Raw genomic sequence first — 55,108 nt, 5'->3', positions numbered from 1 at the left:
GTTCCGGCCTGCCTAACGCCCGTACGGCCCGCCAGGTGTACGCGACCCGCGCAACGTCACCCCACCCTGAGCGATCTGCGCAGAACCCTCACGCGTACGCTGTACAGCTGAACCTGCCGCCCATGCCGCTCCCCTGCGACGTCGCGGCGTTGACACGATCGGGGAGTAGACGGGTGCTTGAGAGTGTGGGCGCACTGACCAGCAGCCCATGGATCTACGTGGTGGTCGCCGTCTCGGTGCTCCTGGACGTCTTTCTCCCCCTCCTGCCCAGCGGTGTCCTCGTGATCACCGCCGCCACCGCGGCCGCCGCGGGCTCGACCGGCGTCAACGGTTCGGGGGGTGCGACAGGTGAAGTGCCCTCGCTCGTCGTCCTCATCCTCTGCGCGGCCGCCGCCTCGGTGCTCGGCGACCTCGTCGCGTACCGCCTCGCCTGGCGCGGTGGCGACCGGCTGGACCGGGCGATCGCGCGCTCCCGCCGCCTCACCAAGGCGCAGGAACGTCTCGGCTCGGCGCTGAGCCGGGGCGGCGGCGCGCTCGTCGTCATCGCCCGGTTCGCACCCGCCGGCCGCTCGGTGGTCTCCCTCGGGGCGGGCGCCGCCCACCGCAGAGTGCGGGACTTCGTGCCGTGGTCGGCCCTGGCGGGGCTGGCCTGGGCGGGCTACAGCGTGGGGCTCGGCTACTTCGGCGGCCGATGGCTCGGGTCGACCTGGTTCGGGACGGCCGTCTCGGTGCTGGCGCTGTTCATGGCGGGCGCGCTGGCCGCGTTCCTCGTGAAGCGCCCGGCTGCCGAGCGGGGCACTGCGGTGGCCACGTCAAAGCCGCTCCAGGACTCCTCCCTACCGGCGGCCGTACCTGGCCTGGCCACCGTGTCCCGGGCCGTCCACCAGGATGCCCTCCAGGGTTCCGTCCCCGGCATCGCGTCCGGCATCGCGCCCAGCACGGTGCCCAGCCAGTCGAACGCGCACATCCCGGTCACCTCACCGGCGCCGGTCTCCCCCTGAGCCGTTCCCCGGGCGTCGCCCGGGCCGTCTCCCCCGCCCCCGGTCCGTCCCGCCCCGTCCTCCGTACGAGCTCAGCCCTCGACGGTGCTCCGGGTGGCCGCGCCCCGTACGTCCAGGCCGTCCAGCAGCTTCATCGTGGCCTCGGTGATCTCGTCGACGGCACGGTCGAACACCTCCCGGTTGTGCGCGGCGGGCGCGCGGAAGCCGGACACCTTGCGTACGTACTGAAGGGCTGCGGCCCGCATGTCCTCCTCGGTGGCCTCTTCGGGGAGGGCGGGCGGGCGAAGGGTCTTGATGCTGCGGCACATGGCTCCATTGTGGACCGCGCCACTGACAACGGCCCGCCGTCACTCCGCGTCGCGACCGGTTCCTATCCCTCGGCCCGCTCGACGGCGGGAATCTCGTAACGCCCGTCCAGGACGGAGGCCCCCGGCGTGTACAGCCGCAGCATGGGCCGGAAGTCCCCGGCGGGCGCGGGAAGCCAGTTCGCCGCCCGGGCCGGGTCGGCGGGCCGGGCGTGGGACAGGTACAGGGTGAGCGAGCCGTCGTCGGCGTGGACGAGGCCGGGCGTACGGTCCCCGATCGCGTACCGGTCGGCCGGGTTCTCGACGAGGTAGTGGTCCGGGGTGCTGTACATGGTCACCGACCAGAACGACTCGACGGGCGGCGGCTCCGGGAAGCGCAGGACATAGGAGTGCGCCCCGTTCAGCTGCCGCCCCTCGCTGTCCTGGAAGGTCTGGGCGTACACCGCCTCGTACCCATGGTTCCCCCAGAGCTCGATCCGGGCCGCCACCGCGCGGGCCAGGTAGGAGGCCTCCCGGTCGGCGATCCGCCACTGCGGCGAGTCGATGGTGCCGACGCCGAAGTGGTCCAGGTTGTAGTCGAACAGGTGCGGGTCCGTGTTCCAGCTCCCCGGCCCCCGGCCCCCGCCGCCCGTCCCGGCGCGGCTGACCCCCTCGACCCGGGCCCGCCCCCGCTCAAGTCCCCTCGTCAGCGCGTCCACGAGGGCCGGGCCGGCGGCGGCGTACGGCGAGGGCCCCTCCTCCAGCAGCCCCAGCGGCTGGAACCGGTCCTGGTAAGCCTGATCGGCCGCGGACGGCGGGAAGTCGGCCATCCACACCCGCAGCTCCTCGAAGAACCGCAGCTCCTCCGGAACGCCGGGTTCGGGCGCGGGGAGCCCGGTGCGGTGGGGTCTGCCGTCGAGCGGGTCGAGCGTGAGCCGCTCCTGGAGCGCCCGGACGCGCGGCAGGTCGCCGGGCCCGTCACAGGCGTAACGCCCCACCACGGTCACCACGGAGGTGGGCGCGTCGAGGACCCCGCGTACGCCGTCGGGGACGCTGCCCGCCCAGCCGGGCGGCACGATCAGCCACTCGCCCTCCGCGGTACCGGTGGCGCGGCGGCCGACGTACGCGAAGTTGTTCGTCCAGGCGTCGATGAACTGGAGCACGTAGTACGCGCCGCCGCTGTCGGGGACATGAAGGCGCAGCGGCCCGCCGGACAGATCGAGCTGGGCGATGGCGTAGACGGTGTCGTTGTTGACGGAGACGAACTCCGTACGGTGGTCGGCGAGCTGTTCGGAGTGCGCGAACCGGTTGAAGGGCGCGGCCGCCATCCCCCCGAGCCCGTCACGGAGCGAGGTCCCGACCATGGAGAGGTCGTAGACCAGGGGGTACCCGTAGACGTACGCCTCGGCGGCGAGGTCCACGAGGTCCGCCCCGATGCCGTCGGCGTACGTCCCGGTGGTCTCCGCCACGTCAGAACGCCGGCTCGGAGCGGTCGGTGCACAGGGCCCAGATGATGAAGACGTCGATGGCGATGGTGACGATGGCCCAGATCGGCGTGTACGGCAGCCACATGAAGTTGGCGATCAGGTTCAGGGAGACGAGGGCGATGCCCACGGCCCGGGCCCAGGTCGCGCCCTTGAGGATGCCCCAGCCGACGAAGATCAGGACGACGCCGAGGATGAGGTGGATCCACCCCCATGTGGTGACGTTGAACTTGAAGACGTAGTCGTTGACCGCCGCGTACACATCGTTGGTGGCGATCCCCGCGACGCCCTTGATCACTCCGAGGACACCGTCGACGAGGAGCAGGAAACCGGCGAACAGCGTCCCGCCACCGGCCCACGAGGTGCCGGGGTCGGCGCCGGATGCGGCGGGGCGGGAGGTGCTGCCGGGCCTCGGTGCGGAGGGCTGGGACATGAGGACTCCTTGGCCGGGACAGGCATGGGTGCCTGCGGTCCTGACCTGCGCTGATGGTGCGTGCAGATCAGATTCGACGTTCCCTGAGGCCTGGTCGGCCAGCCACTTGGACGCACCCGCTCGGGTGGCGGCTCACCGGCTCACTCCCATGTGTCGAGGTCGCCGCCGCGCCATTCGATCAGCCCCGGCCGGTCCAGCTCGACGGCCTGGTCCGGCCCCGGCGCGAACCCGGCGGCCCGCAACAGGGCGGCCACCTCGCCCCGCCCGTGCGCCAGCCCCACGATCTGCCCGTGCACGGTGACCCGCCGCCCTCCGGTCGCGGAGGGCGGATAGACGATCACAGGCGGGTGCGCGGCCATGTCTCCACGGTGCCTTGGGGGTCGCGGGAGCGCATCCCGGGAGGCCCCACCCCGGCCCCGCACGGGGCTCACGCCCAGCCGTGTGCCCCCTCACGCTTGGGCCTGAGTGCGGCAAGCCCTTCCGGCCCCCTACTCGCTCACGCCGACAACGCCCCAGCCCCGCCGGGAGGCCTCGGCGACATGCACGGGGCCTTGGGCCGAGTACGGATACAAGAGGCGACCGCGCCCTACGGGCCGAGCAGCAACGCCTCCGAGCCCACCGGCCGGAACCCGGCGGCCTGGAACGCCCTGATGCTGCGCGCGTTTCCCGCGGCCTGCTGGGACCAGAGGTGCTCGCCGTCGGGCACCAGGTGGCGGGCGGCGGTTGCCAGGGCCCGCCCCAGGCCCCGGTGCCGGGCGTCCTCGTCCAGTTCTACGGCTACCTCCCAGCGCCCCGCCACCCCACGCCCGAGGACCAGCACCCCACCGTCGACCGTCCACATCCGCACCCCGTCGCGCCGCCTGCGCGCGCTCATGACCCGGGGATGTACCGGGTCGGTGACCTCCCGCAGGGCCGGCGGAGGATCCCCGGGGAGAGCGGGCGCGACCGTGAGGAGGTCGATCGTGTCGGTGGTCCGGCCGGTCCGCTCCAGGAACGCCTGCAGGAAACGCGGATGCATGGTGGCCGCCAGCGCATCGCAGTCCAGGGACGCCAGGGTCGCGTGGACCCACGCGGGGTCCTCGTCGGTGAACACCACCGAGTGCGCGGTGAAGGCGATCACGCCACTGTCCCGCCCGCTCGGCGCCGTCACCACGGTGGTACTCCCGTCAGGCGCCGGAAACCGGCCGCGCGCGGCCCCGTCCAGGATCTCCGCAAGGGTCTGCCCCATGGTTGTGCCCTTCCCCGTTACGTTGCAGCGTGCCCGCACCCGCAGGGTCGCCGCCACCGCCGCGCTGCTTTCCAGCGCCCATCATGGAGCACGTATCGCGCCACGGTCCGCGGCGGGGGACGAAGACGTACGCGACCTGTGTCGACCGACAACTGCGGGTAGGCGGCCGGTCATTGCTCAAGGGTTCACGGTCACGGCCCCGGGTCGCACAGGCACGCTCAGCGGCGACGCTCCGCACTCCGGTCCGCGCAGCCGACGCAGGTCGGAGCCGCCGGCCGTACCTCCAGCCGGGCGGCCGGAACGGGCTCTCCGCACACCTCACAGCGGCCGTAGTCGCCGCTCGCCAGCCGATCCATGGCCAGGTCCAGCTCGGCCAGGTACTCACGCGCCTGCGCCAGCAGGGCGGCGACGTGCGCCCGCTCGAAAGCGGTGCTGGACCCCTCGGGATCATGCTCGTCGTCAACGGCGACCAGGGCGTTCGCCTCGACGATCGCCTCGAAGTCACGGCTCAGCGCCGCCATACGCTCGCTCGTGCCAGCGTGTTCCGCCACGAGCCGCTGCCGTACCGCTTCCTGTTCGGGCGGCGGGACATCCGGATCACCACGGCTGTTCTCGGTCACCCACTCCACAACGCCGGGCCGGGTGCGCCCATTCCACACGGCTCCCTCCACGCGTCCGCTACGTCGACACGACGCTACGAACCCTCGCTGAAGCGGACGGCCCAGGCGTAACCGCTCAAGGTGTCGTGCGGGACCTTCCGCACCTCTCTGACCTGGCAACCGTCGTGGGCGTACTTGAGCGCGAACCGGTCGAGACGCTGCGCGTCGGTGAGCTCCTCCATGGACAGCGGCGCCCCGACCACGATGTCCTCGTGGAGGACATCACCGGGTGCGGTGCCGTCCGAGCATGCCGAGCAGTGATGCGTTCTGGGTAGGGCCATACCGCCAGTGTGCGCCCTGCGCGGACACTCCGTTCACCACGGAGGCCGGGCGGACGGGAGACAATGCGGTGGGACGCCGCCCGCGAGAAGGCGCAGGCCCCGACCGTGAGGGTCGGGGCCTGCGTGAGTCGCGCTGGTGGGCGCGGACGGTTTCGAACCGCCGACATCTGCTTTGTAAGTTCGGCCGGGCGCCGCTGCGGCCCCCACCTCCCGCCACCGCGACGGCCGGACAGGAACGCCCACGTACGCCCCTGTCCAGCGTCGTTGATGTCAGCGGTAGATGTCAGAGACCTTCTGATCCGTAGCTCTAGCCGGATCGGTCAGCGGTGGTCATTCCGGCCGCTACTCAACTCCGGAGAGGTAGTGGCGTACGGGGGCGGTTGCTGTGGTTGCGGTACTCCGCTGCTGTATGACCGCGCCAGGCAAGGCTAGCCCCGGCCGGACTCAACAGGACTCGGTCGCCTAACCGACCATGAGCTCCCGGATAGCTGAACATAGGAGCGCGGGGCAGGCAGGGCCCCTATGCATCAGCGAGTCGTTCCAAGAGATCGCGATACTCGCTCACGAAATTGTCTACCGCGTTGTCGATGTCGTAAAATTCTCGACTACTGCCGAGCTTATCCAGCTTCAACCTTCGGCGAATCTTCTTAATTTCCGAAACGGCGACATCGAAGTTCTCCCTCGGATACCCCGTTTTCACCGTCAGCGACCCCCGGCGAATTCTGATGAAGTTATTTTCGTGCGCGTCGAAAGTGCAGCCGTGGGCAATAAGGAGCCTGCGGAGATCTTTGAAGCTCATCACGTGATCTCCGAAAGATTTTCGTTGTATTCTCTTCCGGATCCAAGCGCTTAGGGATCGCACCTCGGACTCAGATTCTCGCACCTCCGTCTTCCCGATGGGGAAGGTGCCAGCCACCACCGACGTCGCCATCTGATACAGGTCTTCCTCGGTGGTGTTGCAGAGATCGAATCCGTTACGCTCCAGTGAGACCAGGGCGCACACTAGAGCTGTACGCTTATTCCCATTCTCGAAGGCATGATTTTTGGCGATTCCATAGAAAAGAGTAGCCGCCTTCTCGTGGGGCCTTTCGTACTTAGCCCGATAGATACCGCGATTATCTGTCATTCCGGTATTCTGGCGCTCTACAGCCGATGAGAGCTTATTTTCGTCGAGTGGCTGCTCTCCACCGAAATCTTTGGATCCTAACGCGCTCTCCGTCAGCTTCTTTCGGATCGCCAGAACTTCTTCCAACGTGAGAGAAATTCGGTTCCCCGCATAGTTGGTCTTTGCCATAAATTCCTTCTTCGGTCGTACAGGCGCGTTACGGTCTAGAGGCAGCCTGATTTTGGCACGACGCGGGCGACCTGGAAGGGGGTTTGGCTGTTTTGGCATCGCCCTTGTCTCCAGTCACCCTCTACTCACCCCGGCTCCCATCCCGTCCGCCTTCGACCCACACTCCGTGGAGCGGTCGTGGTTCAGGGCGTCAAGGTGGAGCGCGCCACTGTACGAACGACCTTGACGCCCTGGGCCGCGACTGCTCGGCTCTGCCTGGGTCGAAGGTGGTCGGGATGGGAGCCCCACGACGCTCGCCCCGCTCCGGCCGGCACTCGCGAACGGCGCCCCGTCCCATCCCGGAGTCTGAGCGCCCCCGCCGGAGGCATCCTCTTGAAGCCGCGGGCTTGGTTCTCGTCTCATGCCCCACGGGCCTATCCACTGCGGGCGCGCGTCGGCGGCGGCAGCGCCGAGCGGGCCGAAGGCAGGAGCGCGGGCGCAGCCAGAGCCGGGAAGCGCGCCCGGCGGAGCGGAGCGCAGCCGGGTGCCTTGATGAGGTAGAGAAACCTGTAACAGCTCTCGGCATCGGTCAAGCGGAGGGCGAATCGGTGGCCAGGAGTCGGCTGGTGAAACCGGCTTGGCGGAGGCGCTGGTACGCCTCGGATACGTCGGCAGGTACGGGCTGGCTGATCATGAATCCCTGATCCGGGTAGATCATCAGGCGCTGCAATGCGCCCATAAGCATGTCGATCACCAAACGGGTGTCGCCGATGGAGTCCACGTACTCGTCCAGGGTCATCGGCGTCGAAGCGCTGACGATCTCCACCTCAGGCCACAGCTTTCGGGCAGTGGCGTACGCCCGCCGCTCCTCGTACGGCTTGCTGATGAGGAGAACGGAGGCCACCTCGACGCCCTCCTCCTCCAGCACTTCCCGCGAGAAGCGGATGTTCTCACCTGTGTTGCGCGCTCTCGGCTCCACAAGGACAGCCGCACTGGGAACACCCAATTCGAGTGCCCGCTCTCGGTAGTGGACAGCTTCGCCCCGGGGCATTCGCGTCCGGGTTGTGGGGCTCGTGGCCCCCGTGAAGAGCAGGAGCGGCACCATCCCACGCTTGTAGAGATCTACCGACGTGTCAGCGACTCCAAGGTCATGACTGCCGAGCCCGATAGCAACGGAGCAGGGTTGAAGGGTGTGGCCCATCTGGTGGTAGCTCCAAATGCGCCGGGCGTCTTCCCAGTCCTGTGTGGAGATCACTTCGGGTCTTCCTTGTCCGTCGCCGAGTCAGGTACTTGGAACTCGTATTCCCAGGCGAAGCGCGATGCCGCGTGCACCCCAATGGCGACCTCCACGACCGTGCCATCGGCCGTGTACGTCGTCCGGTGCAGTTCGACCACCGGTTCGCCCGGCGGGAGCTGAAGAAGCTTTGACTCGTCCGCTGTGGCCGGCCGAGCGAAGATCCGTTCCTTCATATGGTCGATCTCGTAACCGGCGTCATAGAGCACCCGGAACCCTCCACCCCGGCCGGCGGGCCCGGGAGTCGGGTCAACGATGCGGGTTCCCTCGACATGTTCGGGCCGGTAGTAGCTCGTCAACGTGTGGGTGGGCTGGTCGCCTTCCTTCACAAGTCGCGCCCGTGCATACACCTCAGCTCCTGCGGGCAGTCCGTGCGCTTCCGACACGGCGGGGGGAGCCTCCACAAGGCTGACAGTCTGCGTCTGCTCGTTCCGGCGGTATGCACGTCCACTTGCTACACGGTCCGCGATGAACGCCACCTCGTCGCCATCCCGCCACTTGGCCTTGTCGTACCGGGCGACGCCGAGACGCTTGAGAGGCGCCTGCTGGCGCACGACCGTGCCATGCCCTCGGGATGAAGTGACCAGACCTTCGGCTTCGAGCGCCTTGTAGGCGGCGTGAACGGTGGACTTGGAACCCTCGCCCGCCTCCACAAGCACCCGAATGTGCGGAAGCTGCTTACCGGGAGCGTAGTCACCACGCCGGATCTGTTCAGCCAGCTTGTCTGCCAGCTCTCGCCACTTGGGCGCCATCCCGAACCCCTCTCGTCAGAACTAAGTCAAACACAGTCCCAGGACTGCGGGTCATTATCTTGCTTAGCGGCTCGCAGTCCCAGGACAGTGAGCCTCTGAGGGTCCACTTTGGGCTGCTCCACATCAATCCAGGGAGTATCAGATGCCGTCGTTCAAGATCGACGTTTCGACCGCTGTCGTGTTCGTGGCGACGCCTCCGACGCCGAAGCTCGTGAGCAAGCAGACCGGTGAGATCGCGATCGACCGGGAGACCGGTGCCCCGCTCGCGACGGTGGGTCTGCTGGTCGCGGACGAGGGGGAGGGCAACCTCTACCAGGTGACCGTGCCGAACACGGGCGTCCCGGAGAACCTGGCCCCCGGCACCCCGGTCACGGTCGTCGGGCTCAAGGCCCGGGACTGGGAGAACACGTTCAACGGCCAGACCCGGCACGGGATCAGCTTCCGCGCGGTCGCTGTGACCCCGCTGGGGGCCTGATCATGTCGGACCTGTCCACGGTGATCGAGGTTGCGGGGGCCTTATCGGCCGCCGGTGGCCTCGCCTACGCCAAGGCCCGGTCTCCTCGGGTGTTCTGGTCGCTGGTGGGCGCCCCGGTTGCCCGGGTCCGGTTCGCGGTCACGTACCGGGCGACGATGGATGTGTGCGGGTTGACGGTCCAGCCGTCCCGCCTGCGGGCGTTCATGGTCCGCAACGTGGCCCGCCGGCAGGATGTCCAGCCGGTTCCCCCGCAGGTTCGCCGGGTCCGCTACTCGACCACGGGGATGCGGGCGATCCTCCGCCTTCCCGCCGGTCTGGAGCCTGCCGATGTCGCCGCCGCCTCGGAGCGGTTGCGGCACGCCTGGGGTGTTCAGTCGGTGCATGTGGTGGAGGTGAAGCCTGGGTTCGTGGAACTGCGGATGACCGGCTACGACGTGCTGCGCCGGGTGAAGATGCCCCGCCGCCTCCCCCGCAACATTACCGCCGGCCCGCTGGTCGTCCCGGTGGCTCTGCGGGAGGACGGCACCGCCTTCGTCCGGGACTACCAGAAGATCCCGCACGCCCTGACGCTGGGTGCGAACCAGTCGGGCAAGTCGATGTATCAGCGCAACCTCGTGGCCGGCTTGGCCAAGCTCCCGGTCGGCCTGGTTGGCATCGACTGCAAGCGGGGTGTCGAACAGCGCGGGTACGCGCCCCGCCTCTCCGCCCTCGCCATTACCCCCGACGAAGCATCCGGCCTACTGGAAGCCCTCGTGGGCGAGATGGAAGAGCGCTTCGACCTCCTCAGCGACCACGGCGTCTCGGACCTGTGGGGCCTGCCCGCCAAGGTGAGGCCGGTGCCGCTCGTGGTCCTGGTCGACGAGGTCGCGGAACTCTTCCTCGTCTCGGCCAAGAAGGACGAGGACCGGCGGGACCGGATGGTGACGCACATGATCCGGCTCGCGCAGATGGCCCGCGCGGTCGGGATCTACCTGGAGGTCTGCGGGCAGCGCTTCGGCTCCGACCTCGGCAAAGGCGCCACCATGCTCCGCGCCCAGCTCACCGGCCGTGTCGTCCACCGCGTCAACGACAAGCAGACCGCCGACATGGGCCTCGGCGACATCGCCCCCGACGCCGTTTTCGCGGTCACCACCATCCCCCCGGACCGTCCCGGTGTCGCGGTCGCCGGGGACTCCTCCGGCGGCTGGTCCCGCATCCGCACCCCCGCCATGACCCCCGCCGAAGCGGTCGCCATCTGCCGCGAGTACGCCCACCTCACCCCGCACCTCGCCGCCCTGGCCCCGTACCGGCCCGTGGTCCCGGCCGCGCCGGCCCCGGGCTCGCCGCTCCTCAAGCCCCGCCCGGCAACCAGCTAACTCCCCACCCCGCACAGCCGGTTGGCGCGACCGTCTCGCGTCAGGTCCCTACCCCGCCCATGCCTGGAACCGGAAGGAACCCCCGCCATGGCCACCAAACGGACCACCACGAAGACCCCGACCACCACCGCCCCCGCCCCGGCCGAACCGGCCTCGTGTCAGCCGTGCGGCGGGACCGGGAACGTCGCGATCACGGTGCGGGTCGGACGCAAGCGCCGCCCGGTCGGCCAGCAGGACGGCCTCTGCCTCAACTGCCTCGGCTCCGGCACCGACCCCGACGCCTGACCACCCCTCGCGCCCCGGTGCCCGGCGGCGGCCCCGTTCCCCGCCCGGCACCGGCCCACCCCTGAAAGGAGGTGAATCCCGTGCCCCGCATCCGCATCGACGCCGTACTCATCCAGGCCGTCATCGCCGGCGCCCTGTCCTTCGCCCACCTGCACGACCTGGCCGAAGCAGCCGGACAGGACGGCTGGAAAGCCTGGGCCTACCCCGTCAGCGTCGACCTGCTCCTCGTCGCCGCCTGGCGACGCATGCGCACCACCGCCGACAACCGCGCCGCCTGGGCCTGGTTCATCATCGCCCTGGCCGCATCACTCGGCGCGAACGTCGCCACCGCCGGACTCCTCGACCTGGGCGACGTCCCGGCCTGGCTCCGCATCCTCGTCGCCGGCTGGCCCGCCCTCGCCTTCCTCGGCGGCACCCTCCTCGTCCACAGCCCCACGGCTGCACCGACCGAGACCGACCCCGCCCCCGTGGTAGCCGCACCGCCGGTCTCTCCGGCCGCTGAACCCGTCCCGGCCGTAACGGTGGAACGGGCTCCCGACCCGACCCCCGAACTCCCACCCGTACCCGCCCCTGAGACAGACCCGGCACCGGTACCCGTCCCGGTCACGGCACCGACTGTGCCGGTTCCTCCGGCGCTGCTCGACCACGCCCGGAAGCTGGCCGACACCCACCGCGCCACCACCGGCCACCGCATCGACCCCGCCACCCTGCGCGCCCGCCTCGGCGTCCCCGCACCCCTCGCCGACGCCATCACCGCCCAACTCGACTGATCAGAAAGGGACAACAGCATGGCCCCGCTCAACTTCAACCGCCCCGCCGACTACCTCAATGCCGCCAGGGAAATGGCCGACTCCGGCCGCCCCACCCTGGCCCGGCTCCTTGCGGAAGAGGCCGCCGACCGCACCACCGACCCGGCCGAAGCCACCCGCATCCGCGCCGAGTTCCCCGGCAACAGCCTCCGACAGGAGGACTGACCCATGCCGCGCCCGAACCGCTTCACGAACGTGCTCCGCATCGGCCCCGTCCAGGTCGGCACCCACTACGACGGCCGGGGCCGCACCAAGCACGTCGCCGCCTGCACCGCCCCCGGCTGCGACTTCTCCGCCGACTACCACGGCCGCGCCGCCGCCGAACTCGCCGCCCGCACCCACCGCTGCAACCCCTGACAAGGAGGCCCCACCCGTGTTCACCCCGAAGATCCCGCCCCCGGACACCGCACCCACCCCGGCAACGTCCCTCGTCCCGCCGCTCACCGGCCTCGTGCACCCGCCGGCCTGCACCTGCCACACCACCGCTCCGGCACCGGCTCCCGTGGCTCCGCTCGCCCGGCCGGCCGTTCAGCTCACCCCGGGCTCGCTGGTCGTGGCCGCCGCCGGCGGGACCGCCATGGTCCTGGTCATCGGCTCGGTCCTCGTCTCGATGCTCCTGGCCACCGCGATCACCGCCGCCTCGGTCGCGATCTGCGCCGTGGTCCTGCGCTCGCTGCTCAACCGCCCGAACAACCGCTAACCGGCCCCCGGGGCGGCCTCAACCGCCAAGTTTCCGCCGCCCCGGGCGCCCAACCCACTTCCAGATCCAACGGACCCGAAAGGGAGATCCCATCATGCCCCAGCACACCCCGCCCCGGCCGATCTGCGGCCACTGCGACGGCTTCCCCACCGTCACCATCACCACCGGAACCCGCACCCCCGACGGACAGCGCCAGACCATCACCGCCCACTGCCCCGCCTGCCACGGCACCGGCCACACCACCCCCACCCGCGCCCACACCCGGATCGGGGCCTGAGCGCCATGGCCCTCCTGGACTGGAGCGACAAGAAGCACTTCGACCCCACCGGCGACAAGCCCTGCGTGCTCTGCGACAAGCCCACCCCGCTGCGCTCCGACCGGGGCAAGCCCGCCCACAAGGTGTGCGCCGAGGACTGGATCGACAACCACCCCACCCACGACGACCGCCGGGGGGCAGTGATGACCACCGCAAACACCACCGGCCTGGTCCTGGACCTGTTCGCCGGCCCCGGCGGCTGGTCCCACGGATTACGCGCCCTGGGCGTCCGGGAGATCGGGTTGGAGATCGACGCTGCCGCGTGCGCCACCCGCAACGCGGCCGGTCACCTCACGATCCGTACCGACGTCGCCACCTACCCCACCGGCCCCCTGGCCGGGAAGGTCGTCGGGCTGATCGGGTCGGCCCCCTGCCAGCCCTTCAGCAGCGCCGGCCTCGGCGCCGGACACGACGACATGCACCTGTGCCACCAGGCCCTGGACGACCTCGCCCGCTCCACCGACACCCGCTCCCTCCTGCGCACCGCCTGCACCGACCCCCGATCCCTCCTGGTCGCCGAACCTCTCCGCTACGCCCTGGACCTCCACCCCGAATGGGTCGCCCTGGAGGAAGTCCCCGCGGCACAGCCCCTCTTCGAGCACACCGCCCGCATCCTGCGCACCCGCGGGTACTCGACGTGGGTCGGCATCCTCAACGCCGCCGACCACGGTGTCCCCCAGACCCGCCGCCGTGCCGTGCTGCTGGCCTCCCGCACACGCACCGCGACCCCGCCCGAGCCCACCCACGCCGAGACCGCCCAACCGGAAACCCTCTTCGGACCGGGCCGGCTGCCCTGGGTGTCCATGGGCGAAGCGATCGGCTGCCCCACGGGAGATGTCATCACCCGCGGCAACCACACCTCCGGCGGCACCCGCTTCTCCACCACCGCCCCCGCGTGGGCCCTGACGGGTAGGGCCCGCTCCTGGACCCTGCGCGTCGGCAACCGCCCCCGCTCCACCCGCCGCACCCTCGACCGCCCCGCCCCCACCCTCCTGTTCGGCCACGCCCTCAACGACGTCTCCTGGTACGACGACCACGGCACCGCCGTCCGCCGGCTCGCCGCCACCGAAGCGGCCGTCCTCCAGGGCTTCCCCGCCGACTACCCGTGGCAGGGATCGCGCACCAAGCAGTTCGAGCAGATCGGCAACGCCGTACCCCCGCCCCTGGCCACCGCCATCCTCACCGGCCTCGGCCTCGGCGTCACCACCACCGGTGGTCTGGAGGTGGCCGCGTGAGCGACACCGCCACCATGGCGGGCCTGGACCCGACCACCCTGGGCGACCTGCTCCGGGTGGTCGGGGCTCCCGGCTTCGACCGCCTCACCGAACAACTCCGCCGCACCGGCGGCTGCTCCCAGCCCATCCACCTCACCGGCGCCACCAAGACCATCGACCGCACCACCGGCACCGTCCTGCACCACTACTCGACCGACACCGAACCGGGTGGACGCCTCAGGATCGCCTGCGGCAACCGCCGCGCCTCCCGCTGCCCCGCCTGCGCCTGGACCTACGCAGGCGACACCTACCACCTCATCCGCGCCGGACTCACCGGCGACCCCGACAAAGGCACCCCCACCACCATCCGCGACCACCCCAGAGTCTTCGCCACGCTCACGGCCCCGTCGTTCGGCCCGGTCCACAACCGGCCCGGCAACCGCACCTGCCGCTGCGGCACCCGACACCCCGAGGACGCCCCGGAGCTGGGCACACCGCTCGACCCGGACACCTACGACTACGCGGGGGCGGTGCTGTGGAACAACCACGCATCCGACCTCTGGCGCTACTTCACGATCTACCTCCGCCGCGAAATCGCCCGCCGAGCCGGCCTCACCCAGAAAGCCGCCCGCGAACAGTCCAAAGTCTCCTTCGGCAAGGTCGCCGAGTACCAGAAGCGCGGGGCCGTCCACTTCCACGCCGTGATCCGCTTCGACGGACCCGACGGCCCGGACACCCCGCCCCCCGCCTGGGCCACCCTCGACCTCATGGACGACGCTATCCGCGCCGCCGCCGCCCGCGTCCAAGTCGACGTGCCGGCCAACCCGGAAGCCGGAATCCACGAGGGGTGGACGTTGCGGTGGGGCACACAGCTCGACGTACAGCCCATCGGCGCGTTCGGCAACGGCGAAGACCTCACCGAACAGGCCGTCGCCTCCTACGTCGCCAAATACGCCACCAAAGCCGCCGAGACGACCGGCACCGTGGACCACCGCGTCGGGAACAAGGAAGCCCTGGTTCTCCTCGACGTGCCCGAGCACCCTCGGCGGCTGATCGAGGCGTGCTTGGACCTGCACCACGCCTATCCGGATCGCAAGCTGCGCGACTGGGCCCACATGCTCGGCTTCCGGGGCCACTTCTCCACCAAATCGCGCGCCTACTCCACCACCCTCGGCGCCCTCCGACAGGTCCGGGCCGACTACCGCGCCGCCGAACAACGCGCCGCCTTCGGCCTCCCCGACCCCGACGACCACCCCGAAGCCACCACGCTCACGCTCGCGCACTGGACCTACGCCGGAAACGGCCACACCCCCGGCGAATCCTGGCTCGCCGCCAACATCCACCGCGACATCCAGCACAACCGCGACACCGCCCGCGAACACCGCGCCGAGCTGCAAGACCAACTCGCTCTGGAAGGAGCCGCATCGTGACCACTGCCACCGCCGAACTCCTCACCGTGCCCGAGGTCATGGCGCGGCTGAAGCTCGGACGCTCCACCGTCTACGACCTGATCCGCTCCCGCCGGCTGGTCTCCATCACCATCGGCCGGGCCCGGCGCATCCCCGCCGACGCTGTGCGGGACTTCATCGTCAACGAGATCGAGGAAGCCGCCTGATGCCTCCCCAGCGCAAGCGCAACCCGAACGGCGCGGGCACCATCACGAAGCGCAAGGACGGCCGTTATCAAGCGGCGGTCTACGTCCTCCAGCCGGACGGCACCCGCGCCCGGAAGTTCGCCTACGGCAAGACCTGGGCCGAGTGCGACGCCAAGCGCCGTGACCTGCTCGCCAAGGTGGACCAAGGCGTGCCCGTGCCCACGCGGTCGGCCAAGCTCTCCGAGTGGCTGCCCTACTGGCTGGAGAACATCATCAAGCCGCGCCGCAAGCGCACGACCTACGCGAAGTACGAGACGCACATCCGCCTCTACCTCGCGCCCATGCTCGGCTCGAAGCGCCTCGAATCGTTGAGCGTCGCTGACGTCCGGCGCTTCCTGGTCCGGCTGGAGCAGCAGACCACCGCAGCGACCGCCAAGGAGTCCCACCGCGTTCTGCGTACAGCGCTGACGGCTGCCTGCCGGGAGGAACTAGTCATGCGGAACGTGGCGACCCTTGTGGAACCGCCCTCGGCAGAAGCGCGGGACCTCTCCCCCTGGTCGCTCGACGAGACCTTGACCTTCCTCACCGCCGCCCGGAAGGACCCGCTCTACGCGGCCTTCGTCCTCGCCATCGCACTCGGCTTCCGCCGTGGGGAGATCGTCGGCCTTCGATGGGAGAACGTGGACCTCGACAAGCGAGAGATCCGGGTCCGCACTCAGCGGCAGCGTGTACGCGGCGAGGCGTACGAGGACGATCCCAAGGGACGCCGCAGGAAGCAGACACTGCCACTGCCTGCCCTGTGCGTCGCTCCGCTCCGCTGGGAACGTCTGAGGCAAGCGGCCCTGCGTGAGGCTGCCGGTGATCAGTGGGAGGAGACCGGCTACGTCTTCACCACCCGCTCCGGCCGGCCGATCGAGCCACGCAACCTGTACCGCTCGTTCACCCGGGTCGCCAGCACCGCCGGGCTCCGTGTGATCCGGCTGCACGATGCCCGCCACGGCTGCGCAACCCTGCTGACCGCCGCCGGCGTCGCTCCCCGTGTCGTGATGGAGATCCTCGGGCACAGTCAGATCGCAGTGACGATGAACATCTATGCCCACGTCGTCCAGGACACCCAGCGCGAGGCCGTGAGTCACCTCGACCGCATGTTGAAGCGGCAGCGGCCCGACCGTGGGTGACCGCGCCCGTTGATGTCAGAAGTGGATGTCAAAGACCCCCAGCCATGATCGGCTGGGGGTCTTTGTGCTGGTGGGCGCGGACGGTTTCGAACCGCCGACATCTGCTTTGTAAGAGCAGCGCTCTACCCCTGAGCTACGCACCCGTGGATGAGGCAACAGCGTACATGGGCCCGGCCCCTGGTCATAAACCGATACGAGCCCCGAGCTGCGGGGGCCGGGTGCGGGTGGGGGGATAACCCCACCCCCGAGACGGTAGCCGTCCGGATGCCCCTGACCGGGCTCCGGTGCATACGGTTTGCAGTACACCGGCAGCGACGGCCGGTGGCACCGTCCGGCTGTACATCCTGGGGGACCGATCATCGTGGACATCCGTACCAGCGCACCGACCCGCAAGCGCAGCGAGGCCCCCGGCCGGGTGCTCGCCGCGGGGGGCGGGGTCGCGCTGCTCGCGCTGGCTCTCACCGGGTGCGGGAGCACCGACGTCGATGACGCGCCCGTGGAGCGCACGTCGTTCGCGTTGCAGGGGAAGACGCTGACCATCGACGCCGAGGACTCGACCGTGACCCTGGTGCCGGCCGATGTGGACGAGGTCGAGGTGGAGCGGCAGGTCGACGGGTGGGTGGTGCTGGGGAGTGGGCCCGATCCCGTCTGGAAGATGGAGAACGACACCCTGACGCTTCGGGTGAAGTGCGACGCCATGATCAACAACTGTGCCGCGCGCCACGAGGTGAGAGTGCCCCGCGGGGTGACCGTGAGGGCCGACACGGACAACGGTGAGATCACCGCGAGCGGGTTCGACGCCCCGTTGTGGCTCTCCGCCGACAACGGCGACATCGTCGTACGGGATTCCGGTGGAGCGCTCGACCTCAAGAGCGACAACGGGTCCGTCCTCGCCGAACGGATAGGCACCAAGTCCGTGGTCGCCCGTGCGGACAACGGCGAGATCCGGCTGGGGTTCAGCGGCGTGCCCGATCTGGTGGACACCGTCAGCGACAACGGGAGCATCGTCATCGATCTGCCGCAGGGCGGACAGAAGTACGCCGTGAACGCGCGCGCCGACAACGGGGAGGTCACCGTCGGGGTGCCACGCAGCGACCGCAGCGCCCATGTGGTGAAGGCCCGCAGCGACAACGGGGAAGTGAAGGTTCGAACAGCGAACTAGAACCGCGAACTATCGGGCCCGTGTGTTCGTCCTTACCTGGTGGGAGAATGTACCGGCAGGGGCGGAACAGCACGGGAGAGGGATGTGACGGCGACACACACGCGGCCAGAGGCAGGAGCGGGTGGGAGTTCCGCCGTCGAGAACGTTTCCGGTGCCCGGGGCGGGAGCCGTGAGCGGCGAGCGCCCGGAAGGCAGACCGGCCCGGCAGGCCCGGCGGCCCAGGGGCTCCGGGACGTTCTGGCCCTCGTGCTGCTGCCCGTGCCCCTGCTCGTCGCCGCGCTGCCCGCCGCCTTCGCCGGAGGCGGTACGCGGCGGTGGTTCGGGGGGCGTGGGGAGAGCCAGCGTGCCGAGGCCCAGGCAGCAAGGGACGCGGCGGCCGAGGCCTTCTACGAGCTGGACACCGCCCAGCGTGACCTCAAGATCTCCATCGAGACGATCAACGCCGTCGACAACTCCCCCCGCGGCCGCAAGGCGGCCGAGGACTTCGCCGCCCTGGGGCGGCGGATCGACGACGTCAGCCACGCCTACATCACCGCCGTCGACGCCCACGACCTGGACCGGGACGATCTGGAGCCCTCCGTCGCCTCCAGCGCCCGCACCGAGCTGACCCGGGCCAAGGACGATCTCGTACGGGTCAAGGGCGAGCTGGACCGGTTCGGCCAGGGGCTCGGGACGCTGCTGGGCAGTGCGGAGACCCAGCTCGCCCGGCTCGCCCCCGCCGTGGAGCGGGCCCGGCAGGCGCTGCTCGGCGCGAGCGACGCGCTCGACGCCGTACGGGCGGCGGGCCTGCGCGCCGATGAGCTCGCGGCCCGGCTCGCCGCCCTCGCCCCGGAGCTGACCAAGCTGAACCAGGGCGCGGGAAAGCACGGGGTCGCCGAGACGCTCCAGCGGGCCGATGTGGTCCTGCGTGATGCGGAGGCCCTGCGGGCCGAGGCGGAGCGGCTGCCGGAGCGGGCCGCCGAGATCGACCGGCGGCTGGTGTCGCTGCGGACCCGCGCCCAGGCCCTGACGACGCGGGCCGGCTCGGTGGAGCCGGTCCTCAGCGAGCTGCGGCGCCGGTTCTCGGCCGCCTGCTGGCAGGACCTCCAGCCGGTACCGGAGCAGGCCGCCGTCAACGTGAGGCAGGCGGAGGAGAAGCTCGCGGAGGCGGCGAAGGCCCGGGACGAGCAGCGCTGGGCGGATGCCACGTCCCGGCTCTCCACGGTCCGCGCCCTGCTCAACGCGACGGACGAGGCGGTCTCCGCCGCCGGGGACCGGTTGCAGCGGCTGGACGCCGTGGCGAAGGACCCGCAGCAGGAGATCGAGCGGACCCGGTTCGCCGTGCGGGACGCGCAGCGCCTCGCCATGGCCGGCCGGCACACGCCCGACCCCCGGCACGCCCGGCCGCTCGACGACTCGGTGGCGCGGCTGGACCGGGCCGTCGCCGGTCTTGAGGGCCGTCACCCCGACTACTGGCACTTCCTGAGCGAGACCGAGGCCGTGCGGCAGACCGCCGCCCGGGTCGTCTCCGACATCCGCGAGGAGCGCGGCGGCGGCGCTTGAGCCCGCGCAGTCCCAGGAGACCGTAGCCGCCGGGCGGCGATGGCTCTAGCCTGGGACCATGCCTCGCTATGAATTCCGCTGCCGCACCTGCGGAGACACGTTCGAACTCAGCCGTCCCATGGCCCAGTCCTCGGACCCGGCCACCTGCCCCGCCGGCCACGACGACACGGTCAAGCTGCTCTCCGCCGTCGCCGTGGGCGGCGCCGCCGCGTCCGCACCGTCCGGTGGCGGCGGAGGCTGCTGCGGCGGCGGTTGCTGCGGCTGAGCCCGGCCGCTTAAAGGGCAGAAGGGGGCTCGCGCGCTACTTCTTGCGCGCGAGCGTCAGGCCGTCCGCCACCGCCAGCAGCACGCTGTCCATCCGGGCGTCGGCGCTCACGTGGTCGTTGAACTCCTTGATCGCCGCCGCCGACCCGGTGGCCCGCGGGTCCGTGACACCGCCGTGGAAGAGCACGTTGTCCACAGCGATCACGCCGCCCTGCCGCATCCGGGGCACCAGCTCCTCCCAGTACCCGATGTAGCCGCCCTTGTCCGCGTCCAGGTAGGCGAAGTCGATGTGCGGCTCGGCGGGCATCGCGCGCAGGGTGTCCAGGGCAGGGGCGACGCGCAGGTCGATCCGGTCCGCGACGCCCGCCTTCTCCCAGGCCTCGCGGCCGTACGCCGTCCACTCCTCCGAGATGTCGCAGGCGGTCAGCGTGCCGTCGGCGGGCAGAGCCTGGGCCATGGCGAGGGCGCTGAACCCGGTGAACGTGCCGACCTCCACCACATGCCGGGCGCCCACCAGCCGGACGAGGAAGGCCAGCAGCGGGGCCTGCTCCTCGGCCGACACCATGCCCGCGTGGTCGGGGAAGCGGGTGTACGTGGTCTCCACCAGCTCCCGCTGGACCGGATCCAGCGGCGGGTTGTGGGCCAGCATGTACGCGTACAGCTCGGGAGTGATCGTGGTCTCCTTGCCCTTGGTCATGCCCCCCACCCTTCCCTGACCCGCGCCTTCGCGCAGCCGAACCCACGCAACCGGACTCACACGGCCGAAGCCGCCAGGAACCGGCGCAGGATCTCCTCCCCCGCGGCCCCTCCCCGTTCCTCCAGCGCCACGACGTGCGGGGCGCGCCAGTCGTTGTCGGCCAGTTCGCCGTGGCCGGGGCGCCAGCCGAGGTCGGCGGCGAGCAGCAGGTCGGCGTCGAGGAGGGAGTCCCCGGCGGCGAGGGTGCGGGTGGCGCCGGAGCGGCGGACGACCTCGTTCATGGCGGCGCTCTTGGTGAGCGGCACGGGGACCGCGTAGATCTTGCGCCCCTGGAGGGAGACGGTCCAGCCGCGCTCCTGTGCCCAGACCGCCAGCTCCTTCACCCACTCCTCGGGGAGCAGGGAGCGCTCGACGACCAGATAGGCGAAGAGGTTCTCGGCCACCCGCTCCTTGAGGAGCCAGGCCGGGTCGGCGGTGGTGGCGAGGTGGGCGCGGATCTCGGTGAGGGGGGCGCACGCGTCGGCGATGCGGGCCTCCACCTGCGCCTGCCAGTCCCGGTCGGAGACCCCGTCGACCAGGATGTGCCCGCCGTTGGCGCAGATCGCGTACTGCGGGGCGGGGCCGGGGAGATGGATGCGGTGGTACTGCTCGCGGGTCCGGGTGGTGGTGGGCACGAAGACCGTGGAGCCGGCCACCTCGGCGAGAAGGGCGGCGGCCGTCTCCGTCATGTACGAGAGGGGCTTGTGGCCGTACACCTCGACGCAGAGGAGTCGGGGGGCCTCCGCGTCCGGCATCGCCAGGTCGAGTGCGGCCGCCGAGTAGATGAGCGTGCGGTCGAGGTCGCTCGCCACCAGGGTGGCGGAGCCGTTCACAGCGGTCATGCGCCCTGCACCGCCTTGCCGTCCGCGCCCGTCGCACCGCGCGTGAACCGGGGGTGGATCAGACCGACACAGCTGTACGGAAGGTCGTCGACCTCCTCGACCGGGACGCCGCGCTGCTCGGCCAGCAGGCGGATGTGCTGGAGGTCCGCGCCCGCCCCGCGCTTCGCGAGGATCTTCCAGGGGACCCGGCGGAGCAGGACCCGGGTGGTCTCGCCGACGCCCGGCTTGACCAGGTTGACGTCGTGGATGCCGTACTCCTCGCTGATCCGCTCGACGGCCGCCCAGCCCTCCCAGGTCGGGGCCCGGTCGGCGGCGAGCAGCTCCTTGGTCTCGGCGTCGACCTGGTCCGCCACCTCGTCGAAGCGCGCGTTCACCGCCGCCAGGAAGTCGCCGGAGACGTCGGATTCCGCCAGCTCGCGGTAGAACTTCGCGCCGTGGAAGTCGTCGGGGCCGACCAGGTCGGCGCGGAGCACCGTACGGGAGATGAGTCCGGAGACCGTGGAGTTGAGGCAGGCCGAGGGGATCAGGAAGTCCTCGCGGGTGCCGTACGTACGGACGCAGCCGCCCGGGTCGGCGAGCACCGCGATCTCCGGGTTGAAGCCGGCCGGGCCCGCGGAGCCGCCCGGTCCGCCCGACGCCTCGAACTCCTCGATCGCCGCAGCCAGTTCGCGGGTGATCGCACCCTTCCCCGTCCAGCCGTCGACGAACACCACATCGGCCGGGCCGTGGTGGGCGGCGAGCCAGCGCAGGGCGGTGGCGTCGATGCCCCGCCCCCGGACGATGGAGATGGCGTAGTGCGGCAGGTCCAGGCCGTGCCGATGGCGGGCCCAGTGGCGCATCAGCACCCCGACAGGCGTTCCGGCGCGGGCGAGCGAGACGAGGACCGGGCGCGGTCCGCGTTCGGCGAGGACCGTCTCGGTGACGGTGCCCACCGCACGGGCGATGCGCGCGGCGGAGGCGTCCAGGGCGGCCGTGAACAGAGCCTGGTACTCGGCGCTCGGCTGGTACTCGACGGGCAGCGACTCCGCGTAGTGCGCGCCGCCGCTCTGGATCGCCTCCTCGCGCTCCTCGGTGGGCGCCTCCAACTCGGTGTGCGAGAGGTCCTGAAGCAGCCAGCCGACGTCCTCGGGCGTGTAACTGGAGAAGTCGGGGCCTCGGAGGGGCTCGGGCAGCACGGCGGGCTCCTGGACAGGTAGGGGGGCGTACGAGGGGACGACCGCGAGGAGGACCTGGCCGGTGTGGGCCGCCAAGCGGGTCAGCAGGCCGTCGGGGGCGTGCAGTTCGGGGGTGTCGGCGGTGGAGTCGACGACGGCGACCACCGCGTCGAAGCCCGCTTTCGCCACGTTGTACGCGTACCGGTCGCCGGGCCCGTCCGCCGGGTCGTCGTGGGCCGGGAAGACGAGGCGGGTGCGTATCGCGTAGCCGGGGTCGTCGACGGCGAGGACGGGCGAGCGGGTGGTGGTGGAGTAGCGGACCTCGGCGCCGTCCTCCCCCAGCGCCGCTTCCAGGGCGGTGCCCAGGCGCAGCGGCGCGTACATCAGCTCCTCGAAGCCGAGGACGAGCACGCGGCGGACGTTACTGCCCAGGGCACCCGCGATCCGCTCCGCCATACCCGGGAGTGCCGCTTCGAGCGTCACCCGGTGGGCCGGGGTGAAGCCGTGCCGGCCGCCGTCGGGGACGCCCGTCGGCCACTCCAGGTCGACCCGGGTGACGGGGGCGAGGGCTGCGGCAGCCTTCTCCGCCTGCCCCGCCTGCCCCGCCTGCCCTGCCTGCTCTGCCTGCTCTGCCTCCTGGGCCGCGACCAGGGCCTGGCCCCGTTCCAGTACGCCTTCGGGGAGCGTGACCGTGCCAGTGGAGCGGGTCACCAGGTCGACGCGGGCGCTGATCTCGGCGGCGAAGGCGGTCAGCCGGTCGCGGTCCCCCGCCGAGCGCATGTCGACCAGCGCGACGATGACGTACCGCTCGCGCGGGTGCGACTCGTGCAGGGCGCGGATCGTGTTGAGCACGGTGTTGCCGGTGGAGAACTCGTCGTCGACCAGCACCAGGGGGGACGCCTCCGCTCCCCCCGCCAGCAGCTCCGGGTCCTCCGGCAGCAGCAGGTGCGAGGTGGCGTGCGAGTGGGCCTCCTCGAAGCCCCCCGCCTGCGCGACGCCCGCGACGGGCCGCCGGGTGGAGTGCAGGTACGGGGCGTCCCGCAGACCGTCCGCGACGGCGTGGCCGAGGCCGGTGGCCGTTTCCGCGTACCCGAGGACGACGGCGCGGCGGGCGTCCTCGGTGCCGAGGAGCGCCCGTACGCGCTCGCCGAGCCCGTACCCCGCCCCGTACACGACGGAGGGCCTCTGGGGCACATGCTTGCCCAGCACGTTGGAGACGAGCAGGTGGGCCCGCTTGGGGTTGCGCCGCAGGGCGAGGCCCAGCAGCTCCCGGAGCTCCCCGTCGCCCTCCAGGGCCACTCCCAGCCGCTCGGCCACCCAGTCGCCCGACCACACCACGTCCACGGCCTCTTCTCTCCTCACGCGCTCGCTCATCGACACGCGCTCACCTCGCCCGCTCATCGACGCGCGCTCACTTCGTCAGGCCGGCGGCCAGCAGGTCCACGAAGCCGACGTCCTGGCTCGCCACCCCGAAGACCTCGGCCCGCCGGAGCGTGCGCTCGGCCCAGGCCCGGTGGGGCTTCACTTCGTTCATCTTGTTCGTATACGCCGAGCGCAGCACCCCGCCGCCTCCGCGCTCGGGCCGCAGGATGTCCTGCGCGTCGGTGAACTCCTCATGGCTGACCACGGACAGTGCGTGGACGGGTGCCACGTGCGACGGGTGGATGCAGGTCTTGCCGAGCAGGCCGTTGGCCCGGTCGAGCTCGATCTCCCGCAGCAGGCCGTCGAGGTCGTGCTCGATCAGTGCCGTACGCAGTTCCTCCGCGCTGCCCTCCAGAAAGGGGCTGCGGCGCAGCTGGGGCTTGAACATGCGCTCCTGGCGGCGGAAGTACTCCCAGACCGGGCCGGTGATCGTGAAGCCGGTGCCGTCGGCCCGGCCGAGCACATTGACCACGTCGGCGATCACGGAGCCGACGATCTGGACGTCGTACGCCGTCATGTCGGGCGCGCGGCGCAGTCCGTAGGCCGAGCAGAAGTCGGTGACGCCGAGCCGCAGGGCGAGCACCCGGTCCCGGTACTTGTCGACGGAGCGCGCGATTCCCTGGAGGACCTCACCGCGCGTTTCCAGGTGGAGCAGCTCGGGCGATTCGAGGACCGGCATGGCGAACAGCCGTTGCCCGCAGGCCGCTTCGGCTTCCGCCAGGGCCTCCAGGAAGAGCGTTCCCCGCTCTTCGGTGAATTTAGGAAGTACAAAACCGGACAACATCCGGACGGAGGCGCCGAGCCGGTCGACGAGGTCGGCGATCTGGCCCGGTTCGCGGACCCGGACGAAGAGGAGCGGCAGTCCGGCGCCTGTGGCGTCCCGCTCCGCCAGCTCCGCGAACTGCCTGACCAGGTTGGCCTCGGCGTCGACCACCTCGGCGTCGTCGATCGAATCCTCCAGGCACAGCACCATGGAGACGACGCCACGCCCGGCCTGCTTGATCACGTCGTCGGCCAGCGTGGGCCGGGTGGCGGGGGAGTAGAGCGTGGCGCCCAGGGCGACGGAGAGCAGGCTCGCGGGCGAGGCCGCGCTGAACTCACACGGCTCCTGGAAGAACAGGCCCTCGCGGGCAGCGGGCGATATATACCCGAAGTGACGCATGAGTTTCCCTCGAACTGCCTGACCGGCCGGACAACGTATGGCCGGTAATAGTACGTACGGACGCGTGTCAACAGTTCCCGATGTACATGAATTTCCGGTTACCCGCCCTTCACCCCGTCTCTTCTCGCGGTACCGTTCGGCCCTCCTTCTCCCTCCCTCTTCCCCCTCTCCGGCCTGGCACCGACACGACAGGCCAGGGACTCTGCCGCCCCGCGTTGTCCGCACGTGCCGCCAGCAGGCAGGATGACGCCCATGACGCACACGATGCTGAAGGGCTCGAACGTCCCGGTCGACGCCGTGGCCGTGCGGGCCGTGCTGCGCTGGACCCCGGGGACCGGTGTTCCCGACGTGGACGCCTCCGCCCTGTTGCTCGGGACCTCCGGCCGTGTGCGGTCCGACGAGGACTTCGTCTTCTACAACCAGCCGCGCCACCCCTCCGGGCTGGTCCGGCGGCTGCCGAAGCGCAGTGTCGCCGAGGGGCTCACGGACACCATCGAGGCGGACCTCGGCGCGCTGGACGCGTCGGTGGACCAGGTGGTCATCGCCGCCTCCACCGACGGCGACGCCTTCCAGCAGGTGCCCGACCTGCGGATACTCCTCTTCGACGCGGCGTTCGCCGACGGGGACCCGCTGGCCGTCTTCGATGTGCGGCCGGAGACCGGGGAGGAGACCGCGATCATCTGCGGGGAGCTCTACCGGCGCGGCGAGGGGTGGAAGTTCCGGGCGGTCGGCCAGGGCTATCCCACCGGGCTGATCGGTCTTGCCACCGCCTTCGGGATCTCGGTCGACGATTCGGAGGCCGGTGACGGTGCGGAGGAGCCGTCCGGAGCCGCCCCGGGCCCCGCTCAGCCACCCGCTGCCCACGCGCCCGCCCACGCCGCCTCCGATCCCGCCGCCACGCACGCGGCTTCCGCGCCGGACCCCGACTCCCAGGCCACGGTCCTGCACCGGCAGCCCGCCTACGGCTACCCGCAGCCCGTCGCGCCCCCGACCGCACCCCCGGTGCCCGCGCCGCAGCCCGCCGCGAACGCCCAGCCGGCGTACGGCTACCCGCAGGCGGCCGGTGCGCCGCCCGCGTACGGCTACCCGCAGCCGGCGGCGGCCGCCGCCCACGCGCCGGACCCGCATTTCGTCCTGCCTCCGCAAGGGCCGCAGTTCATCCGGTCCTGAGCCCGCAGCACCGCGGTACGAGCGCGGAGCACGCCGGGTATGGCCTCGGACCACTCAGGTCCGTGACTTGTAGCCCCGCCCCCACTGCATGCCGTAGCCGTAGAGCCGGTCCAGCTCGGACTGGAATCCGTACACGAACTTCACTTCGCGCCGCACGATCAGCTCGTCCTTGACGTTCTCCACGGTGAACACCGCGCAGGAGCGGGCCTGCGGGGCGCGCTCGTCCAGTTCGATCTCGATCCGGGGGCCGTTGCCCGGGTAGAGCGTGATCTTGGCGTGCGTACGGTCGAACGCGGGCGTCCGGTCGTAGATGTAGACGAAGAACAGCAGCCGCTTGAACTGGTCGCGCTGGTCGAGGTTGACGTAGACCGTCTCCCCGGAGGGGGCGCCGAAGCGGTCGTCGCCGCTGAGCCGGATGTAGGGCGGGCTGCTCAGATCGCCGATGAGGTTGCCCAGCGGCTGCACGACCCCCTTGGTGCCGTCCGCCAGTTCGTACATGCAGCCGAGGTCCAGGTCGACGTTGACGACGCCCTGGGTGTGCGCCTGGACCACCTCGGGCTGGAAGAGCTTGAGGGGGCGCCGCAGCCGTCCGCTCTGGCGCGAGCGGCCCTCGATGTCCGATGTGCGCATCCGCCAGGACAGGTTGACCCTCAGGTTGCCCGAGAGGGCGCCCTGTTTGCTGAGCGAGACCGTGGCATTGCGTTTCGACAGCACGATGGCGCTCGATGTGCCGTTGCCCGAGTCGAACTGTGCCGCGCGCGCCGGCCACAGGCCGTCGAAGAACCCCATCCCAACCCCCACCTGTCTCCCGACCTGTTCCCGCCCCTGTCGCCCGCTGCCGCGGGCCCCGCACACCGCTGCGGGGCGGCCACCGGGCCGGGTCCGGGAGAATCCCGGAGAGCCGTCGCCGTGTGGGCCGCCCCGCAGAGAGCGTTCCTCAATCCCTACCGGGTCACACCCCGGAGTGGACTTCGGCCTTGGAGTCCGGACTTCCTCCGGTCTCCCCGTCACCTCCGCCCGCCGCGGCGATGGCCCGGTTGCGGCGGAGCGAGGACCAGAAGGAGAGACCGATGAGGACGACACCGATCAGGCCGGTGATGATCTCGTTGATCTCGTACCGGATGGTGACCAGCAGGATGACGGAGAGCGCGCCGATCGCGTAGTGCGCGCCGTGCTCCAGGTAGACGTAGTCGTCCAGCGTGCCCTGGCGGACCAGGTAGACGGTGAGCGAACGGACGTACATGGCACCGATGCCGAGGCCGAGGGCCATCAGCACGATCTCGTTGGTGATGGCGAAGGCGCCGATGACGCCGTCGAACGAGAAGGAGGCGTCCAGGACTTCCAGGTAGAGGAAGAGGAAGAACGCGGCCTTTCCGGCGAGGGCGACCCCGGTGACGGGCTTGCCCTTCTTCCTGGCCTGCTCCTCGGCCTCGTGCTCGCGCTCCTCCTCCTCTTCGAGCTTGCCCTCGAAGAATCCGGAGAGCCCGCCGACGACGAGGTAGGTGATCAGACCCGCGATGCCCGAGAGCATGACGGTCGACGCCTTGTCCACATGCCCGCCACCGTGCTGGTGGGCCTGGGTCGCGAAGGTCATGGCGGTGATCATCAGCACGATCAGCGCGACGCAGACCGACAGCATGTCGACCTTGCCGAGCTTGGCGAGCGGGCGCTCGATCCAGCGCAGCCACTGGATGTCACGATCCTCGAAGATGAAGTCGAGGAAGATCATCAACAGGAACATGCCACCGAAGGCGGCGATCGACGGATGGGCGTCCGTCACCAGTTCCTTGTAGCGCTCGGGGTCGTTGAAGGAAAGGTCGATGGCCTCGATCGGCCCGAGCTGGGCACTCACGGCCACGATCACGACGGGGAAGACCAGCCGCATACCGAAGACGGCGATCAGGATGCCGATGGTGAGGAAGATCTTCTGCCAGAAGGCATTCATCTTCTTCAGGATTCCGGCGTTGATCACCGCGTTGTCGAAGGACAGCGAGATCTCCAGGATCGTCAGGATCGCGACGATGCCGAAGGCTTGCCACCCCCCGTAGAAGAAGGCTGCGACCAGGCCGAGCGCGGTAACCGCGAACGACCAGCCGAAGGTTTTCAGAACCACTGCTACCCCATCGTGTCTATGTAAGGGTCTCCCCCGGTACGTACGGGGCTCCCCCGCGCCGTGCGCGGCGTTACGAAACGTTGACGCCGAAGTCTAGAGCGATGCCCCGCAGCCCCGACGCGTACCCCTGACCGACGGCACGGAATTTCCACTCGCCCTGGTAGCGGTAGAGCTCACCGAAGATCATCGCGGTCTCGGTGGAGGCGTCCTCACTGAGGTCGTAGCGCGCCAGCTCCTGGCCGTCGGCCTGGTTCACCACGCGGATGAAGGCGTTGCTGACCTGCCCGAACGCCTGGCCCCGGTTGTCGGCGTCGTGGATGGAGACCGGAAAGACGATCTTGTCACAGTGCGCGGGGACCTGGTCGAGCCGCACGATGACCGACTCGTCGTCGCCGTCGCCCTCACCCGTCAGGTTGTCACCGGTGTGCTCGACGGAGCCGTCGGGGCTGGTGAGGTTGTTGTAGAAGACGAACCACTCGTCACCGAGCACCCGGCCCGACTGGCACAGCAGCGCGCTGGCGTCGAGGTCGAAATCGGCTCCGGTGGTGGAGCGTGCGTCCCAGCCGAGCCCGACCAGCACCTGCGTGAGGTTGGGTGCGACCTTGGAGAGGGAGACATTGCCTCCCTTGGCGAGTGTGACGCCCATGTGTGTCCTCCCCGAGTCGTGGAAACGCTGGCGGGCGCTCTCCACGCCCGCGGTCGGGCGCCGAAGGCCGCCCGGTCAGGGTGGACCCGGCCATGGATCCGCCGGACACACCCTGAGCGCGTCCGGCGCCGCACAGGATGCGGCGCCGGACGGGTGGTGCGTGAGCGCTGCGCGCGCCCGGTCCTGCTGGGCCCGTGCGTCCTCGGACGGTGTCCTCAGACGTTGACGCCGAAGTCCTGCGCGATGCCGCGCAGGCCCGACGCGTAGCCCTGGCCGATGGCGCGGAACTTCCACTCGGCACCGTTGCGGTAGAGCTCGCCGAAGACCATCGCGGTCTCCGTCGAGGCGTCCTCGCTCAGGTCGTAGCGGGCGAGCTCGCTGTTGTCGGCCTGGTTCACCACGCGGATGTACGCGTTGCGCACCTGGCCGAAGCTCTGCTGACGGCTCTCGGCCTCGTAGATCGAGACCGGGAAGACGATCTTGTCGACGTCGGCCGGGACGCCGGCGAGGTTCACCTTGATGACTTCGTCGTCGCCCTCGCCCTCACCGGTGAGGTTGTCACCGGTGTGCTCGACGGAGCCGTCGGGGCTCTTCAGGTTGTTGAAGAAGACGAAATTGCCGTCCGCCGCGACCTTGCCCTCGGCGTTCGCCAGCAGCGCGCTGGCGTCGAGGTCGAAGTCGCCGCCGGTGGTGGTGCGGGCGTCCCAGCCCAGACCGACGATGACCGCGGTCAGGTTGGGCGCGGCCTTGGTCAGCGAGACGTTGCCGCCCTTGCTGAGGCTGACTCCCACGAGTCCTCCAGTAGTTTTCTCAGGGGCCGGCAGACACCAGCGTCCCCGTCGTTCGTTGGCATCGGATCAACGATTGGATCCTAGTGACCGGTTCCCGGCGAAAACAGGCTTTTGGCCGGGCGCCACCAGGAGATCGCCTCAGAGCGCTTCGAGCGCCTTGATGTAGTCCTTCAGGTCACGCGCGTCCGGCAGGCCGTTGACGACACTCCAGCGGACGGTGCCCGCCTTGTCGATGATGAAGGTGCCGCGCACCGCGCAGCCCTTGTCCTCGTCGAGGACGCCGTACGCCCGCGAGGTCTCACCGTGTGGCCAGAAGTCGGAGAGCAGCGGGTATTCGAGGCCCTCCTGCTCGGCGAAGACGCGCAGGGTGTGGATGGAGTCGTTGGAGACCGCGAGCAGCTGGGTGTCGTCGTTCTCGAAGCGGGGCAGCTCGTCGCGGAGCGCGCACAGCTCACCCGTGCAGACGCCGGTGAAGGCGAACGGGTAGAAGAGCAGCACCACGTTCTTCTCGCCCCGGAAGTCCGCCAGCCGCACGGTCCGGCCGTGGTTGTCCTTGAGTTCGAAATCCGGGGCCTCGGTGCCGACCTCGATCGCCATGGGAAACATAGCCCTTCCGTCGCTTCTCACGTCCCGGCTTCCGTTCGTACGTGGCCGTCGTGTCCGTTCACACGTGTAACGGCCGTCCGGGTGACTCCCACCCTACGCACGGGCTGCAGGAGCACCTACGAAGGCCCCCGACGGCGGCTCAGCGCCGTCGGGGGCCCCGGGTGGTGTAGCGAGTGGTTCAGCGCTTGGCCTTGGCCCCCTTGGGGGTGACCAGACGGCTGCCCGTCCAGTCCTTGCCCGCGCTGATGCTCTTGGTCTGGGCGAGACCGGCCGTCTGGGCAGCCTCATTGATGTCGCTCGGTTCGACGTATCCGTCACGGCCGGTCTTCGGCGTCACCAGCCAGACCGTACCGCCGTCCTCGAGCAGACCAATGGCATCCACCAGCGCGTCCGTAAGGTCGCCGTCCTCGTCGCGGAACCAGAGCAGGACGACGTCTGCGACGTCGTCGTACTCCTCGTCGACGAGTTCCTGGCCGGTAGTGGCCTCAATGCCCTCACGGAGCTCCAGCTCGACGTCGTCGTCGTAGCCGATCTCCTGGACCACTTGTCCGGGCTCGAACCCCAGGCGTGCTGCCGGGTTGGTCCGCTCCTCCGCGTGGTCCGCGGTCGCGCTCACGGGTTGCCTCCTGATCATGTCTTCGGAAAATGCTGCAGCCACGCGCGTGCGCGGGGCGTAGGCCGTAGTCCACACGGGCCCGGCGAATCGCGCAAGTACCCGGTGTGCGAGACCGCCTAAACGGTGACGTTCCCTGCCACGTCACCGCAGGCTCCGGCATGTCTCTCCGGGGCCTGGGCCTGTCCCTCCGGGGCTCCGCAAGGTCACCCCATCCGTTTACGTCCTTCCTCAGCTTATGCCGTTTCGCTCCGCCAATCGGAGTCGAACAGCCTTTGGAAACGCTTGGACGGCTTGGGCGTAAGGTTGCGGTTTGCCCGTACCCCGCCGCGTACTGCTCATACTCGTGCCCCGCCGGAGAAAATTCGGAACCTCGGGGTTACCCCACGGTAGAGATGACGTTCGGGCCCTCGCGGTAGCACGATGGAGACGGCGCACACGCAGTTGTCCCAGGGGTACGTTCCCCGTAACAGACCCCGCAGAGCACCACCGAACAGCGAAGGAACAGTGTGGCTTCCGGATCCGATCGCAACCCGATCATCATTGGCGGCCTTCCGAGCCAGGTCCCGGATTTTGATCCGGAGGAGACCCAGGAATGGCTCGACTCCCTCGACGCCGCCGTCGACGAGCGAGGCCGTGAGCGGGCCCGCTACCTGATGCTCCGGCTCATCGAGCGCGCGCGGGAGAAACGTGTCGCCGTGCCCGAGATGCGCAGCACGGACTACGTGAACACGATCGCCACGAAGGACGAGCCGTTCTTCCCCGGCGACGAGGAGATCGAGCGCAAGGTCCTCAACGCGACCCGCTGGAACGCGGCCGTGATGGTCTCGCGGGCGCAGCGCCCCGGGATCGGTGTCGGCGGCCACATCGCCACCTTCGCCTCCTCCGCCTCGCTGTACGACGTGGGCTTCAACCACTTCTTCCGCGGCAAGGACCAGGGCGACGGCGGCGACCAGATCTTCTTCCAGGGGCACGCGTCCCCGGGCATCTACGCCCGCGCGTTCCTGCTCGACCGGCTGAGCGAGGCCCAGCTCGACGCTTTCCGCCAGGAGAAGTCGAAGGCGCCGAACGGTCTCTCCAGCTACCCGCACCCGCGGCTGATGCCGGACTTCTGGGAGTTCCCGACCGTCTCGATGGGCCTCGGCCCGCTCGGCGCGATCTACCAGGCGCGGATGAACCGCTACATGGAGGCGCGCGGCATCGCCGACACCTCCAGGTCGCACGTCTGGGCCTATCTGGGCGACGGCGAGATGGACGAGCCCGAGTCGCTGGGCCAGCTCTCCATCGCCGCCCGCGAGAACCTGGACAACCTGACCTTCGTCGTCAACTGCAACCTTCAGCGGCTCGATGGCCCGGTGCGCGGCAACGGCAAGATCATCCAGGAGCTGGAGTCGCAGTTCCGGGGCGCCGGCTGGAACGTCATCAAGCTGGTCTGGGACCGCTCCTGGGACCCGCTGCTGGCGCAGGACCGCACGGGCATCCTGGTCAACAAGCTGAACACCACGCCGGACGGGCAGTTCCAGACGTACGCCACCGAGACCGGCTCGTACATCCGCGAGCACTTCTTCGGTGACGACCCGCGGCTGCGCGACATGGTCAAGGACATGACCGACCAGCAGATCCTGCACCTGGGCCGCGGCGGGCACGACCACAAGAAGGTCTACGCGGCCTACGCGGCGGCCAAGGCGCACAAGGGCCAGCCGACCGTGATCCTCGCGCAGACGGTCAAGGGCTGGACGCTGGGGCCGAACTTCGAGGGCCGCAACGCGACCCACCAGATGAAGAAGCTCACGGTCGAGGACCTCAAGCGGTTCCGCGACCGGCTGCACATCCCGATCACCGACAAGCAGCTGGACGAGGGCTACCCGCCCTACTACCACCCGGGCCGCGACTCGGAGGAGATCCAGTACATGCACGACCGCCGCAACAGTCTGGGCGGCTACGTGCCGACCCGGGTGGTGCGTGCGAAGCCCCTGCCGCAGCCCGAGGACAAGACGTACGCGGCTGCGAAGAAGGGTTCGGGTACGCAGTCGATCGCCACCACCATGGCGTTCGTCCGCATCCTGAAGGACCTCATGCGGGACAAGGAGATCGGCAAGCGGTTCGTGCTGATCGCACCCGATGAGTACCGCACGTTCGGCATGGACGCGTTCTTCCCGAGTGCGAAGATCTACAACCCGCTGGGCCAGCAGTACGAGGCGGTCGACCGCGATCTGCTGCTCGCGTACAAGGAGTCGCCGACGGGCCAGATGCTGCACGACGGCATCTCCGAGGCGGGCTGTACGGCCTCGCTGATCGCCGCCGGTTCGGCGTACGCGACGCACGGCGAGCCGCTGATCCCGGTGTACGTCTTCTACTCGATGTTCGGGTTCCAGCGCACCGGTGACCAGTTCTGGCAGATGGCCGACCAGCTCTCGCGCGGTTTCGTACTGGGTGCGACCGCCGGGCGTACGACGCTGACCGGTGAGGGCCTCCAGCACGCGGACGGCCACTCGCAGCTGCTCGCCTCGACCAATCCGGGCTGTGTCGCCTACGACCCGGCCTTCGGGTACGAGATCGCGCACATCATGCAGGACGGGCTGCGCCGGATGTACGGCGAGGCCAACGAGGACGTCTTCTACTACCTCACCGTCTACAACGAGCCGATCCAGCACCCGGCCGAGCCCGGAGACGTCGACGTGGACGGCATCCTCAAGGGTGTCTACCGCTTCAAGCAGGGCGAGACGGGCGAGATCCCGGCGCAGATCCTGGCGTCCGGTGTGGCGGTCCCGTGGGCCGTCGAGGCGCAGAAGATCCTCGCCGAGGAGTGGAACGTCAAGGCGGACGTCTGGTCGGCCACCTCCTGGAACGAGCTGCGGCGCGAGGCCGTGGACGTGGAGCGGTACAACCTGCTCCACCCGGAGGAGGAGCAGCGCGTCCCGTACGTGACGAAGAAGCTCGAAGGGGCCGAGGGCCCGTTCGTGGCGGTCTCGGACTGGATGCGTTCGGTGCCGGACCAGATCGCGCGCTGGGTGCCCGGTGCGTACCAGTCGCTGGGCGCGGACGGCTTCGGCTTCGCCGACACCCGTGGTGCGGCGCGCCGGTTCTTCCACATCGACGCGCAGTCGATCGTCCTCGCGGTGCTCACGGAGCTCGCGAAGGAGGGGAAGATCGACCGGTCGGCCCTGAAGACGGCGCTGGACCGCTACGACCTCCTGGACGTGGCCGCGGCCGATCCGGGCGCGGCGGGCGGCGACGCGTAGCCGTAGAGCTGCTGTACGGGTCCGAGGGGCGGTGACGCGAGCGCGTCGCCGCCCCTCGGCACATCCGGGAGCCTCTAGTTCTCCCAGATCTTGAACGCCCGTACCTGGTACGGGGAGCGGGGCAGCCAGATCCCGCCGCCCGGGTACGTCTCGAACTCCGCCGCCTCCTGGCATTCGGCGGACTGGTAGGTGGTGACGGGCCGCCCGGTGCGGTTGGCGAGGGACTGGGCGTCGCCGCCCCCGGGCAGCGGGGTGCAGCTCTCGATGTCGACGGTGGAGAGTTCGTACGTCTGGCGGGCTCCGGTGAAGTCGGGCTTCTTCCAGAGGCAGAGCCGGCCCGCCTCGCAGCTGCCGAGCCGGACGTCCGGCGCCGTGGCCGGGGTGGCGGCCGAGCGGTCCGGAGCCGCCCGGTCCTGGGCGAGCGCCTGCGGGACGAGTGCGGTGAATGCCGTGACGGCCAGGCCAGCGGCGAGAACGGTCGTGCGGTTCGTGCGCGTGGTCGTACGTGTGGTCGTACGCATGATGGGTCAACCCCCGTGGTCGTGCGCCGCGCCATGCGGTGGCGCGGTGCTGTCCTGACCACCCTGACCAGCGCGGAAGGGCCCGGGGAAGAGGGGGACGACCCACGCCACCCTGATAGGCGACAGCCCCGCCGAAAGGATTCGGCGGGGCTGTGGTGTGCGCTGTGTTGACGGTTTCCCGGGGCCGGGGCCCGGGCGCCGGGGTCAGATGTGGCCGACTCCGGCGCCCGCCTCGGCGTTCGCGCCGCGCTTGGTGAGGGTGGCGACGAAGGCCGCGACGACGGCGACGCAGCCCGCGACGGTGAAGGCCAGGCCCATGCCGGACATGAACGTGTCGTGGATGACGCCGCCGATCGTGTCGACGACGTCCGGCGTCATGCCGGGAGCCTTGGAGAGGGCGTCCACCGGGACCATGCCGAACTCGGCGGCCTCCTCCAGCTTCGGGTCGGGCGTGCCGGGCAGGCCCGCCTCCGTCCAGTTGCCCGCGAACTCCGCGCTGACCTTGGAGGACATGACCGCGCCGAGGACGGCGGTGCCGAGGGCGCCGCCGACCTGCATGGCGGCCTGCTGGAGGCCGCCGGCGACGCCGGAGAGCTCCAGGGGCGCGTTGCCGACGATGACCTCGGTGGCGCCGACCATGACGGGGGCGAGCCCGCAGCCGAGCAGGGCGAACCAGAGGGACATGGCGAAGGTGCCGGTGGACTCGCTGAGCGTCGTCATGCCGAACATGGCGGTGGCCGTGCAGACCATGCCGCCGACCAGCGGCACACGGGGGCCGAACTTGGTGATCAGCACACCGGCGACCGGCGAGGAGACGATCATCATGGCGGTCAGCGGCAGCAGGTGCAGACCGCTGTCGACCGGGCTGAGGCCGTGGACGCCCTGGAGGAAGAACGTCACGAAGAAGAGGCCGCCCATGAAGGCGAACGCCATCAGCACCATGAGGATGGCGCCGGCCGTCAACGGGACGGAGCGGAACATCGCCAGCGGGACGAGCGGCTCGCGTACCCGCGTCTGCCAGAGGCCGAAGGCGAGGAAGAGGGCGATCGCGAGGCCGAGGAAGAACCAGGTCCAGGCGCCGCCCCAGCCCCAGGACTCACCGGCCTTGATGATGCCCCAGATAAGGGAGAACATCGCGCCCGAGAGCAGCACGATGCCCAGGATGTCGAAGGAGCGCGGCGCGTTGGCGGCGCGGTGGTCCTTGAGGATCACCAGGCCGAAGACGAGCGCGACGATGCCGACCGGCACGTTGATGAAGAAGACCGACTGCCAGCTGACGTGCTCGACGAGCAGACCGCCGACGATGGGGCCACCCGCGGTGGACGCCCCGATGACCATGCCCCAGATGCCGATGGCCATGTTCAGCTTCTCGGCGGGGAAGGTGGCCCGCAGGAGACCGAGCGCGGCGGGCATCAGCAGGGCGCCGAAGAGGCCCTGGAGCACGCGGAAGAGGACGACCAGGCCGATCTCCGTGGAGAAGCCGATGGCGGCGGAGGAGACGGCGAAGCCCGCGATGCCGATCAGGAAGGTCTGGCGGTGCCCGAAGCGGTCACCGAGCTTGCCCGCGGTGATCAGGGCGACGGCCAGGGCGAGCAGATAGCCGTTGGTGATCCACTGGACGTCGGCGAGCGTGGCGTCGAGGTCCCGCTGGATCGCGGGGTTCGCGATGGCGACGATCGTGCCGTCGAGCGCGACCATCATCACGCCGATGGCTACGGCGAACAGGGTCAGCCAGGGGTGGCCGCGAAGCCCCTTGGCCGTGGCGGGTACGGGGCCGTCTTCCGGTTCCCGCGGCGCCTTCTCGACGGTGGTCTGACTAGTCATACGGGGAGACTAGTGACAGTCGCTGACAGTTGACAAACGCATTCACGAGACAGTAGCTGCCGCGTAGCTCACAGGTAAGCTGACCTGGACAAACGAGCGGAAAGAGGACTGGTACGTGACCCACGGGCAGAGAGCCGCGACCCGGCCCGGACTGCGGGAGCGCAAGAAGCAGCGCACCCGTGACGCCCTGTTGCGCGCCGCCCTCGAACTCTTCACCACGCAGGGGTACGAGCGGACCACCGTCGACGAGATCGTCGAGGCGGTCGACGTCTCCCAGCGCACCTTCTTCCGCTACTTCGCGAGCAAGGAGGACACCACGTTCGCGGTACAGGAGATGGTCGAGTCCCGCTTCATCGCGGAGCTGCGCGACCGCCCTGCCGCCGAGGCCCCGTTCGAGGCGATGCGCAGGGCGGTGCTCTGCGCCTGGAACAGCATCGGTGAGGCGATCGAGGAGGTCATCACCGTCGACCTCCATATGCGCACGTACCAGATGATCGAATCGACCCCCTCCCTCCTCGCCGCCCATATGCGGCGCGGGATCGCCCTGGAGAACCAGATCGCCCAGCTGATCGCGGAGCGCGAGGGGCTCGATGTGACCAGGGACCCCCGGCCGCGGGTGGCCGTCGCGGCGTTCTCCGGGGTGATGCGGGTGACCGGCCAGCTGTGGGGTCGGGGCCACGATTCGAGCGTGGAGGCGCTGCGCGACCTCACGGAGGAGTATCTGGACCAGCTCGTCCCGGCACTGGCGGGGGACTGGCGACAGGCGGAGTGACCACCGGCCGCGGGTAGACGGCAGACGGCAGACGGCAGAACAGGGGGCGTGCCGTAGCCGGCTGTGAAGAAGTTCGGTCGAATCCTTGGCGGCAGGGTGATGTACCCCACCTGGATCACGGTCACCCGTCCACGTCTCCTAGGGTGTGGCGCAGTGACTTCTCTCGACTCCTCCCCCACCTTGGCCGCATGGCGCGCGCTGCTCGCGGTGGCGGTCGTGTTCGTGATGCTGGCGACGACGGGCTGGTCCGCCGTACGGGATCACCGTGCCGACGGGGAGCGTGAGCTGGCCCTCGCCTCCTGGGCGCGGGACCGGACAGCGGGACGTCCGCTGCCGGAGGCCGGGGCGCCCGCCTCTCGGATGGCCCACTTCTTCGCCATGCTCACCTCGCGGCAGCAGATGTCGCTCGCCGACAAGTACCCCACGGTCGTGGGAAACCTGAACGGTGTCCCGGTCACCCTGCGCTACCACGCCAACCGGCTCGCCCTGAAGCAGGCGGTGGCCGTCGAGAAGCGGCGTACGTCCGACGGGACGCTCTCGGCGGGCGGCCGCAGCGAGGCGGCCCAGCGGGCGGCCCGCTTCCGGTCGATGCTCGCGAAGGACCGCCAGATCCTGGCCTTCGACCCGTCCGGGCGTGGCCTTGCCGCCGAGGTGTTCGGCGATCTCGACCGGGCCTCCCGGGTCTCCGTGGTCGTCCCGGGCGTCGACACCAGCCTCCTCACTCTGGAGCGGAGCCACCGCGTCAACTCCGCGCCCGTAGGCATGGCGAGGTCCCTGTACGGGGCCGAGCGCGCGGCCGCCCCTGGGACCCGTACCGCCGTCATCGCCTGGGCCGACTACACCGCCCCGGCCGGTCTCGGCATGGACGCGGCGCTCGGCGTACTCGCGACGGAGGGTGCCCTGCGGCTGAACGCACTGGTGGGGGCGTTGCCCGGCACGTCCACGGTCTCGCTGTTCTGCCACAGCTACGGCTCCGTGGTGTGCGGGGTGGCCGCCGACGAGGCCCCCGACCGGGTTGCCGACATCGCGGTCGCCGGAAGCCCCGGCATGCGGGCCGACAGCGCCGCGCGGCTCGACACCGACGCCCGGATCTGGGCGATGCGGGACCGGGACGACTGGATCCAGGACGTGCCGCACCTGGAGTTCGGCGGCATCGGGCACGGCGCCGACCCGGTCGCCCCGGCCTTCGGGGCCCGGCTGGTCTCGGCGGCAGGGGCCGCGGGCCACAGCGGCTACTTCGAACCCGGCACCGAGAGCCTCGGCAACTTCGCCGCGATCGGCGTCGGCGCGTACGGATCGGTCAGCTGCGCAACCGCCGATGACGCTTGCCACAGTGGTATTTCCGGTGATCGGGAAGGCTGACGCGCGTAGAGCCGCGTGACAAGCCGATTAATTGCGACTTACGCCGAGGGGGGACGTGTGAGCCTGTGCCGCATACGATGAGGCACATGGGTGATGTGCTGGCCGGAATTCATGCCACCTGGGAGTTCGACGCCGACTCCGTGCTCATCCGCTTCGAACGGGGTATCCGCACGCCGAAGCTCCTGCAGAGCCTGCGGGAGCGCCGCATCCCGCATGCTGCGCTGTCGTCGGTGACGCTGACCCCGGGCAAGCGGGACACGGTGGTGCTGCGTGTCGTGCCAAGACCGGGTGCCGACCCGCTCCTGGAGGCTGCCGCGGGGCAGCTGAAGGAGGGGTGCGACCCCTACCGCCTGGTGCTTCCGGCGGACCGCGAACTGCTCGCGGAGTATTACGCGGACGAGCTGCGGTCCTGTCTGGGCCCCGCGTCCGACGAACCCGCCGACCGTTTCCTGATCGCCGCCCCCGAGGCGCCGATGCAGTTCAAGGCGTACGACGGACGGGCCGCCTTCGACGGGGAGCGGATCTCCTTCCGGTGGTTCTGGACGGGGGCCTCCAGCGCGAAGTGGAAGGCCGGTGACCAGACGTACCGGGTGAGCGAACTGGCCGGAATCGAGTGGCGCTCCCCCGAGGGCCTGGACGGCTATCTCCGTCTGGTGCCCCGTGCGGCCGTCCCGGCGGATCACCGCACCGGCGGCAGCCTCGGCGACGTGCACGGGCCCGTCAGCCCTGGTCTTGAGGCGGCGGGCATCGCCGTGGACGGCGCCCCGGCGACCGTGAGCCGCGCCCCGGCTGACCAGGACCCGGCAGCGGTCCTTTTCGGCCTCGGCTACGGGCCGGTGCACGAGTCGCTGCCTTTCGCCGCCGCCGTACTGGAATCCGTACGCAGCACCCAGAGCGTGCCGGCCGTCCCGGCCCCCGTCCTGGTGAACGCCGGGCGGCGCGACCCCGCGGACATCGCCGAGCGGATACGTCACCTCGGCGAACTCCATCAGGCGGGACTGGTCACGGACGACGAGTACAGCGCGAAGAAGGCACAGCTGCTGGCGGAGCTGTGAGACCCCGTACGTCCCGGAGACCGGCCCCACCACCCCGTACCCCGGTATGAGGCGGGCCGAGGGCGGTCGAGCCCCCGGTATGACGCCCGCGAGGCGCTCGCCCTCCTAGGCTGACCCGGTCATGGCCACTTCCCCGACCGGGCCTCTGCCGCCCGCCGACGGCCTGCTGAGCGCCGCCCGCCGCAATCTGCGCGAGCTCGCTCACGGGCTGTCCCACGCGTCCCATCCGTCCACGCCGTTGCTGGCCCACGCCCCGAAGCTGTGGCAGCGGCTGCTTCCGTACGTCGTGGTGCTCGCGCTGGCCGCGACCTTCATCCCGGTCACCATCACCGTCCTGACCACGCAGTACGGCGTCCCCGGCGCGCTGGCGGGGGCGCTCGGCGTGGCCCAGGCGGCGCCGCTGCTGATGCTGGCCCACCGGCCCCTCCAGGCGTGGTGGATCATCTTCCCCGCCGACATCCTGGGCGCACTGGTGCTGCTGGTGCAGCCTGCCGACCCGAGCGACGTCTGGCCATGGACACCGCCGGCGACCGTCGCCTACTTCTTCCTGCTGCTGGCGCTCGGGCTGCGCGAGACCCGGCGGACCGTGATCGCCGTCTGGGCGGTGACGGGCGCCGCCGGAGCCGTCCTGCACCTGATCGCACCGGACCGCGGCAGCGGCAGCGCCCTGCTGCTGACCATCCTCGGCGGGGTGGTGCTGGTGATCGGCGGGGCGGTACGGGAGCGGGGCGTGGCGCAGCGCAGGCTCGCCGAGCAGGAGACGATCAGCGAGGCCGAGCGGGCGCAGCGCACGCTGCTGGAGGAGCGGACCCGGATCGCGCGCGAGCTGCACGACGTGGTCGCGCACCACATGTCGGTGATCACCGTGCAGGCGGACTCCGCCCCGTACCGGATCAGCGGGCTGCCGAAGGCGGCCGAGGAGGAGTTCACGGCGATCGCGGCTGCGGCGCGGGAGTCGCTGGGCGAGATGCGACGGCTGCTGTCGGTGCTGCGCAGCGAGGGGACGGAGGGCGACCGGGCACCGCAGCCCGGCCTGGACCGGCTCCAGCAGCTGGTGGAGGCGACCGTGCGGGCGGGACTGCCGGCGGAGCTGGCGCTCAGCGCCGAGCTGAGCTCGGGGCGGGGCGAGGTGCCCCCGGCGGTGGACCTGTCGGCGTACCGGATCGTGCAGGAGGCCCTGGCCAACGTGGTGCGGCACGCGCCGGGGGCCCGTACCCGGGTCCTCGTCGCGCCGGACAACGGCCACCTCCTCGTGCTCGTCGTCAACGGGCCCGCCGCCGCCCCCGGTTCGCCGCTGGAGACGAGCGGGACCGGGCACGGGCTGGTCGGCATGCGCGAGCGCGTACGGTTGACCGGCGGCACGCTGGACACCGGTCCGCTGCCCGACGGCGGGTTCCGGGTCGCGGCCCGGATGCCGCTGCCCCCGGCCACCGCCACGCCCGCCGCACCACCAACCCCCTTGCCTCCGGAGGATCTGTGACCATCCGCGTGATCATCGTCGACGACCAGGCCATGGTGCGGGCGGGGTTCGCGGCGCTGCTGGCGGCGCAGAGCGACATCGACGTGGTGGGCGAGGCGGCGGACGGCCGGCAGGGCGTGGAGGTCAGCCGCCACCAGCATCCGGATGTGGTCCTGATGGACGTCCGGATGCCGGAGATGGACGGACTGGCCGCCGCCCGCGAGCTGTTGAACCCGCCGATCGGGGTGGTGCACCGGCCGAAGGTGCTGATGCTGACCACGTTCGACGTGGACGACTACGTGTACGAGGCGCTCCGCGCCGGGGCCTCCGGGTTCCTGTTGAAGGACGCGCCGCCCGCCGATCTGATCGCGGCGGTACGGGTGGTGGCGGCGGGCGACGCACTGCTGGCGCCCTCGGTGACCCGGCGGCTGATCGCGGACTTCGCGGCGCAGCGGCCGTCGGGGGCGACGCGCGGCGGCCAGGCGCTGCGGCTGAACGGGCTGACTCCGCGCGAGACGGAGGTGCTGGAGCTGATCGCCCGGGGACTGTCGAACCAGGAGATCGCGGGGCGTCTCGTCCTGGCCGAGCAGACAGTGAAGACGCACATCGGCCGGGTGCTGGCCAAGCTGGACCTGCGGGACCGGGCGCAGGCGGTGATCTTCGCGTACGAGTCGGGGCTGGTGACGCCGGGGGACGCGGGGGCCTGACCCTTCGCGGGGCCGGAGGACGCGGGGCCTGACCCTGGGCGCAGGGGCCCTCTCCTCCTCCGTACGGAGCCGTCTCCTCCACCCCCTACCCCAGTAGCATCCCGCAGTTGGCCCCCCGGTGTGACGCTCCCTCACCCACCTTCTTCCTACCTTCCTCCCGGTCGCGCCGGTCGGTGCGGCAGCGGAGAGGGAGGGCACGATGCGCCGATACGCGAGGACCGTGGTCGCGTTCGCACTGGCTACGAGCGTGGTGACGGGGACGGCGGGCTGGGTTTCGGGGGATGCGCAGCAGGCGCTGACCGGGCCGCCGCCGGGCACCGCGTCGTGGCGGGCGGACCGGGCACTGGGGGCGGAGCTGCCCGATCCGGAGCGCGCGGCTCCGGCCGAAGTGGCTGCCTTCTTCGACGGGTTGAGCGCCAGGGAGCGGCAACTCCTGCTCCTCCGCCACCCGTCCGTCGTCGGCAATCTCGACGGCGCCCCGCTTGAGCTGCGTTACCGCGCCAACTCCCTCGCCGCCGCCGACGACCCGCGCTACCGCTCGCTCGCCGCCCCCGGCCGCCGAATCCTGGCGTTCGACCCCCGGGGGCGCGGCCAGGTGGCCGAGGTCTTCGGGGACCTGCGCTCGGCGCACCGGGTCTCGGTGGTGGTGCCCGGCTCCGACAACGACGCAGGCACCTTCGACCGGGAGAGCGATGTGTACGGGACGCCCGCCGGTATGGCCAAGTCCCTTTACGCGCAGGCCGGTCCGAGCACCGCCGTCATCGCCTGGACCGGGTACACCACCCCCGTGGGCATCGGCGTCGACGCCGCGACCGGGCGGCTCGCGGAGGCGGGCGCCGGGCGGCTGACCCGGTTCGCGGAGGGGCTGACCGCCGACGGGCTGCCCGAGCCCGTCGTCTTCTGCCATAGCTACGGCTCCGTCGTCTGCGGGCTCGCCGCCCACCGCCTGCCCGCCACCGACCTGGTGGTCCTCGGCTCCCCCGGGATGCGGGCCGACGACGTGGACGCGCTGCGGACCCGGGCGACGGTGTGGGCGGCGAAGGACCCGACCGACTGGATCGACGACGTGCCGAGCGTGCGGTTCGCCGGGCTCGGCCACGGCACCGACCCCACGGACCCGACGTTCGGGGCCCGCCGCATACCGTCCGACGACGCCCGGGGCCACACCGGCTACTTCGCCCCGGGCACGGACTCGCTCCGGGCGTTCGCGGCGATCGCACGGGGCACCTCGGTGGGGGGTGCGGCCCGATGAGGATCCGTACACACACCCGCAGGCGTGCGCATCAGCTCGCTGCCCGCGTCGAGGCCGCCACCCCCGCCCACCGGGACCGGGCCATCGACGGCCTGCGCGCCCTCGCGCTGCTCGCCGTGCCGATCGGGCACTGGATGCTCGGCGGGTTCCGGCTCGACGCGGACGGCCTGCACAACGCGAGCCCGCTCTCGACGTTCGAGGCCTTCGCCCCGCTGAGCTGGGTGCTCCAGATGCTGGGGATCTTCTTCCTGGTCGGCGGGTACGCCTCGGTCCTCTCCTACCACCGCCGCCCCTCGACCACGGCCGCCTGGCTGCGCGGGCGGCTGGTCCGGCTCGGCCGGCCGGTGCTCGGGGTGACCGCCGTGTGGGCGGTGCTGCTGGCCGCGCTGTCCTGGCTGGGCGTACCGGGCGACACCTTGCGTACGGGGTCGACGCTGGTGATCCAGCCGCTCTGGTTCGTCGGGGTGTACACGGTGGTCACCGCGCTCACCCCGCTCTGTATCCGCCTCACGCGCAAGCTCGGCGGGTGGGCGGCGCTGCCGCTGCTGGGGTCGGTCGCGGTGGTGGACTTCCTGCGGTACGGGCCCTTCGCCGAGGGAATGCCGTCCTGGCTGAGCGTGCTGAACATCCTGCCGGGCTGGCTCTTCGCCTATCAGCTCGGTGTCTCGTGGGGCGAGGGGCGGATAGGGAAGCGGGGTGCGCGGCTGCTGCTCGTGGGGGGCGGGGTGCTCTTCGCCGTACTGCTGCTGGCGTTCCACTACCCGGCGTCGATGGTCGGCGTGCCCGGTGAGGTGCGGACCAACTCGCACCCGCCGTCGCTGCTGGTGGTAGCGCTGGCGGCGGCCCAGAGCGGGGCGGCGATCCTGGTGCGGGACCGGCTGGGGCTGGCGTTGCGCAGGCCGCTGCTGTGGGCGCCGGTCGTGGTGGTCAACCTGTCGGCGATGACCATCCTGTGCTGGCACCAGAGCGCGATGCTGGCCGCCGCCGTACCGGCCTCGTTGCTGGACGGGGGTACGGCGGCGGTGGCGGGGCTGACGACCGGGCCGGACACGGTGGGCTGGGTCCTGGCCCGGATCGTGTGGCTGCCGGTGTTCGCGGGGCTGCTGGTGCTGATAGCCCGGTACACCCGCCGCTTCGACGCCCCGTGGAAGGCGGGCACCCGCGCCGCGAACGCCCGCCGCGCGCTGGCGGGGGTGCTGGCGGCGGGGTTCGCGGTGTTCGCGCTGGGGCTGGCGTGAGGGGGTCGGCCCGCGTGAGGGGGACCCGGGCTCTTGGTCCTGATGAACTTCATGAACCAGGCGATCATCGCAGGCCGGCCCCCGGCCTCCTGCCACACCTACTCCCGCGCCGCCGAGGTGAGGCTCATGTCCGGGTAGCGGTCCCCCGCCACCTGACCCGCGATCGGCTCCAGCAGGGCCAGCTCCTCCGGCGTCAGCGTCAGCCGGGTCGCCGCGACGTTCTCCAGGAGGCGGCTGCGCTTGCGGGTGCCGGGGATCGGGACCACCGGCAGGCCGTGCACCTGCGCCCGCTGCTGCACCCAGGCGAGCGCCACCTGCGCGGCCGTGACCCCGCGAGCGGCGGCGATCTTCTTGACCGGCTCCAACAGGGCCGCGTTGGCACGGGCGTTGTCGCCGGTGAAGCGGGGCTGGTGCTTGCGGAAGTCGCTTTCGCCCAAATCCTTGCCCGCGTCGGTGAAGGAGCCGGTGAGGAAGCCACGACCGAGCGGCGCGTACGGCACGAGCGTGACGCCGAGCTCCACCGCCGCGCCGAGCGCGCTCTTCTCGACGTCCCGGCTGAAGAGGGACCACTCCGACTGGAGGGCGGCGATCGGGTGCACAGCGTGCGCCTCGCGCAGCTCGGGACCGGTCACCTCGCTCAGCCCGATCTGCTTGACCTTGCCCTGCTGGATCAGCTCCGCCATCGCGCCGACTGATTCGACGAAGGGGACGGCCGGGTCGTGGCGGTGCATGTAGTAGAGGTCGATGACGTCGGTGTTCAGCCGGCGGAGGCTCGCCTCGACGGCGGTCCGGATGTAGGCGGGGTCGTTGCTCACGCCCCGGTAGCCGGGGTCGTCGGAGCGCACCAGCGCGAACTTGGTGGCGAGCGTGATCTCGTCGCGGTGGGCGCCGACGAAGGGGGTGAGGAACTCCTCGTTGCCCCCGCGCCCGTAGACGTCGGCGGTGTCGAAGAGCGTGACGCCCGCCTCCAGCGCGGCGTCGAGGGTGTCCCGGGCGGAGAGCTCGTCGGTTGCGCCGTAGAACTCGCTCATGCCCATGCAGCCCAGCCCTTGGACGCCGACCGTCGGGCCGCCCTCGCCGCCCAGCTCGACGGTGGCGATCGTGTTCCTGTCGTTGTCGGTCATCAGGCCCTGTGCCTCTCCGGCGCCTGGCGGGCGCCCGCGTAGAACTCGATCTTGTGGTCGAGGACGGCGAGGGTGTCGTGGAGCTCCGCGATCCGCGTGATCACATCGCGGCGGGTCGACTCCAGCAGTTCCTGGCGCGCCTCGAAGGTGGACTCGCCCTCGCGCAGCAGCTCCGCGTACCGCACCATGTCGGCGACGGGCATGCCGGTCAGCCGCAGCTTGCCGACGAAGACCAGCCAGTCCAGGTCGCGGTTGGAGAAGCGGCGCTGGCCGGTGTGCGAGCGGTCGACGTGGGGCATGAGCCCGATCCGTTCGTACCAGCGCAGGGTGTGCGCGGTGAGCCCGGTGAAGGCGACGACCTCGCTGATCGTGTAGCTGTCCTTGCCCTCGGGCCGGGGGTGCGGCTTGGGGAGAGCGGTACAGGCGTTCATCCCCGAGGAGGGCTGCGGCTGTGGTGGTGCGCCGGTCGCGGGGGTGCTCCGGGAAGTTCCGTCGATCACCGTCATGCCCTCCACGCTAAATCCTTGGAGTGCACTCGAAGCAAGCCGGCGGGAGCCGGACGTCAGAGTTCGTCTTCCGCCCTGGACAGCGCGTCGGTGATCACCCGGGTGGCGAAGTCGGGGTCGTCGGCGATGCGGTTGATGTGCTCCGCGAGCAGGAAGGCGGTGGCCTCCAGTGGCGTCATCTCCGCCTCCGTCCAGTCCCCGTACTGCTTGCGCCAGAGGCTGGGGCTCAGGCCGGTGCCCGCGGCGACGACCAGGCCCGCCATCGTGGGCACGGCCTCGGGGCGGATGCTTTTGGGCATCATGCGCATCGAGGCGACCAGGGTCGGGACCACGTACTCGATGACGTCCTTGTCGTGGTCCTCGTGGGCGTTCCGCAGCCACGTCATGAACATGTAGATCAGCGTGCACACGCCGTCCAGGAGGTCCTCGGCCCCGTCGGGACCCAGCGACTCGGTGAACTGCGCCATCATCGCCTGCTGTTCGGCGTCGGTCTCCGCGTTGCCCGCGTGGATGCTCCGGAGCCGGGAGTCGATCAGCATCAGCGCCGCGCCCACATCGCCGACGGGAGCGTGCTGGGGGCCGTAGGCCGATGACACAGTGGACACGGAATCCTCCTCGTACGGCTGCGGTGCGCAGCGCTTCGCCTCCGCACAGTAGTCGGCCGCGGGGACGGGAGTTGGTGACTTCGTCACCTTTCGGACGCGGTGACGGGGCCGCTTCCGCGAACGTTAGGCTCGGGTCCCATGGAGAGCTTGCGGATCATCGACACCTGGCCCGTCCCGACCGCGGCGGCCGCCGTCGTACGGGCGGACGGCACCGTCCTCGGTACGCACGGCCCGACCGCCCACCGCTTCCCCCTCGCCTCGGTCACCAAGCCGCTGGCGGCCTACGCGGCACTGGTGGCGTACGAGGAGGGAGCCGTGGAGCTGGACGAGCCGGCCGGGCCCGAGGGCTCCACGGTCCGCCACCTCCTGGCCCACACCAGCGGCCTCGCCTTCGACGAGCACCGGGTGACGGCCCCGCCCGGCAATCGCCGCCTCTACTCCAACGCGGGCTTCGAGGTGCTGGGCGACCACATCGCGAAGGCGTCCGGCATCCCGTTCGCGGAGTACCTGCGCCAGGCCGTCCTGGAGCCGCTGGGCATGACGTCCACGACCCTGGGCGGCTCCCCCGCCCGCGACGGCGTCTCCACGGTGGACGACCTGGTCCGCTTCGCCGCCGAGGTCCAGGCCCCGCGCCTCCTCGACCCCCGTACGGTCCTGGAGGCCCAGAGCGTCGTCCACCCGGGCCTCAAGGGCGTCCTGCCGGGCTACGGTCACCAGAGCCCGAACGACTGGGGCCTCGGCTTCGAGATCCGCGACTCCAAGTCCCCGCACTGGACGGGCACCTCGTCCTCCCCCGCGACCTTCGGCCACTTCGGCCAGTCGGGCACGTTCCTGTGGATCGACCCGGTGGCCGGGGCCGCCTGCGTGGCGCTGACCGACCGGGACTTCGGGCCGTGGGCGGCGGAGGCCTGGACCCCGTTCACGGACGTGGTCCTGTCGGAGCTCGCGGGCTGAACCGGGCGCGGTCGCCCGTCGCCTTCCTCCGGTCGACACACTCGAACCACACGCTCTTCCCGGTGCCGTCCCACCACTTCACCACGCCCCAGTCGTCGGTCACGGCGTTGACCAGAATCAGCCCCCGCCCGCCGTCGTCGAGTTCGTCGCGCCTGATCGCGAGCGGGATCGCCGGGCTGCTGTCCGCGACCTCCACGCGTACGCCGTCCCCGGTCGGCAGCCGGAAGATGAAGGTCTGGCAGCGGCGCCCGGGCACGTGCCGCACCACGTTGGCGATCAGCTCGGTGAGCGCGAGTTCCGCCGCCGGGGCGACTTCGAGCAGGTCCCAGTTGGTGAGGTAGAGCCGCAGGATGCGGCGCAGATGGCTGGCGGAGTGCTCCCCCATGGCGAGGTCGGAGCGGTAGACGGGCTCCCCTGGATCAATTCGGGGGATGGATACACGGCTCACGCTCCCAGCCTGCGATCACGTGGCTACGCTCGGCTACGCCGTGAACCGAACGCCGCGAGGCGTCGCCCCCGGAGGTCCGCGCTGTGGCCAACTTCCAGACGCTCGACCCGAGCGCTTCCCCTCTCGTAGACGACGAAGAAGGTCCCCACCCGCGAGTTCGCGGAGGCCTTGAACCGTGACCGGCGGCGCCGCCTGGCAGAAGTCCTCCTACAGCGGCAGCACCGGCGGTGACTGCGTCGAGATGGCCGCCGCCCCCTGCGACTCCGTCCCCGTCCGGGACAGCAAGAACCCCACCGGCCCCGCCATCACCATCGGCGCCCCCGCCTGGCGGGCGTTCGTGGACGGGCTGCGCTGAGGCGCGTTCACCGAGCAACAGCGGTGGTACGGAGGCGAGTCACCCCGCACCGCCGCTGTTGCTTTCAGAGATCGGCAGCCGCCCGCTTCCGCCGCCGCTCTTTGACGACATCGACGGCCAGAGCCACCGCACAGAACGCTCCGAACGCGCCTCCGAGCACTCTGAGGTAGACCGGATACCCCGAACTCGCCGCTGTCCACAGACCGGAGATGGCCAGCAGCACGACGTAGGCGGGCGACTCGACGACTGCCCGTTTCCTGGTCACGGCCAAACCCTCCCCCTCAAGGTTGCGTGGGCCGGCGAGTCGTTCCCCCGCGGCGCCGCTTCCGCCGGTCCTTGATCCTCTCCCCGACGAACACGGCAACCGCTCCGCCGGCGAACGGAAGCAGGGCCTGACTCGACCAGCCGTCCCCGAGCAGGGCGGCCAGCGCCGCGGCCATGCCCAGGACGCCGATGATGATCAGCACATCGGACAGCTTCACGGTTCGCCCCCCTCACACTCCGGACAGCGGAAGCGCCACCCGTCGCCCCCGCCCGAAGTCCTCGGCCTCATCATCGCTGACGACCGCGAACGCGCCTGCGGGAACCCCGGGCAGCGTGGCCACACGGGAAGCCACCGCCAAGAGTTCCTCGTCGGCGGCTCCGGTGACGAAGAAGACGTAGGCGTCCTCATGTTGCTCGCCCTCGTCATGGACTTCCATATCGCCCTGGTCCTCGAGATCGACCAGGAAGTCCTCGACCTGGTCGATCCAGGGGTACGGGTAGGAGCCGTCCGCCAGGTCCGGCGTCGGCAGCATCGGCACGTGTATCTCGACAAGGGTGACGGTCACAGGGACATACTGCCCGCTGCTGCCCCCGCAGGTCGCTGACCGTGCCACCGCCGACCACCGCGCACGGGCTTGCACCGAAGCCCGTCAGCGCAGCTCCCACACCAGCAGCTCCGCCGCCTCCGCCACCGGAGCAGCCTCCAGCCCCTCCGCGTCCGTGATCCGGGCCGCGTCCCCCGGGCCCAGCTCCTCCCCGCCCACCTCGACCCGTCCACGTACCACGTGCACGTACAGGCGCACCGCGTCCGGCAGCGCCGTGCGCTCGCCCTCCGTCAGGCGGCGCACGTGCAGCATCGCGCCGGCCTGCGGCAGGGCGTACGGGGTGGAGTCGGCGATGCCGGGGACGACCGTGTACGCGGGTTCGCCGCCGGACTCCAGGGGGGCCAGCCACATCTGGAGGAAGGTCAACGGCCCCTCGCCGTCGTTGCGTTCGACGTGGCGGACTCCGGCGGCGGCGCTCAGGTGGGCGACGTCCCCGGCCCGTACGACGGTGGAGTGGCCGGCCGAGTCGCGGTGGGTCAGCTCGCCCTCCACCACCCAGGTGACGATCTCCGTATGGCTGTGCGGGTGCTCGTCGAATCCCGCGCCCGCTGCGAGGTGTTCCTCGTTGCAGGCCAGGATCGGGCCGAAGCGGAGGTTGTCGGGGTCGTAGAAGGGGCCGAAGGACAGGGCGTGCCGGGTCTCGATACCGGCGTCCGGCTCGCCGCCCCGGTAGCGGTCCTCGGACCGGTGTACGGAAATCACCCGGCCACGGTAGCCCGGCGGGCGGCCCTCCGGCTGCTGCCGTACGCAGCGGCCGGACGCTCCCGTACCGACCGGGCCGGACGCCCCGTACCGACCAGTAGGCGAGACCCTCGCCCCGCCCCACCGATCCACCGGCCCGATGAGGCAGTCTTGTCCTCGTGTCCCGACCCGATCCTGAGCATTCCGCCGCCCACGACGCCCACCTGCATGCCGCGACCCTGAAACGGCTGGAGCAGTCCTCCGGCCGGCTGGCCGCGAACGCGATCGCCCGCATGGACGAATCGCTGCCGTGGTACCGGGCGATGCCCCCGGAGAACCGGTCCTGGATCGGCCTGGTCGCCCAGGCCGGTATCGCGGCGTTCACCGAGTGGTTCCGGCATCCCGAGACCCCGCAGGCCATCTCGACCGATGTGTTCGGCACCGCCCCGCGCGAGCTGACCCGGGCGATCACGCTGCGGCAGACCGTCGAGATGGTGCGGACCACGATCGAGGTCATGGAGGCCGCGATCGAGGAGGTGGCCGCGCCGGGCGACGAGTCCGTGCTGCGGGAGGCGCTGCTCGTCTACGCGCGGGAGATCGCCTTCGCCACCGCCCAGGTCTACGCCCAGGCCGCCGAGGCCCGGGGGGCGTGGGACGCCCGACTGGAGTCGCTGGTGGTGAACGCGGTGCTCTCCGGGGAGGCGGACGAGGGGGCCGTCTCCCGGGCCGCCGCGCTCGGCTGGAACTCGCCCGAGCACGTCTGCGTCATCCTCGGCACCGCCCCCGACGGGGACAGCGAGCTGACCGTCGAGGCGATCCGGCGGGCCGCCCGGCACGCGAAGCTCCAGGTCCTCACCGGGGTCCTCGGCAACCGGCTCGTCGTCATCGCGGGCGGCAGCGACAATCCGCTCCAGGTCGCCAAGGGCCTGATCGGGCCGTACGCGGCCGGGCCGGTCGTCGCCGGGCCCGTCGTGCCGGACCTGCTGGCGGCCACCCGGTCCGCGCAGGCCGCGGCGGCCGGGCTGAAGGCCTGCCTGGCATGGCAGGACGCGCCGCGCCCGGTGCTGGCGGACGATCTCCTCCCCGAGCGCGCGATGGCCGGGGACCCTGCCGCGCGCGACCAGTTGGTGGAGGAGATCTACAGACCGCTGGAGGAAGCCGGTTCGGCGCTGCTGGAAACGCTGAGTGTCTATCTGGAGCAGGCGAGCAGTCTTGAGGGGGCCGCGCGGATGCTTTTCGTCCACCCCAACACCGTGCGCTACCGGCTACGACGTGTGACCGACGTCACCGGGTGGTCACCCTCCGATGTGCGCTCCGCGTTCACCCTCCGAATCGCTCTCATCCTGGGGCGCTTGGCCGCGGCGGATCCTCAGTCCTAGACTTTTGTCGGACTTCAACAATTCCCCTGACGGTTCTTCGTCCCTGTCCCCACGGGCGTACCGAGCCGTCCACAAGAGAGAGTGTGAGGGTGCTCGTACTCGTCGCTCCCGGCCAAGGCGCTCAGACGCCCGGCTTCCTGACTCCCTGGCTCGACCTCCCCGGTGCCGCCGACCGCATCGCGGCCTGGTCCGACGCCATCGGGCTCGACCTTGCCCACTACGGCACACAGGCCGACGCGGACGACATCCGCGACACGGCCGTCGCCCAGCCGCTCCTGGTCGCCGCCGGCCTGCTCTCGGCCGCGGCCCTGGACGCGCCCTCCCCCGACGTCGTCGCGGGTCACAGCGTCGGTGAGATCACCGCCGCCGCGATCGCCGGTGTCATCGACGACGAGGCGGCACTCCGCTTCGTCCGGACCCGGGGGCTCGGCATGGCCGAGGCCGCCGCGGTCACCGAGACCGGTATGGCGGCCCTCCTCGGCGGCGACCCCGCCGTGACGGTCCCGCACCTGGAGAAGCTCGGCCTGACCTCCGCCAACGTCAACGGGGGCGGCCAGATCGTCGCAGCCGGCACCGCGGCCCAGATCGCCGCCCTGGAGGCCGACAAGCCCGAGGGCGTACGCCGGGTCGTCGCACTGAAGGTGGCCGGCGCGTTCCACACGCACCACATGGCCCCGGCCGTGGAGAAGCTGCGCGCGGCCGTCGGTGACCTCACGGTCACCGATCCGACCGTGCGGTACGTGTCCAACGCCGACGGCCATACGGTCGCCACCGGCACCGAGGTCATCGCCCGGCTGGTCGGCCAGGTCGCGAACCCGGTCCGCTGGGACCTGTGCATGGAGACCTTCCAGAAGCTCGGCGTCACCGCGCTGGTCGAGCTGAGCCCCGGTGGCACCCTCACCGGTCTCGCCAAGCGGGCGCTGCCCGGTGTGAAGACGCTCGCGCTCAAGACCCCCGACGACCTCGACGCCGCCCGCGCGCTCATCTCCGAGCACGCAGGCACCTAAGGAGCCCGAGAGCATGTCGAAGATCAAGCCCAGCAAGGGCGCCCCGTACGCGCGCATCCTCGGGGTCGGCGGCTACCGCCCGACCCGGGTCGTGCCGAACGAGGTGATCCTCGAAACGATCGACTCCTCCGACGAGTGGATCCGCTCGCGCTCCGGCATCGTCACCCGCCACTGGGCCTCCGAGGAGGAGACCGTGGCCATGATGTCGATCGAGGCGTCCGGCAAGGCCATCGCCGCCGCCGGCATCACGCCCGAGCAGATCGGCGCGGTCATCGTCTCGACCGTCTCGCACTTCAAGCAGACCCCGGCCGTCGCCACAGAGATCGCCCACAAGATCGGCGCGGGCAGGCCCGCCGCCTTCGACATCTCGGCCGGCTGCGCGGGCTTCGGCTACGGCCTGACCCTCGCCAAGGGCATGATCGTCGAGGGTTCGGCGGAGCACGTGCTCGTGATCGGCGTGGAGCGGCTCAGCGACCTGACCGACCTGGAGGACCGCGCGACGGCCTTCCTGTTCGGTGACGGCGCGGGCGCGGTCGTCGTCGGCCCCTCCCAGGTGCCGGCCATCGGCCCGACCGTGTGGGGCTCCGAGGGCGACAAGTCCGAGACCATCAAGCAGACGGTGTCCTGGAACGAGCTGCACATCGGCGACGTCTCCAACCTGCCGCTCGACTCCAAGGGCGAGATCAAGTTCCCGGCCATCACGCAGGAGGGCCAGGCGGTCTTCCGCTGGGCGGTCTACGAGATGGCCAAGGTCGCCCAGCAGGCGCTGGAAGCGGCCGGGATCTCCCCGGAGGACCTGGACGTCTTCATCCCGCACCAGGCCAACATGCGGATCATCGACTCGATGGTGAAGACCCTCAAGCTGCCGGAACACGTCACGGTCGCCCGTGACATCGAGTCCACCGGCAACACGTCCGCCGCCTCGATTCCGCTCGCGATGGAGCGGCTCCTGGCGACCGGTCAGGCGAAGAGCGGCGACACCGCGCTCGTCATCGGCTTCGGGGCGGGTCTCGTCTACGCCGCGACGGTCGTTACCCTCCCCTAGGCACACCGGACCTTTTGGTCCGTACGCACGAACCCTGAAGAAACCCACCGAAGGAGCGCCAAGATGGCCGCCACGCAGGAAGAGATCGTCACCGGTCTCGCCGAGATCGTCAACGAGATCGCCGGGATCCCGGTCGAGGACGTCCAGCTGGACAAGTCCTTCACCGACGACCTGGACGTCGACTCGCTGTCCATGGTCGAGGTCGTCGTCGCCGCCGAGGAGCGCTTCGACGTCAAGATCCCCGACGAGGACGTCAAGAACCTCAAGACGGTCGGCGACGCTGCCGACTACATCCTGAAGCACCAGGGCTGATTCCAGCCCGGCTGTGTCGCCACCCGGCGGTGGCGCCGCTGATTCACGACCCTCTACACGTGGAGAAGATTTTCCAGTGAACTCGACCAATCGCACCGTGGTCGTCACCGGTATCGGCGCAACCACTCCGCTGGGTGGCGACTCCGCATCGACCTGGGAAGGTCTGATGGCCGGCCGGTCCGGCGTCAAGCCTCTCGAAGGCGAGCGCTTCGCCGAACTGCCCGTCCGGATCGCCGCCCTCGCGGCTGTCGATCCGAACGACGTACTGCCCCGCCCGCTCGCCCGCAAGCTGGACCGCTCGGCGCAGTTCGCGCTGATCGCGGCCCGCGAGGCCTGGGCGGACGCCGGCTTCACCGCCAAGGCCGGCGAGGACGAGAACATCGCCCCCGAGCGGCTGGGCTCGGTCATCGCCTCCGGCATCGGCGGCGTGATCACCCTGCTCGACCAGTACGACGTGCTGAAGGAGAAGGGCGTACGCCGCGTCTCCCCGCACACCGTCCCCATGCTCATGCCCAACGGCCCGGCGGCCAACGTCGGCCTGGAGGTCAACGCCCAGGCCGGTGTCCACACGCCGGTCTCCGCCTGCGCGTCAGGCGCCGAGGCCATCGGGTACGCCGTCGAGATGATCCGCACCGGCCGGGCCGACGTGGTCGTCGCCGGCGGCACGGAGGCGGCGATCCACCCGCTGCCGATCGCGGCGTTCGCCAACATGATGGCGATGTCCAAGAGCAACGACGAGCCGGAGAAGGCCTCGCGCCCGTACGACACCGGCCGTGACGGATTCGTCCTCGGTGAGGGCGCCGGCGTCGTCGTCCTGGAGTCGGCCGAGCACGCCGCCAAGCGGGGCGCCAAGGTCTACTGCGAGGTGCTGGGCCAGGGCCTGTCGGCCGACGCCCACCACATCGCGCAGCCCGAGCCGACCGGTCGGGGCATCGCCGCCGCCATGCAGAACCTGCTGGACTCCAGCGACCTCAAGCCGTCCGAGGTGGTCCACCTCAACGCGCACGCCACGTCGACGCCGCAGGGTGACATCGCGGAGATCAAGGCCCTGCGGAAGGTGCTGGGCGACGACCTGGACCATGTCGCGATCTCGGCGACGAAGTCGATGACGGGGCACCTGCTGGGTGGCGCGGGCGGTATCGAGACGGTGGCCACCGTGCTCGCGCTGCACCACCGGATCGCTCCGCCGACCATCAACGTCGACGAGCTGGACGAGGCGATCGACGCGGACATCGTGCGGGGTGAGCCTCGGGTGCTGCCCGAGGGGCCGATCGCGGCGATCAACAACTCGTTCGGGTTCGGTGGGCACAACGTGGTGCTGGCGTTCCGGTCCGTGTGACCCCGCCTCTTACGGGTGAAGCCCGCTTCCCGGTTGTCGGGAGGCGGGCTTCCGCGTGATCAAGCCCCTCCGGCGATCGAGGAGCGGGGTCCGGGGCAGAACCCCGGGGTCACACGACCTGGTGCAGCCAGCGGACCGGGGCGCCCTCGCCCGCGTGGCGGAAGGATTCCAGCTCGTCGTCCCACGGCTTGCCCAGGAGGGAGGCGATCTCCAC

The 55,108-nt window shown here is 70.7% G+C and carries 63 protein-coding genes and 1 tRNA gene (1 of these 64 running past the window's edge); 32 read left to right on the top strand and 32 right to left on the bottom strand.

Annotation, left to right across the window (positions count from 1 at the left end):
• Positions 1-173: 173 nt before the first annotated feature.
• Complete coding sequence (locus AMK21_RS03285) at positions 174-1,001, top strand: DedA family protein (RefSeq protein WP_073873926.1); 828 nt, start codon at positions 174-176, stop codon at positions 999-1,001.
• A 71-nt stretch (positions 1,002-1,072) separates the two neighbouring features.
• Here AMK21_RS03285 and AMK21_RS03280 read toward each other — a convergent pair whose 3' ends face one another.
• The 10 genes from AMK21_RS03280 to AMK21_RS03235 form a co-directional block, all read right to left on the bottom strand.
• Complete coding sequence (locus tag AMK21_RS03280; protein WP_073873924.1) at positions 1,073-1,309, bottom strand: DUF2277 domain-containing protein; 237 nt, start codon at positions 1,307-1,309, stop codon at positions 1,073-1,075.
• Positions 1,310-1,371: 62 nt separating this feature from the next.
• Positions 1,372-2,754: a DUF1254 domain-containing protein gene (locus tag AMK21_RS03275; protein WP_199863093.1), complete on the bottom strand. Its 1,383-nt coding sequence runs from the start codon at positions 2,752-2,754 to the stop codon at positions 1,372-1,374.
• Position 2,755: 1 nt separating this feature from the next.
• Positions 2,756-3,202, bottom strand: coding sequence for a DUF7144 family membrane protein (locus tag AMK21_RS03270; RefSeq protein ID WP_073873922.1), 447 nt, complete (start codon positions 3,200-3,202; stop codon positions 2,756-2,758).
• A gap of 140 nt (positions 3,203-3,342) precedes the next feature.
• Positions 3,343-3,561 (bottom strand): hypothetical protein, encoded by a 219-nt coding sequence (locus tag AMK21_RS03265; RefSeq protein WP_073873920.1) that lies wholly within the window; start codon positions 3,559-3,561, stop codon positions 3,343-3,345.
• Between the two features lie 227 nt (positions 3,562-3,788).
• Complete coding sequence (locus AMK21_RS03260; protein WP_073873918.1) at positions 3,789-4,430, bottom strand: GNAT family N-acetyltransferase; 642 nt, start codon at positions 4,428-4,430, stop codon at positions 3,789-3,791.
• 218 nt (positions 4,431-4,648) lie between these two features.
• Positions 4,649-5,050: a TraR/DksA family transcriptional regulator gene (locus AMK21_RS03255; RefSeq protein WP_073874254.1), complete on the bottom strand. Its 402-nt coding sequence runs from the start codon at positions 5,048-5,050 to the stop codon at positions 4,649-4,651.
• 74 nt (positions 5,051-5,124) lie between these two features.
• Entirely contained in the window at positions 5,125-5,370 is a 246-nt protein-coding gene (locus AMK21_RS03250) for a hypothetical protein (RefSeq protein WP_073873915.1), read from the bottom strand.
• A 520-nt stretch (positions 5,371-5,890) separates the two neighbouring features.
• Positions 5,891-6,664: a type II toxin-antitoxin system death-on-curing family toxin gene (locus AMK21_RS03245; RefSeq protein WP_073873913.1), complete on the bottom strand. Its 774-nt coding sequence runs from the start codon at positions 6,662-6,664 to the stop codon at positions 5,891-5,893.
• Between the two features lie 568 nt (positions 6,665-7,232).
• Positions 7,233-7,898: a YdcF family protein gene (locus AMK21_RS03240; RefSeq protein ID WP_073873911.1), complete on the bottom strand. Its 666-nt coding sequence runs from the start codon at positions 7,896-7,898 to the stop codon at positions 7,233-7,235.
• Positions 7,895-8,689: a GntR family transcriptional regulator gene (locus AMK21_RS03235; protein WP_073873909.1), complete on the bottom strand. Its 795-nt coding sequence runs from the start codon at positions 8,687-8,689 to the stop codon at positions 7,895-7,897. Before AMK21_RS03235 ends, AMK21_RS03240 begins: the two co-directional genes overlap by 4 nt.
• 142 nt (positions 8,690-8,831) lie before the next feature.
• Between AMK21_RS03235 and AMK21_RS03230 the strand changes: the two genes are divergently transcribed.
• From AMK21_RS03230 to AMK21_RS03175, 12 genes are all read left to right on the top strand, one after another.
• The gene (locus AMK21_RS03230) at positions 8,832-9,164 is read left to right on the top strand and encodes a hypothetical protein (RefSeq protein ID WP_007452857.1); all 333 of its coding nucleotides are present in this window, start codon (positions 8,832-8,834) and stop codon (positions 9,162-9,164) included.
• Positions 9,165-9,166: 2 nt separating this feature from the next.
• A complete protein-coding gene (locus AMK21_RS03225) occupies positions 9,167-10,519 on the top strand; it encodes an FtsK/SpoIIIE domain-containing protein (protein ID WP_073873907.1) in 1,353 nt (450 codons plus the stop codon).
• 87 nt (positions 10,520-10,606) lie between these two features.
• Positions 10,607-10,804 (top strand): hypothetical protein, encoded by a 198-nt coding sequence (locus AMK21_RS03220; RefSeq protein WP_073873905.1) that lies wholly within the window; start codon positions 10,607-10,609, stop codon positions 10,802-10,804.
• Positions 10,805-10,884: 80 nt separating this feature from the next.
• Positions 10,885-11,574 carry a DUF2637 domain-containing protein gene (locus AMK21_RS03215; protein WP_073873903.1) on the top strand — a complete coding sequence of 230 codons (690 nt, stop codon included), beginning with the start codon at positions 10,885-10,887 and terminating at the stop codon, positions 11,572-11,574.
• A gap of 18 nt (positions 11,575-11,592) precedes the next feature.
• Positions 11,593-11,778, top strand: coding sequence for a hypothetical protein (locus AMK21_RS03210; RefSeq protein ID WP_073873901.1), 186 nt, complete (start codon positions 11,593-11,595; stop codon positions 11,776-11,778).
• Positions 11,779-11,781: 3 nt separating this feature from the next.
• The gene (locus tag AMK21_RS03205; RefSeq protein WP_030119692.1) at positions 11,782-11,970 is read left to right on the top strand and encodes a mobile element transfer protein; all 189 of its coding nucleotides are present in this window, start codon (positions 11,782-11,784) and stop codon (positions 11,968-11,970) included.
• Positions 11,971-11,986: 16 nt separating this feature from the next.
• Entirely contained in the window at positions 11,987-12,313 is a 327-nt protein-coding gene (locus tag AMK21_RS03200; protein WP_073873899.1) for a SpdD protein, read from the top strand.
• A gap of 94 nt (positions 12,314-12,407) precedes the next feature.
• Entirely contained in the window at positions 12,408-12,590 is a 183-nt protein-coding gene (locus AMK21_RS03195) for a hypothetical protein (protein ID WP_073873897.1), read from the top strand.
• 182 nt (positions 12,591-12,772) lie between these two features.
• Positions 12,773-13,864: a DNA cytosine methyltransferase gene (locus AMK21_RS03190; RefSeq protein ID WP_073874252.1), complete on the top strand. Its 1,092-nt coding sequence runs from the start codon at positions 12,773-12,775 to the stop codon at positions 13,862-13,864.
• Entirely contained in the window at positions 13,861-15,273 is a 1,413-nt protein-coding gene (repSA, locus tag AMK21_RS03185) for a replication initiator protein RepSA (RefSeq protein ID WP_073873895.1), read from the top strand. Before AMK21_RS03190 ends, repSA begins: the two co-directional genes overlap by 4 nt.
• Positions 15,270-15,458 (top strand): helix-turn-helix domain-containing protein, encoded by a 189-nt coding sequence (locus AMK21_RS03180; protein ID WP_030118376.1) that lies wholly within the window; start codon positions 15,270-15,272, stop codon positions 15,456-15,458. Before repSA ends, AMK21_RS03180 begins: the two co-directional genes overlap by 4 nt.
• Entirely contained in the window at positions 15,458-16,615 is a 1,158-nt protein-coding gene (locus AMK21_RS03175; protein WP_073873893.1) for a tyrosine-type recombinase/integrase, read from the top strand. The genes AMK21_RS03180 and AMK21_RS03175 overlap by 1 nt, the downstream gene beginning before the upstream one ends.
• 68 nt (positions 16,616-16,683) lie before the next feature.
• Here AMK21_RS03175 and AMK21_RS03170 read toward each other — a convergent pair.
• Positions 16,684-16,758: transfer RNA gene (locus AMK21_RS03170), tRNA-Val, on the bottom strand.
• 218 nt (positions 16,759-16,976) lie between these two features.
• On the opposite strand from AMK21_RS03170, the gene AMK21_RS03165 reads away from it, so the two are divergent.
• The 3 genes from AMK21_RS03165 (at position 16,977) to AMK21_RS03155 (ending at position 19,584) form a co-directional block, all read left to right on the top strand.
• Positions 16,977-17,777, top strand: a complete 801-nt coding sequence (locus AMK21_RS03165) for a DUF4097 family beta strand repeat-containing protein (protein ID WP_073873891.1) — start codon at positions 16,977-16,979, stop codon at positions 17,775-17,777.
• A gap of 84 nt (positions 17,778-17,861) precedes the next feature.
• On the top strand, positions 17,862-19,319 hold the full coding sequence (locus tag AMK21_RS03160; RefSeq protein WP_073873889.1) for a hypothetical protein: 1,458 nt from the start codon (positions 17,862-17,864) through the stop codon (positions 19,317-19,319).
• Between the two features lie 58 nt (positions 19,320-19,377).
• A complete protein-coding gene (locus tag AMK21_RS03155) occupies positions 19,378-19,584 on the top strand; it encodes an FmdB family zinc ribbon protein (RefSeq protein ID WP_073873887.1) in 207 nt (68 codons plus the stop codon).
• Between the two features lie 36 nt (positions 19,585-19,620).
• On the opposite strand, the gene AMK21_RS03150 is transcribed toward AMK21_RS03155, so the two are convergent.
• The 4 genes from AMK21_RS03150 to AMK21_RS03135 are packed head-to-tail and all read right to left on the bottom strand — an operon-like array spanning position 19,621 to position 24,899.
• Complete coding sequence (locus tag AMK21_RS03150) at positions 19,621-20,280, bottom strand: O-methyltransferase (RefSeq protein WP_073873885.1); 660 nt, start codon at positions 20,278-20,280, stop codon at positions 19,621-19,623.
• A 56-nt stretch (positions 20,281-20,336) separates the two neighbouring features.
• On the bottom strand, positions 20,337-21,161 hold the full coding sequence (locus tag AMK21_RS03145; protein WP_073873883.1) for an HAD family hydrolase: 825 nt from the start codon (positions 21,159-21,161) through the stop codon (positions 20,337-20,339).
• Positions 21,158-23,689 (bottom strand): phosphoribosyltransferase, encoded by a 2,532-nt coding sequence (locus AMK21_RS03140; RefSeq protein WP_073874250.1) that lies wholly within the window; start codon positions 23,687-23,689, stop codon positions 21,158-21,160. The genes AMK21_RS03145 and AMK21_RS03140 overlap by 4 nt, the downstream gene beginning before the upstream one ends.
• Before the next feature lie 37 nt (positions 23,690-23,726).
• The gene (locus AMK21_RS03135) at positions 23,727-24,899 is read right to left on the bottom strand and encodes an HpcH/HpaI aldolase/citrate lyase family protein (RefSeq protein WP_073873881.1); all 1,173 of its coding nucleotides are present in this window, start codon (positions 24,897-24,899) and stop codon (positions 23,727-23,729) included.
• A 243-nt stretch (positions 24,900-25,142) separates the two neighbouring features.
• Between AMK21_RS03135 and AMK21_RS03130 the strand changes: the two genes are divergently transcribed.
• Positions 25,143-26,069, top strand: a complete 927-nt coding sequence (locus AMK21_RS03130) for a TerD family protein (RefSeq protein ID WP_073873879.1) — start codon at positions 25,143-25,145, stop codon at positions 26,067-26,069.
• A 54-nt stretch (positions 26,070-26,123) separates the two neighbouring features.
• Here the strand turns inward: AMK21_RS03130 and AMK21_RS03125 are convergent, their stop codons facing one another.
• The 6 genes from AMK21_RS03125 to AMK21_RS03100 all read right to left on the bottom strand — a co-directional run bounded on the left by AMK21_RS03125 (position 26,124) and on the right by AMK21_RS03100 (position 30,841).
• A complete protein-coding gene (locus AMK21_RS03125) occupies positions 26,124-26,858 on the bottom strand; it encodes a TerD family protein (RefSeq protein WP_073873877.1) in 735 nt (244 codons plus the stop codon).
• A gap of 163 nt (positions 26,859-27,021) precedes the next feature.
• Complete coding sequence (locus AMK21_RS03120; protein ID WP_073873875.1) at positions 27,022-28,182, bottom strand: DUF475 domain-containing protein; 1,161 nt, start codon at positions 28,180-28,182, stop codon at positions 27,022-27,024.
• Between the two features lie 70 nt (positions 28,183-28,252).
• A complete protein-coding gene (locus AMK21_RS03115; protein ID WP_015608280.1) occupies positions 28,253-28,828 on the bottom strand; it encodes a TerD family protein in 576 nt (191 codons plus the stop codon).
• Between the two features lie 215 nt (positions 28,829-29,043).
• Positions 29,044-29,619, bottom strand: a complete 576-nt coding sequence (locus tag AMK21_RS03110) for a TerD family protein (RefSeq protein ID WP_018511706.1) — start codon at positions 29,617-29,619, stop codon at positions 29,044-29,046.
• 138 nt (positions 29,620-29,757) lie between these two features.
• Complete coding sequence (locus AMK21_RS03105) at positions 29,758-30,216, bottom strand: peroxiredoxin (protein WP_073873873.1); 459 nt, start codon at positions 30,214-30,216, stop codon at positions 29,758-29,760.
• Positions 30,217-30,403: 187 nt separating this feature from the next.
• The gene (locus tag AMK21_RS03100; RefSeq protein WP_073873871.1) at positions 30,404-30,841 is read right to left on the bottom strand and encodes a DUF3052 domain-containing protein; all 438 of its coding nucleotides are present in this window, start codon (positions 30,839-30,841) and stop codon (positions 30,404-30,406) included.
• Between the two features lie 506 nt (positions 30,842-31,347).
• Here AMK21_RS03100 and aceE point away from each other — a divergent pair.
• The gene (gene aceE / locus AMK21_RS03095) at positions 31,348-34,080 is read left to right on the top strand and encodes a pyruvate dehydrogenase (acetyl-transferring), homodimeric type (RefSeq protein ID WP_073873869.1); all 2,733 of its coding nucleotides are present in this window, start codon (positions 31,348-31,350) and stop codon (positions 34,078-34,080) included.
• Between the two features lie 74 nt (positions 34,081-34,154).
• Here aceE and AMK21_RS03090 read toward each other — a convergent pair whose 3' ends face one another.
• Positions 34,155-34,601, bottom strand: a complete 447-nt coding sequence (locus AMK21_RS03090; protein ID WP_073873867.1) for a peptidase inhibitor family I36 protein — start codon at positions 34,599-34,601, stop codon at positions 34,155-34,157.
• 204 nt (positions 34,602-34,805) lie between these two features.
• Positions 34,806-36,425 carry an MFS transporter gene (locus tag AMK21_RS03085; protein WP_073873865.1) on the bottom strand — a complete coding sequence of 540 codons (1,620 nt, stop codon included), beginning with the start codon at positions 36,423-36,425 and terminating at the stop codon, positions 34,806-34,808.
• A 115-nt stretch (positions 36,426-36,540) separates the two neighbouring features.
• Here AMK21_RS03085 and AMK21_RS03080 point away from each other — a divergent pair, with 115 nt between their 5' ends.
• The 7 genes from AMK21_RS03080 to AMK21_RS03050 all read left to right on the top strand — a co-directional run bounded on the left by AMK21_RS03080 (position 36,541) and on the right by AMK21_RS03050 (position 44,270).
• Positions 36,541-37,197, top strand: coding sequence for a TetR family transcriptional regulator (locus tag AMK21_RS03080; protein ID WP_073873863.1), 657 nt, complete (start codon positions 36,541-36,543; stop codon positions 37,195-37,197).
• A 153-nt stretch (positions 37,198-37,350) separates the two neighbouring features.
• Positions 37,351-38,559, top strand: coding sequence for an alpha/beta hydrolase (locus AMK21_RS03075; protein WP_073873861.1), 1,209 nt, complete (start codon positions 37,351-37,353; stop codon positions 38,557-38,559).
• An 86-nt stretch (positions 38,560-38,645) separates the two neighbouring features.
• Entirely contained in the window at positions 38,646-39,614 is a 969-nt protein-coding gene (locus AMK21_RS03070; protein WP_073873859.1) for a DUF4429 domain-containing protein, read from the top strand.
• A gap of 121 nt (positions 39,615-39,735) precedes the next feature.
• On the top strand, positions 39,736-41,094 hold the full coding sequence (locus AMK21_RS03065; protein ID WP_073873857.1) for a sensor histidine kinase: 1,359 nt from the start codon (positions 39,736-39,738) through the stop codon (positions 41,092-41,094).
• Complete coding sequence (locus AMK21_RS03060; protein WP_018511697.1) at positions 41,091-41,780, top strand: response regulator; 690 nt, start codon at positions 41,091-41,093, stop codon at positions 41,778-41,780. The genes AMK21_RS03065 and AMK21_RS03060 overlap by 4 nt, the downstream gene beginning before the upstream one ends.
• Positions 41,781-41,979: 199 nt before the next feature.
• Positions 41,980-43,032, top strand: a complete 1,053-nt coding sequence (locus AMK21_RS03055) for an alpha/beta hydrolase (protein ID WP_073873855.1) — start codon at positions 41,980-41,982, stop codon at positions 43,030-43,032.
• Positions 43,029-44,270, top strand: coding sequence for an acyltransferase family protein (locus tag AMK21_RS03050; RefSeq protein WP_073873853.1), 1,242 nt, complete (start codon positions 43,029-43,031; stop codon positions 44,268-44,270). Before AMK21_RS03055 ends, AMK21_RS03050 begins: the two co-directional genes overlap by 4 nt.
• Positions 44,271-44,368: 98 nt before the next feature.
• Here the strand turns inward: AMK21_RS03050 and AMK21_RS03045 are convergent, their stop codons facing one another.
• The 3 genes from AMK21_RS03045 to AMK21_RS03035 are packed head-to-tail and all read right to left on the bottom strand — an operon-like array spanning position 44,369 to position 46,496.
• A complete protein-coding gene (locus AMK21_RS03045; RefSeq protein WP_073873851.1) occupies positions 44,369-45,394 on the bottom strand; it encodes an aldo/keto reductase in 1,026 nt (341 codons plus the stop codon).
• A complete protein-coding gene (locus AMK21_RS03040) occupies positions 45,394-45,900 on the bottom strand; it encodes a MerR family transcriptional regulator (RefSeq protein ID WP_073874248.1) in 507 nt (168 codons plus the stop codon). Before AMK21_RS03040 ends, AMK21_RS03045 begins: the two co-directional genes overlap by 1 nt.
• A gap of 56 nt (positions 45,901-45,956) precedes the next feature.
• Positions 45,957-46,496, bottom strand: a complete 540-nt coding sequence (locus AMK21_RS03035; protein ID WP_073873849.1) for a hypothetical protein — start codon at positions 46,494-46,496, stop codon at positions 45,957-45,959.
• A gap of 147 nt (positions 46,497-46,643) precedes the next feature.
• On the opposite strand from AMK21_RS03035, the gene AMK21_RS03030 reads away from it, so the two are divergent.
• On the top strand, positions 46,644-47,459 hold the full coding sequence (locus AMK21_RS03030; RefSeq protein WP_073873847.1) for a serine hydrolase domain-containing protein: 816 nt from the start codon (positions 46,644-46,646) through the stop codon (positions 47,457-47,459).
• Here AMK21_RS03030 and AMK21_RS03025 read toward each other — a convergent pair.
• Entirely contained in the window at positions 47,425-47,907 is a 483-nt protein-coding gene (locus AMK21_RS03025) for an ATP-binding protein (RefSeq protein ID WP_234421813.1), read from the bottom strand. The genes AMK21_RS03030 and AMK21_RS03025 overlap by 35 nt on opposite strands.
• A 175-nt stretch (positions 47,908-48,082) precedes the next feature.
• Here AMK21_RS03025 and AMK21_RS03020 point away from each other — a divergent pair, with 175 nt between their 5' ends.
• Complete coding sequence (locus AMK21_RS03020; RefSeq protein WP_073873843.1) at positions 48,083-48,262, top strand: DUF397 domain-containing protein; 180 nt, start codon at positions 48,083-48,085, stop codon at positions 48,260-48,262.
• Between the two features lie 64 nt (positions 48,263-48,326).
• Here AMK21_RS03020 and AMK21_RS03015 read toward each other — a convergent pair whose 3' ends face one another.
• The 4 genes from AMK21_RS03015 to AMK21_RS03000 all read right to left on the bottom strand — a co-directional run bounded on the left by AMK21_RS03015 (position 48,327) and on the right by AMK21_RS03000 (position 49,833).
• Positions 48,327-48,527, bottom strand: coding sequence for a hypothetical protein (locus tag AMK21_RS03015; protein ID WP_073873841.1), 201 nt, complete (start codon positions 48,525-48,527; stop codon positions 48,327-48,329).
• A gap of 16 nt (positions 48,528-48,543) precedes the next feature.
• A complete protein-coding gene (locus tag AMK21_RS03010) occupies positions 48,544-48,744 on the bottom strand; it encodes a hypothetical protein (protein ID WP_073873839.1) in 201 nt (66 codons plus the stop codon).
• 12 nt (positions 48,745-48,756) lie between these two features.
• Positions 48,757-49,092 carry a hypothetical protein gene (locus AMK21_RS03005; RefSeq protein ID WP_079181051.1) on the bottom strand — a complete coding sequence of 112 codons (336 nt, stop codon included), beginning with the start codon at positions 49,090-49,092 and terminating at the stop codon, positions 48,757-48,759.
• Between the two features lie 84 nt (positions 49,093-49,176).
• Positions 49,177-49,833, bottom strand: a complete 657-nt coding sequence (locus tag AMK21_RS03000) for a pirin family protein (RefSeq protein ID WP_073873837.1) — start codon at positions 49,831-49,833, stop codon at positions 49,177-49,179.
• Positions 49,834-49,991: 158 nt separating this feature from the next.
• Between AMK21_RS03000 and AMK21_RS02995 the strand changes: the two genes are divergently transcribed.
• From AMK21_RS02995 to fabF, 5 genes are all read left to right on the top strand, one after another.
• Complete coding sequence (locus AMK21_RS02995) at positions 49,992-51,191, top strand: PucR family transcriptional regulator (protein WP_073873835.1); 1,200 nt, start codon at positions 49,992-49,994, stop codon at positions 51,189-51,191.
• Between the two features lie 89 nt (positions 51,192-51,280).
• Positions 51,281-52,198 carry an ACP S-malonyltransferase gene (locus AMK21_RS02990; protein ID WP_073873833.1) on the top strand — a complete coding sequence of 306 codons (918 nt, stop codon included), beginning with the start codon at positions 51,281-51,283 and terminating at the stop codon, positions 52,196-52,198.
• Positions 52,199-52,211: 13 nt separating this feature from the next.
• On the top strand, positions 52,212-53,243 hold the full coding sequence (locus AMK21_RS02985; RefSeq protein ID WP_073873831.1) for a ketoacyl-ACP synthase III: 1,032 nt from the start codon (positions 52,212-52,214) through the stop codon (positions 53,241-53,243).
• Between the two features lie 63 nt (positions 53,244-53,306).
• On the top strand, positions 53,307-53,555 hold the full coding sequence (locus tag AMK21_RS02980; RefSeq protein WP_014045780.1) for an acyl carrier protein: 249 nt from the start codon (positions 53,307-53,309) through the stop codon (positions 53,553-53,555).
• A gap of 76 nt (positions 53,556-53,631) precedes the next feature.
• Positions 53,632-54,894, top strand: a complete 1,263-nt coding sequence (fabF, locus tag AMK21_RS02975) for a beta-ketoacyl-ACP synthase II (protein ID WP_073873829.1) — start codon at positions 53,632-53,634, stop codon at positions 54,892-54,894.
• Positions 54,895-55,003: 109 nt separating this feature from the next.
• On the opposite strand, the gene AMK21_RS02970 is transcribed toward fabF, so the two are convergent.
• Positions 55,004-55,108: the final stretch of a DUF3145 domain-containing protein gene (locus AMK21_RS02970; protein ID WP_073873827.1), read on the bottom strand. Its footprint extends 390 nt past the window's final position; 105 of the gene's 495 nt are visible here — the last part of the coding sequence; its start codon lies beyond the right edge, outside the window — the gene reads right to left on this strand; its stop codon occupies positions 55,004-55,006.

The sequence above is a fragment of the Streptomyces sp. CB00316 genome (genome assembly GCF_001905595.1).
GTDB lineage: Bacteria > Actinomycetota > Actinomycetes > Streptomycetales > Streptomycetaceae > Streptomyces.
This window is presented reverse-complemented; position numbering and strand designations above follow the sequence as displayed.

What these genes read in the sequence shown, in the direction of transcription:
- AMK21_RS03280 (WP_073873924.1), bottom strand. Translation starts at nt 1,309, where the DNA reads ATGTGCCGCAGCATCAAGACCCTTCGCCCGCCCGCCCTCCCCGAAGAG.
- AMK21_RS03270 (WP_073873922.1), bottom strand. Translation starts at nt 3,202, where the DNA reads ATGTCCCAGCCCTCCGCACCGAGGCCCGGCAGCACCTCCCGCCCCGCC.
- AMK21_RS03265 (WP_073873920.1), bottom strand. Translation starts at nt 3,561, where the DNA reads ATGGCCGCGCACCCGCCTGTGATCGTCTATCCGCCCTCCGCGACCGGA.
- AMK21_RS03260 (WP_073873918.1), bottom strand. Translation starts at nt 4,430, where the DNA reads ATGGGGCAGACCCTTGCGGAGATCCTGGACGGGGCCGCGCGCGGCCGG.
- AMK21_RS03250 (WP_073873915.1), bottom strand. Translation starts at nt 5,370, where the DNA reads ATGGCCCTACCCAGAACGCATCACTGCTCGGCATGCTCGGACGGCACC.
- AMK21_RS03245 (WP_073873913.1), bottom strand. Translation starts at nt 6,664, where the DNA reads ATGGCAAAGACCAACTATGCGGGGAACCGAATTTCTCTCACGTTGGAA.
- AMK21_RS03235 (WP_073873909.1), bottom strand. Translation starts at nt 8,689, where the DNA reads ATGGCGCCCAAGTGGCGAGAGCTGGCAGACAAGCTGGCTGAACAGATC.
- AMK21_RS03230 (WP_007452857.1), top strand. Translation starts at nt 8,832, where the DNA reads ATGCCGTCGTTCAAGATCGACGTTTCGACCGCTGTCGTGTTCGTGGCG.
- AMK21_RS03225 (WP_073873907.1), top strand. Translation starts at nt 9,167, where the DNA reads ATGTCGGACCTGTCCACGGTGATCGAGGTTGCGGGGGCCTTATCGGCC.
- AMK21_RS03220 (WP_073873905.1), top strand. Translation starts at nt 10,607, where the DNA reads ATGGCCACCAAACGGACCACCACGAAGACCCCGACCACCACCGCCCCC.
- AMK21_RS03210 (WP_073873901.1), top strand. Translation starts at nt 11,593, where the DNA reads ATGGCCCCGCTCAACTTCAACCGCCCCGCCGACTACCTCAATGCCGCC.
- AMK21_RS03205 (WP_030119692.1), top strand. Translation starts at nt 11,782, where the DNA reads ATGCCGCGCCCGAACCGCTTCACGAACGTGCTCCGCATCGGCCCCGTC.
- AMK21_RS03195 (WP_073873897.1), top strand. Translation starts at nt 12,408, where the DNA reads ATGCCCCAGCACACCCCGCCCCGGCCGATCTGCGGCCACTGCGACGGC.
- AMK21_RS03190 (WP_073874252.1), top strand. Translation starts at nt 12,773, where the DNA reads ATGACCACCGCAAACACCACCGGCCTGGTCCTGGACCTGTTCGCCGGC.
- AMK21_RS03175 (WP_073873893.1), top strand. Translation starts at nt 15,458, where the DNA reads ATGCCTCCCCAGCGCAAGCGCAACCCGAACGGCGCGGGCACCATCACG.
- AMK21_RS03155 (WP_073873887.1), top strand. Translation starts at nt 19,378, where the DNA reads ATGCCTCGCTATGAATTCCGCTGCCGCACCTGCGGAGACACGTTCGAA.
- AMK21_RS03150 (WP_073873885.1), bottom strand. Translation starts at nt 20,280, where the DNA reads ATGACCAAGGGCAAGGAGACCACGATCACTCCCGAGCTGTACGCGTAC.
- AMK21_RS03145 (WP_073873883.1), bottom strand. Translation starts at nt 21,161, where the DNA reads ATGACCGCTGTGAACGGCTCCGCCACCCTGGTGGCGAGCGACCTCGAC.
- AMK21_RS03140 (WP_073874250.1), bottom strand. Translation starts at nt 23,689, where the DNA reads ATGAGCGAGCGCGTGAGGAGAGAAGAGGCCGTGGACGTGGTGTGGTCG.
- AMK21_RS03135 (WP_073873881.1), bottom strand. Translation starts at nt 24,899, where the DNA reads ATGCGTCACTTCGGGTATATATCGCCCGCTGCCCGCGAGGGCCTGTTC.
- AMK21_RS03130 (WP_073873879.1), top strand. Translation starts at nt 25,143, where the DNA reads ATGACGCCCATGACGCACACGATGCTGAAGGGCTCGAACGTCCCGGTC.
- AMK21_RS03125 (WP_073873877.1), bottom strand. Translation starts at nt 26,858, where the DNA reads ATGGGGTTCTTCGACGGCCTGTGGCCGGCGCGCGCGGCACAGTTCGAC.
- AMK21_RS03115 (WP_015608280.1), bottom strand. Translation starts at nt 28,828, where the DNA reads ATGGGCGTCACACTCGCCAAGGGAGGCAATGTCTCCCTCTCCAAGGTC.
- AMK21_RS03105 (WP_073873873.1), bottom strand. Translation starts at nt 30,216, where the DNA reads ATGGCGATCGAGGTCGGCACCGAGGCCCCGGATTTCGAACTCAAGGAC.
- AMK21_RS03090 (WP_073873867.1), bottom strand. Translation starts at nt 34,601, where the DNA reads ATGCGTACGACCACACGTACGACCACGCGCACGAACCGCACGACCGTT.
- AMK21_RS03085 (WP_073873865.1), bottom strand. Translation starts at nt 36,425, where the DNA reads ATGACTAGTCAGACCACCGTCGAGAAGGCGCCGCGGGAACCGGAAGAC.
- AMK21_RS03070 (WP_073873859.1), top strand. Translation starts at nt 38,646, where the DNA reads ATGGGTGATGTGCTGGCCGGAATTCATGCCACCTGGGAGTTCGACGCC.
- AMK21_RS03065 (WP_073873857.1), top strand. Translation starts at nt 39,736, where the DNA reads ATGGCCACTTCCCCGACCGGGCCTCTGCCGCCCGCCGACGGCCTGCTG.
- AMK21_RS03055 (WP_073873855.1), top strand. Translation starts at nt 41,980, where the DNA reads ATGCGCCGATACGCGAGGACCGTGGTCGCGTTCGCACTGGCTACGAGC.
- AMK21_RS03050 (WP_073873853.1), top strand. Translation starts at nt 43,029, where the DNA reads ATGAGGATCCGTACACACACCCGCAGGCGTGCGCATCAGCTCGCTGCC.
- AMK21_RS03045 (WP_073873851.1), bottom strand. Translation starts at nt 45,394, where the DNA reads ATGACCGACAACGACAGGAACACGATCGCCACCGTCGAGCTGGGCGGC.
- AMK21_RS03040 (WP_073874248.1), bottom strand. Translation starts at nt 45,900, where the DNA reads ATGACGGTGATCGACGGAACTTCCCGGAGCACCCCCGCGACCGGCGCA.
- AMK21_RS03030 (WP_073873847.1), top strand. Translation starts at nt 46,644, where the DNA reads ATGGAGAGCTTGCGGATCATCGACACCTGGCCCGTCCCGACCGCGGCG.
- AMK21_RS02985 (WP_073873831.1), top strand. Translation starts at nt 52,212, where the DNA reads ATGTCGAAGATCAAGCCCAGCAAGGGCGCCCCGTACGCGCGCATCCTC.
- AMK21_RS02980 (WP_014045780.1), top strand. Translation starts at nt 53,307, where the DNA reads ATGGCCGCCACGCAGGAAGAGATCGTCACCGGTCTCGCCGAGATCGTC.